The organism is Luteibacter aegosomatissinici (genome assembly GCF_023078495.1).
GTDB lineage: Bacteria > Pseudomonadota > Gammaproteobacteria > Xanthomonadales > Rhodanobacteraceae > Luteibacter > Luteibacter aegosomatissinici.
The window spans coordinates 2009948-2065200 of record NZ_CP095742.1 but is presented as its reverse complement, the minus strand read 5'-3'; the positions used below and the strand labels follow the sequence as shown (position 1 = coordinate 2065200).

The 55253-nt window shown below is 64.6% G+C and carries 58 protein-coding genes and 3 tRNA genes (2 of these 61 running past the window's edge); 19 read left to right on the top strand and 42 right to left on the bottom strand.

What is annotated here, in order from left to right; all coding sequences use genetic code 11:
• The 3 genes from L2Y97_RS09275 to L2Y97_RS09265 all read left to right on the top strand — a co-directional run.
• On the top strand, positions 1 to 301 hold the 3' portion of the coding sequence (locus tag L2Y97_RS09275) for a ligase-associated DNA damage response DEXH box helicase (RefSeq protein ID WP_425492835.1). 2138 nt of this gene lie to the left of the window's left edge; the window shows 301 of its 2439 coding nt (coding positions 2139–2439); the start codon falls outside the window, past its left edge; its stop codon occupies positions 299 to 301.
• Positions 298 to 942 carry a ligase-associated DNA damage response endonuclease PdeM gene (gene pdeM / locus L2Y97_RS09270; RefSeq protein ID WP_247435818.1) on the top strand — a complete coding sequence of 215 codons (645 nt, stop codon included), beginning with the start codon at positions 298 to 300 and terminating at the stop codon, positions 940 to 942. Before L2Y97_RS09275 ends, pdeM begins: the two co-directional genes overlap by 4 nt.
• A 120-nt stretch (positions 943 to 1062) precedes the next feature.
• The gene (locus L2Y97_RS09265; protein WP_247435815.1) at positions 1063 to 1926 is read left to right on the top strand and encodes an energy transducer TonB; all 864 of its coding nucleotides are present in this window, start codon (positions 1063 to 1065) and stop codon (positions 1924 to 1926) included.
• Here L2Y97_RS09265 and L2Y97_RS09260 read toward each other — a convergent pair.
• The 14 genes from L2Y97_RS09260 to L2Y97_RS09195 form a co-directional block, all read right to left on the bottom strand.
• Positions 1923 to 2420, bottom strand: coding sequence for a molybdopterin-dependent oxidoreductase (locus tag L2Y97_RS09260; protein ID WP_247435812.1), 498 nt, complete (start codon positions 2418 to 2420; stop codon positions 1923 to 1925). The genes L2Y97_RS09265 and L2Y97_RS09260 overlap by 4 nt on opposite strands.
• Before the next feature lie 38 nt (positions 2421 to 2458).
• On the bottom strand, positions 2459 to 3178 hold the full coding sequence (locus L2Y97_RS09255; protein ID WP_247435809.1) for a copper homeostasis protein CutC: 720 nt from the start codon (positions 3176 to 3178) through the stop codon (positions 2459 to 2461).
• Positions 3179 to 3180: 2 nt separating this feature from the next.
• A complete protein-coding gene (locus L2Y97_RS09250; protein WP_247435807.1) occupies positions 3181 to 4206 on the bottom strand; it encodes a glycosylasparaginase in 1026 nt (341 codons plus the stop codon).
• Entirely contained in the window at positions 4109 to 4438 is a 330-nt protein-coding gene (locus L2Y97_RS09245) for a hypothetical protein (RefSeq protein WP_247435804.1), read from the bottom strand. The genes L2Y97_RS09250 and L2Y97_RS09245 overlap by 98 nt, the downstream gene beginning before the upstream one ends.
• Complete coding sequence (locus L2Y97_RS09240) at positions 4435 to 4938, bottom strand: prepilin-type N-terminal cleavage/methylation domain-containing protein (RefSeq protein ID WP_484497456.1); 504 nt, start codon at positions 4936 to 4938, stop codon at positions 4435 to 4437. Before L2Y97_RS09240 ends, L2Y97_RS09245 begins: the two co-directional genes overlap by 4 nt.
• Entirely contained in the window at positions 4935 to 5330 is a 396-nt protein-coding gene (locus tag L2Y97_RS09235) for a PilV family protein (RefSeq protein WP_247435799.1), read from the bottom strand. Before L2Y97_RS09235 ends, L2Y97_RS09240 begins: the two co-directional genes overlap by 4 nt.
• Positions 5331 to 5526: 196 nt before the next feature.
• On the bottom strand, positions 5527 to 5733 hold the full coding sequence (locus tag L2Y97_RS09230; protein ID WP_036117760.1) for a cold-shock protein: 207 nt from the start codon (positions 5731 to 5733) through the stop codon (positions 5527 to 5529).
• A gap of 142 nt (positions 5734 to 5875) precedes the next feature.
• Positions 5876 to 6619 (bottom strand): S-methyl-5'-thioinosine phosphorylase, encoded by a 744-nt coding sequence (locus tag L2Y97_RS09225; RefSeq protein WP_247435797.1) that lies wholly within the window; start codon positions 6617 to 6619, stop codon positions 5876 to 5878.
• A 4-nt stretch (positions 6620 to 6623) separates the two neighbouring features.
• The gene (locus tag L2Y97_RS09220) at positions 6624 to 7172 is read right to left on the bottom strand and encodes a hypoxanthine-guanine phosphoribosyltransferase (RefSeq protein WP_247435794.1); all 549 of its coding nucleotides are present in this window, start codon (positions 7170 to 7172) and stop codon (positions 6624 to 6626) included.
• Positions 7173 to 7179: 7 nt separating this feature from the next.
• A complete protein-coding gene (gene nagZ, locus L2Y97_RS09215) occupies positions 7180 to 8181 on the bottom strand; it encodes a beta-N-acetylhexosaminidase (protein ID WP_247435791.1) in 1002 nt (333 codons plus the stop codon).
• The gene (locus L2Y97_RS09210; protein ID WP_247435788.1) at positions 8181 to 8699 is read right to left on the bottom strand and encodes a CYTH domain-containing protein; all 519 of its coding nucleotides are present in this window, start codon (positions 8697 to 8699) and stop codon (positions 8181 to 8183) included. Before L2Y97_RS09210 ends, nagZ begins: the two co-directional genes overlap by 1 nt.
• Before the next feature lie 13 nt (positions 8700 to 8712).
• Positions 8713 to 10014, bottom strand: coding sequence for a 23S rRNA (uracil(1939)-C(5))-methyltransferase RlmD (gene rlmD, locus L2Y97_RS09205; protein ID WP_247435786.1), 1302 nt, complete (start codon positions 10012 to 10014; stop codon positions 8713 to 8715).
• A gap of 96 nt (positions 10015 to 10110) precedes the next feature.
• Positions 10111 to 10716 carry a YdbL family probable chaperone protein gene (locus L2Y97_RS09200; protein WP_247435784.1) on the bottom strand — a complete coding sequence of 202 codons (606 nt, stop codon included), beginning with the start codon at positions 10714 to 10716 and terminating at the stop codon, positions 10111 to 10113.
• 44 nt (positions 10717 to 10760) lie between these two features.
• Positions 10761 to 12788, bottom strand: a complete 2028-nt coding sequence (locus tag L2Y97_RS09195) for a translocation/assembly module TamB domain-containing protein (RefSeq protein WP_247435781.1) — start codon at positions 12786 to 12788, stop codon at positions 10761 to 10763.
• 45 nt (positions 12789 to 12833) lie between these two features.
• Between L2Y97_RS09195 and L2Y97_RS09190 the strand changes: the two genes are divergently transcribed.
• Positions 12834 to 13565: a response regulator gene (locus L2Y97_RS09190; RefSeq protein WP_247435778.1), complete on the top strand. Its 732-nt coding sequence runs from the start codon at positions 12834 to 12836 to the stop codon at positions 13563 to 13565.
• A gap of 38 nt (positions 13566 to 13603) precedes the next feature.
• Here L2Y97_RS09190 and recO read toward each other — a convergent pair whose 3' ends face one another.
• The 11 genes from recO to L2Y97_RS09135 all read right to left on the bottom strand — a co-directional run bounded on the left by recO (position 13604) and on the right by L2Y97_RS09135 (position 25345).
• Complete coding sequence (recO, locus tag L2Y97_RS09185; protein WP_247435775.1) at positions 13604 to 14296, bottom strand: DNA repair protein RecO; 693 nt, start codon at positions 14294 to 14296, stop codon at positions 13604 to 13606.
• A gap of 21 nt (positions 14297 to 14317) precedes the next feature.
• Positions 14318 to 15250, bottom strand: a complete 933-nt coding sequence (gene era / locus L2Y97_RS09180; RefSeq protein ID WP_247435772.1) for a GTPase Era — start codon at positions 15248 to 15250, stop codon at positions 14318 to 14320.
• Positions 15247 to 15900, bottom strand: a complete 654-nt coding sequence (rnc, locus tag L2Y97_RS09175) for a ribonuclease III (protein ID WP_247435770.1) — start codon at positions 15898 to 15900, stop codon at positions 15247 to 15249. Before rnc ends, era begins: the two co-directional genes overlap by 4 nt.
• A 6-nt stretch (positions 15901 to 15906) precedes the next feature.
• Positions 15907 to 16290 (bottom strand): DUF4845 domain-containing protein, encoded by a 384-nt coding sequence (locus tag L2Y97_RS09170; RefSeq protein ID WP_247435768.1) that lies wholly within the window; start codon positions 16288 to 16290, stop codon positions 15907 to 15909.
• Between the two features lie 142 nt (positions 16291 to 16432).
• Positions 16433 to 17344: a signal peptidase I gene (gene lepB, locus L2Y97_RS09165; RefSeq protein WP_247435766.1), complete on the bottom strand. Its 912-nt coding sequence runs from the start codon at positions 17342 to 17344 to the stop codon at positions 16433 to 16435.
• 99 nt (positions 17345 to 17443) lie between these two features.
• Positions 17444 to 19234 carry a translation elongation factor 4 gene (lepA, locus tag L2Y97_RS09160; RefSeq protein ID WP_247435764.1) on the bottom strand — a complete coding sequence of 597 codons (1791 nt, stop codon included), beginning with the start codon at positions 19232 to 19234 and terminating at the stop codon, positions 17444 to 17446.
• 129 nt (positions 19235 to 19363) lie between these two features.
• Complete coding sequence (locus L2Y97_RS09155; RefSeq protein ID WP_247435762.1) at positions 19364 to 20785, bottom strand: Do family serine endopeptidase; 1422 nt, start codon at positions 20783 to 20785, stop codon at positions 19364 to 19366.
• Between the two features lie 121 nt (positions 20786 to 20906).
• Positions 20907 to 21569: a sigma-E factor negative regulatory protein gene (locus L2Y97_RS09150; protein WP_247435760.1), complete on the bottom strand. Its 663-nt coding sequence runs from the start codon at positions 21567 to 21569 to the stop codon at positions 20907 to 20909.
• Positions 21566 to 22162 carry an RNA polymerase sigma factor RpoE gene (gene rpoE / locus L2Y97_RS09145; protein WP_247435758.1) on the bottom strand — a complete coding sequence of 199 codons (597 nt, stop codon included), beginning with the start codon at positions 22160 to 22162 and terminating at the stop codon, positions 21566 to 21568. The genes L2Y97_RS09150 and rpoE overlap by 4 nt, the downstream gene beginning before the upstream one ends.
• A 159-nt stretch (positions 22163 to 22321) precedes the next feature.
• Positions 22322 to 24859 carry a putative bifunctional diguanylate cyclase/phosphodiesterase gene (locus tag L2Y97_RS09140; protein WP_247435756.1) on the bottom strand — a complete coding sequence of 846 codons (2538 nt, stop codon included), beginning with the start codon at positions 24857 to 24859 and terminating at the stop codon, positions 22322 to 22324.
• A gap of 3 nt (positions 24860 to 24862) precedes the next feature.
• Positions 24863 to 25345: a hypothetical protein gene (locus tag L2Y97_RS09135; protein ID WP_247435753.1), complete on the bottom strand. Its 483-nt coding sequence runs from the start codon at positions 25343 to 25345 to the stop codon at positions 24863 to 24865.
• Positions 25346 to 25522: 177 nt separating this feature from the next.
• Here L2Y97_RS09135 and L2Y97_RS09130 point away from each other — a divergent pair, with 177 nt between their 5' ends.
• Positions 25523 to 27580 carry a 3-hydroxyacyl-CoA dehydrogenase NAD-binding domain-containing protein gene (locus L2Y97_RS09130; RefSeq protein WP_247435750.1) on the top strand — a complete coding sequence of 686 codons (2058 nt, stop codon included), beginning with the start codon at positions 25523 to 25525 and terminating at the stop codon, positions 27578 to 27580.
• A gap of 97 nt (positions 27581 to 27677) precedes the next feature.
• Here L2Y97_RS09130 and L2Y97_RS09125 read toward each other — a convergent pair whose 3' ends face one another.
• From L2Y97_RS09125 to L2Y97_RS09110, 4 genes are all read right to left on the bottom strand, one after another.
• Entirely contained in the window at positions 27678 to 28340 is a 663-nt protein-coding gene (locus L2Y97_RS09125; protein ID WP_247435747.1) for a DUF2058 family protein, read from the bottom strand.
• A 24-nt stretch (positions 28341 to 28364) separates the two neighbouring features.
• The gene (locus tag L2Y97_RS09120) at positions 28365 to 28577 is read right to left on the bottom strand and encodes a SlyX family protein (RefSeq protein WP_247435744.1); all 213 of its coding nucleotides are present in this window, start codon (positions 28575 to 28577) and stop codon (positions 28365 to 28367) included.
• Between the two features lie 218 nt (positions 28578 to 28795).
• Positions 28796 to 29575 (bottom strand): FKBP-type peptidyl-prolyl cis-trans isomerase, encoded by a 780-nt coding sequence (locus L2Y97_RS09115; protein WP_247435741.1) that lies wholly within the window; start codon positions 29573 to 29575, stop codon positions 28796 to 28798.
• Between the two features lie 163 nt (positions 29576 to 29738).
• Positions 29739 to 31499, bottom strand: coding sequence for a cation:proton antiporter (locus tag L2Y97_RS09110; protein ID WP_247435738.1), 1761 nt, complete (start codon positions 31497 to 31499; stop codon positions 29739 to 29741).
• Between the two features lie 248 nt (positions 31500 to 31747).
• Here L2Y97_RS09110 and L2Y97_RS09105 point away from each other — a divergent pair.
• From L2Y97_RS09105 to L2Y97_RS09095, 3 genes are all read left to right on the top strand, one after another.
• Positions 31748 to 31823, top strand: a tRNA-Ala gene (locus L2Y97_RS09105).
• An 11-nt stretch (positions 31824 to 31834) separates the two neighbouring features.
• A tRNA-Glu gene (locus L2Y97_RS09100) sits at positions 31835 to 31910 on the top strand.
• Positions 31911 to 31979: 69 nt separating this feature from the next.
• Positions 31980 to 32056 (top strand) — tRNA-Asp (locus L2Y97_RS09095).
• A gap of 98 nt (positions 32057 to 32154) precedes the next feature.
• Here the strand turns inward: L2Y97_RS09095 and L2Y97_RS09090 are convergent.
• A complete protein-coding gene (locus L2Y97_RS09090; RefSeq protein WP_247435735.1) occupies positions 32155 to 32640 on the bottom strand; it encodes a DUF1249 domain-containing protein in 486 nt (161 codons plus the stop codon).
• A gap of 32 nt (positions 32641 to 32672) precedes the next feature.
• Positions 32673 to 33488, bottom strand: coding sequence for a posphoenolpyruvate synthetase regulatory kinase/phosphorylase PpsR (ppsR, locus tag L2Y97_RS09085; RefSeq protein ID WP_247435732.1), 816 nt, complete (start codon positions 33486 to 33488; stop codon positions 32673 to 32675).
• Positions 33489 to 33673: 185 nt separating this feature from the next.
• Between ppsR and ppsA the strand changes: the two genes are divergently transcribed.
• Complete coding sequence (ppsA, locus tag L2Y97_RS09080; protein WP_247435729.1) at positions 33674 to 36046, top strand: phosphoenolpyruvate synthase; 2373 nt, start codon at positions 33674 to 33676, stop codon at positions 36044 to 36046.
• 139 nt (positions 36047 to 36185) lie between these two features.
• Here ppsA and L2Y97_RS09075 read toward each other — a convergent pair whose 3' ends face one another.
• From L2Y97_RS09075 to L2Y97_RS09060, 4 genes are all read right to left on the bottom strand, one after another.
• Positions 36186 to 36953, bottom strand: coding sequence for a DeoR/GlpR family DNA-binding transcription regulator (locus L2Y97_RS09075; protein WP_247435726.1), 768 nt, complete (start codon positions 36951 to 36953; stop codon positions 36186 to 36188).
• Positions 36950 to 37570 (bottom strand): HAD family hydrolase, encoded by a 621-nt coding sequence (locus L2Y97_RS09070; protein ID WP_247435723.1) that lies wholly within the window; start codon positions 37568 to 37570, stop codon positions 36950 to 36952. Before L2Y97_RS09070 ends, L2Y97_RS09075 begins: the two co-directional genes overlap by 4 nt.
• A 13-nt stretch (positions 37571 to 37583) precedes the next feature.
• Positions 37584 to 38705 (bottom strand): MFS transporter, encoded by a 1122-nt coding sequence (locus tag L2Y97_RS09065; RefSeq protein ID WP_247435720.1) that lies wholly within the window; start codon positions 38703 to 38705, stop codon positions 37584 to 37586.
• 78 nt (positions 38706 to 38783) lie between these two features.
• A complete protein-coding gene (locus tag L2Y97_RS09060) occupies positions 38784 to 39092 on the bottom strand; it encodes a hypothetical protein (protein WP_247435717.1) in 309 nt (102 codons plus the stop codon).
• A 196-nt stretch (positions 39093 to 39288) separates the two neighbouring features.
• Between L2Y97_RS09060 and lexA the strand changes: the two genes are divergently transcribed.
• From lexA to L2Y97_RS09035, 5 genes are all read left to right on the top strand, one after another.
• Complete coding sequence (gene lexA / locus L2Y97_RS09055) at positions 39289 to 39915, top strand: transcriptional repressor LexA (protein ID WP_247435715.1); 627 nt, start codon at positions 39289 to 39291, stop codon at positions 39913 to 39915.
• A 3-nt stretch (positions 39916 to 39918) separates the two neighbouring features.
• Complete coding sequence (imuA, locus tag L2Y97_RS09050; protein ID WP_247435712.1) at positions 39919 to 40557, top strand: translesion DNA synthesis-associated protein ImuA; 639 nt, start codon at positions 39919 to 39921, stop codon at positions 40555 to 40557.
• A gap of 74 nt (positions 40558 to 40631) precedes the next feature.
• Positions 40632 to 42041, top strand: coding sequence for a Y-family DNA polymerase (locus L2Y97_RS09045; RefSeq protein ID WP_247435710.1), 1410 nt, complete (start codon positions 40632 to 40634; stop codon positions 42039 to 42041).
• A complete protein-coding gene (locus L2Y97_RS09040; protein ID WP_247435707.1) occupies positions 42025 to 45165 on the top strand; it encodes an error-prone DNA polymerase in 3141 nt (1046 codons plus the stop codon). Before L2Y97_RS09045 ends, L2Y97_RS09040 begins: the two co-directional genes overlap by 17 nt.
• 231 nt (positions 45166 to 45396) lie before the next feature.
• Positions 45397 to 45669, top strand: a complete 273-nt coding sequence (locus tag L2Y97_RS09035) for a hypothetical protein (protein ID WP_247435704.1) — start codon at positions 45397 to 45399, stop codon at positions 45667 to 45669.
• A gap of 124 nt (positions 45670 to 45793) precedes the next feature.
• On the opposite strand, the gene L2Y97_RS09030 is transcribed toward L2Y97_RS09035, so the two are convergent.
• From L2Y97_RS09030 to L2Y97_RS09015, 4 genes are read right to left on the bottom strand one after another with little or no spacing between them, the layout of a single operon-like run.
• Positions 45794 to 46006, bottom strand: a complete 213-nt coding sequence (locus L2Y97_RS09030) for an RNA-binding S4 domain-containing protein (RefSeq protein WP_247435701.1) — start codon at positions 46004 to 46006, stop codon at positions 45794 to 45796.
• 31 nt (positions 46007 to 46037) lie between these two features.
• A complete protein-coding gene (locus L2Y97_RS09025; RefSeq protein ID WP_247435699.1) occupies positions 46038 to 47024 on the bottom strand; it encodes an MBL fold metallo-hydrolase in 987 nt (328 codons plus the stop codon).
• 60 nt (positions 47025 to 47084) lie between these two features.
• Positions 47085 to 47501 (bottom strand): ketosteroid isomerase-related protein, encoded by a 417-nt coding sequence (locus L2Y97_RS09020; protein ID WP_247435697.1) that lies wholly within the window; start codon positions 47499 to 47501, stop codon positions 47085 to 47087.
• An 8-nt stretch (positions 47502 to 47509) separates the two neighbouring features.
• Entirely contained in the window at positions 47510 to 48622 is a 1113-nt protein-coding gene (locus tag L2Y97_RS09015) for an S-(hydroxymethyl)glutathione dehydrogenase/class III alcohol dehydrogenase (RefSeq protein WP_247435694.1), read from the bottom strand.
• Positions 48623 to 48752: 130 nt separating this feature from the next.
• Here L2Y97_RS09015 and L2Y97_RS09010 point away from each other — a divergent pair, with 130 nt between their 5' ends.
• Together L2Y97_RS09010 and L2Y97_RS09005 are read left to right on the top strand one after the other, a co-directional pair.
• Complete coding sequence (locus tag L2Y97_RS09010; RefSeq protein WP_247435691.1) at positions 48753 to 49649, top strand: LysR family transcriptional regulator; 897 nt, start codon at positions 48753 to 48755, stop codon at positions 49647 to 49649.
• Between the two features lie 387 nt (positions 49650 to 50036).
• Entirely contained in the window at positions 50037 to 50195 is a 159-nt protein-coding gene (locus tag L2Y97_RS09005; protein ID WP_247435688.1) for a hypothetical protein, read from the top strand.
• Positions 50196 to 50366: 171 nt separating this feature from the next.
• Here L2Y97_RS09005 and L2Y97_RS09000 read toward each other — a convergent pair whose 3' ends face one another.
• The gene (locus tag L2Y97_RS09000) at positions 50367 to 51689 is read right to left on the bottom strand and encodes an Nramp family divalent metal transporter (protein WP_247435685.1); all 1323 of its coding nucleotides are present in this window, start codon (positions 51687 to 51689) and stop codon (positions 50367 to 50369) included.
• Between the two features lie 125 nt (positions 51690 to 51814).
• Here L2Y97_RS09000 and L2Y97_RS08995 point away from each other — a divergent pair, with 125 nt between their 5' ends.
• Together L2Y97_RS08995 and L2Y97_RS08990 are read left to right on the top strand one after the other, a co-directional pair.
• The gene (locus L2Y97_RS08995; protein ID WP_247435682.1) at positions 51815 to 52000 is read left to right on the top strand and encodes a CsbD family protein; all 186 of its coding nucleotides are present in this window, start codon (positions 51815 to 51817) and stop codon (positions 51998 to 52000) included.
• A gap of 40 nt (positions 52001 to 52040) precedes the next feature.
• Positions 52041 to 52946 carry a YihY/virulence factor BrkB family protein gene (locus L2Y97_RS08990; RefSeq protein ID WP_247435679.1) on the top strand — a complete coding sequence of 302 codons (906 nt, stop codon included), beginning with the start codon at positions 52041 to 52043 and terminating at the stop codon, positions 52944 to 52946.
• On the opposite strand, the gene L2Y97_RS08985 is transcribed toward L2Y97_RS08990, so the two are convergent.
• The gene (locus L2Y97_RS08985; RefSeq protein ID WP_247435676.1) at positions 52915 to 54045 is read right to left on the bottom strand and encodes an acyltransferase family protein; all 1131 of its coding nucleotides are present in this window, start codon (positions 54043 to 54045) and stop codon (positions 52915 to 52917) included. The genes L2Y97_RS08990 and L2Y97_RS08985 overlap by 32 nt on opposite strands.
• A 40-nt stretch (positions 54046 to 54085) precedes the next feature.
• On the bottom strand, positions 54086 to 54211 hold the full coding sequence (locus L2Y97_RS22355) for a hypothetical protein (protein ID WP_256452086.1): 126 nt from the start codon (positions 54209 to 54211) through the stop codon (positions 54086 to 54088).
• A 156-nt stretch (positions 54212 to 54367) separates the two neighbouring features.
• On the opposite strand from L2Y97_RS22355, the gene L2Y97_RS08980 reads away from it, so the two are divergent.
• On the top strand, positions 54368 to 55253 hold the 5' portion of the coding sequence (locus tag L2Y97_RS08980) for an amidohydrolase family protein (protein ID WP_247435673.1). It continues 479 nt past the right edge of the window; only the first 886 of its 1365 coding nucleotides appear in the window; its start codon is at positions 54368 to 54370; its stop codon lies off the right edge, out of view.

The window sequence follows — 55253 nt, the reverse complement described above, 5'->3', positions numbered from 1 at the left end:
CCTGCGCCAACTCCAGGCATCGAGCGGCCTGCTATTCGATGTACTGCGCCGACACGATCCGGAGCATCCCTTGCTATGGCAGGCCGAACGCGAGGTGCTTGACCAGCAACTCGACTTCACCCGCCTGCGCGCGTGCCTGCTTCGCGTAGCCCGCTCGACGCTGCTCTGGCGCGAACCGAAGCGGCTGAGCCCGCTGGCATTCCCGCTGTGGGTGGAAAGGCTGCGCGGCGGGATCGCCACGGATGACTGGAAATCCCGCGTGGAACGCATGCTCGCCACGCTTGAAGCGGGGACGGCATGATCACGCGTGATATCGAACTCGCCGGCGAACAGCTTACGCTGCATCCGGAACGGGCCATCTACTGGGGTGCGCAGCGCACCCTGCTCGTCGCTGACGTGCACTTCGGCAAGGGCGCGGTGTTCCGCCGTGCGGGCATTGCCGTGCCCAGCGGCGATACGGAAGATGACCTGCACCGGCTCGATGCCCTGTTCGCCAGCTTGCAGCCCACGCGGCTGGTGATCCTTGGCGACCTGGTACATGGCGCCGCCACGGCGCGCAGTGCGTGGGTCGATGATGTGCGCGCCTGGCGCGAACGCCACGCCACGATCGATATCACGCTGGTGACTGGCAACCACGATCGCCACTTCGACGTAGGCGCACTCGGCATCACCGCGCAACCCGACCGCCTGCCGATGCCACCCTTTGTGCTTTCCCACCACCCGCATCCGCATGTCGAAGGCTACACGCTGGCAGGCCACGTGCATCCCGGCGTCGTGGTGCGCGATGGATGGCGCAAGCATCGTTTGCCAGCGTTCGTGTTCGATCGCGACGTGGGTATGTTGCCCGCATTCGGCACACTCACAGGCCTGCATGAAGTTGCGAACCTTACAGGTCGCGAGGTCTACGCCGTCACGCCGGCGGGTGTCATCCCTACGCGCTAAGCCATGAATTTGCCACGACGCGGCTGCATAATCGTGCGTGGAGCACCTATGGCATGGCCGCGAACGGCATCGCACACAGGGTGAGCTCCAACGTATTCCACAAGGCAGGGAGTGGCACGGATGAAGCGTAAGCAGTGGTTGATAGGTGTGGCAGGCCTGGCGATGACCGGCGTGGCCATCGCGGCGGGCCCAGGTGCGGCGCGTAAGCGCATGGAGGCCAGCATGCTGGTCACGGGTGATATCAGCGTCGCCGCCGATGGCAGCGTCACCGGTTACACACTTGACCGACAAGAGAAGCTGCCAGGCGAGATCGTCGGCCTCATTGGCGCGGCCGCGCCCAAGTGGCGTTTCGATCCCGTGATACAGGACGGCCACGCCGTGGCGGCGCATGCCCACATGACCCTGCGCCTTGTGGCAAAGCGGGAATCACCGGACGACAACCAGTTCACCGCGCGAATCGTCGGTGCCACGTTCGGTGAAGAGGGCGCGGGCGGCGAGCAGATCAGCTACGCGTCACGCGTTGCACCCGCGTATCCGATGAACGCGGCAAAGGCGGGCGTCGAGGGAACGGTCTACCTTCTGGTCCGCGTGGGCCGCGATGGCAAGGTGGCCGATGCCGATGTCCAACAGGTGAACCTTGGCGTCGTGGGCTCCGATACCGAGATGAACGTCTGGCGTAACGTACTGGCCAAGCCGGCGCTACGCGTGGCGAAGGACTGGACGTTCAACATTCCTACGACGGGCACGCACGCGAACGATCCCTACTTCTACGCAAGCGTCCCTATCGTCTATCACCTCAACCGCGGTGCGGGCCCGCATCCGGATGACCGCTACGGCACGTGGCAAGGCTACGTGCCTGGCCCGAAGCAATCCATTCCATGGGCAAAAGACGCCGAGGGTTACAGCGCGGATGCCCTGCCCGATGATGGCCTCTTCCTCGTCAATAGCGGATTGAAGCTGATCACGCCGCTGGATAACGGTTAAGGCTTGCGGTGCTCGGCGGTCGAGGCTTCTACCAGCTCGATCGCCGTCACGCTGTGTATCCAGCGTGCCGGGCGTGAATCATCCGGCACCACGATACGGTATGGGCCATCCTTCGCATCGAGCGGCTTGCCCTCGTGCTTGTCGACAAGCACGACCTTGCGCCCGCCAAAATCCGGATCAAGCTCGCCCAGGCTGAAGATCACCTGGTAGCCATCGGCTGCGGTGATGCGTACGAAATCCGAAAGCGCCTTGCCGCGAAGGTCCTTGCCGACCGGCGCGCCCTGCGCGCGCAGCACATCGATCAGGTCTACGCCCTGCCACGCGGTGGGTGCATCGCCGTGCGCGCCGGCTTTCACTTCGGTGCGTGCCAGCGACGCCGTATCCAGGTCGACCGGCGCCTTGCCGGGCGCGGTGTAGTGCACCGCATCGGCGGCGGACGCACCGCCGGCCATCAACAGGCCGGCGAGCAGGGCAAATCCTTGCAGTCGGGTCACGGGCGGCATCCTCTGGAGAGACCCCGTGACTATAACGGTCAGGCGATCGCTGCGACGAGTGCCTGTACGGTGTTGGTATCGGAGCGCGTCTCGCCCGCACCCATGCCAAGAGCATCGGCCGGTGAACGCCGCATCGCTGACGGTAGCCGGCGCTTGGCCGACGCGTGGAACTCATGCGCACCGGTCGCTTCGCGCAGCGCGGCGATGTTACCGGGCTCGATGCCGGCGCCGGGCATCACTACGATGCGACCGCCGGCCTGCGTCACCAGACGCGCCAGCCGCCCTGCACCCGCCACGGCACTGGCCATGCCGCCGGAGGTGAGCACACGCTCGAAGCCCAGCGAGATCAGCGTCTCCAGCGCATCGCCCTGGTCAACCACCAGGTCGAACGCGCGATGGAAGGTGACGCCCATGCCGTCCGCCGCCCCAAGGAAGCGCTGGCAGGCATCCACATCCACCTCGCCTTCCGGCGTGAGTGCGCCGACCACCACGCCATCACAGCCAAGCTCCCGGCAATGCATGATGTCGTCGAGCATGGCTTCGATTTCGTGGTCTTCGTAGACGAAATCGCCAGCGCGTGGACGGATCAACACGTACAGCGGAATGTCGAGGCCCTCGCGCGCGAGCACCAGCGTGCCGTGCGACGGGGTAACACCGCCCTCGTCCAGGCTGGCGCACAGTTCCACGCGACCCGCACCGCCCGCCTGCGCGGCGAACGCGGAGGCGGCGGAGTTCGCGGCCACTTCCAGCAGCGCCATACTCAGTACGTGCTCTTGCCGGGGATCAACGTATCCTGCTTCTGCGCATCGCACACGGCGTACGAGAACCCCTTCTGGATAGCCCACGCGCCGACGTTGCCCTTCTTGTCCATCGCAAGGAAGCCGACCTGCAGGTCCTTGGCTTCAGGCTTGCGGCGCAGGATGCGTTCCACGGCTTCGCGGCAGGCGTCTTCGGGCGAACGGCCCTGGCGCATCAGCTCCACCACCAGGAAGCTGCCGACATTACGGATCACTTCTTCGCCCACGCCTGTCGAGGTGGCCCCGCCGACCTCGTTATCCACGTACAGGCCGGCACCGATAATGGGGCTATCACCCACGCGACCGTGCAGCTTCCACGCCATGCCGCTCGTGGTGCATGCACCGGAGAGGTTACCCCTGGCATCGATGGCCAGCATGCCGATCGTATCGTGGTTGGAGGCATCGCCCGGCGTACCGCCCGGACCCGCGTTGTAGGTTTTTACTTCGCTGTTGGCCTGCGGCTTGTACTTCGCCGTCTTCAGCCAGGCCTGCCAGGCTTCGCGGCTCTCGGGCGTAAGCAGCTCCTCGCGCGGGAAACCCTGCTCCAGCGCGAACTGCAGCGCGCCATCGCCCACGAGCAACACGTGGGGCGTCCGCTCCATCACCCGGCGGGCCACGGAAATGGGGTGTGCGATGTGTTCGATGGCGGCAACGGCACCACAGTTGCCGTGTTCATCCATGATGCTGGCGTCGAGCGTGACCTTGCCATCGCGATCGGGGTAGCCGGCACGGCCCACGCTATGGTTCTTCATGTCCGCTTCGGGCACGCGCACGCCCTGCTCCACCGCATCGAGCGCACGGCCGCCGGTCGAGAGCACCTTCCACGCCGCCTGGTTGGCCGGTACGCCAAAATCCCACGTGGAACAGACGCGCGGCACCATACCGGCGCCCTTAGTCACCGGCGGCAGTGCCGTGCTCGACACGCCGCGCGCCGCGAAAGCCACGCCTGACGCAAGCGTCGCGCCCTGGAGGAAACGTCTGCGATCCATGGAACCCCTCGGAAAATGGCGCGGTACCCGCGCGATCCCCGATGGTCGCATGGCCCATGTGGACCTGACCACCACGACCGTCGTCATGGTTGGCGCGCGCCAGCTCGCGGCACCAGGTCTCATTCGCCTCGCGCTGGCGCCCATGGGCAAAGCGCGACGCCTGCGCGCCAAGCAGCGCCAGCAGGGCAAGCGCCGCGAGCACCACGATCAGGATGGCGCCACGCTGCCTCACCGTGCGAGCCACGCGCTGCGCGAACGCAGGCCACCCTCGGCCAGCCACAACCGGATTTCGATCCGGTGCGCCCCCCGCGTGCTTTCCGGCCGGGCCTCGGCTCGGCGAATCCCGGCACCATCATGGGTGTCGACAACTACCTGCAGCGAAGAAACCCCTGCGAGCGCGAGCTCGCACCGGTCGCGAAAGCAAGTGCGCAACCCGCGATCGTGGATGGCCCATGCATGCCCGTTCGCCACGACCGCCATGCCATGGCTGCTACCGACATACGCCGGGCAGCCGTAGGCAGGCAGGCACGCCGTCCAGTCCGGATCGCTGCGTATGTCCGCAAGGATGCCGGCAAGCGCGTCGCCAGGCCCGTCACTGTGGCGAACCATGGCCAGGTGGCGGCGCAGCTGTGACGCCAGGGCGGACGACCCCGTGGCGACCACCGCCGACACCATGGCGGCGATGGCGAGCGCAACGACGAGTTCGATAAGCGTCATGCCCCGGACCGTCATGGCACATCGCCCCAAACCAGACGGCCGCCCACCCACTGGATGCGGATCGCGCAATGACCAGCGCGGCAACGGACAGCCCCTTCCGCGCCAGGACCGAGCGCACGCCGGATATCGGTGCTGAAGCGATAGAGGTCGTCACCCGCGATAGCCAGCGCCGTGCACCCGCCGTTACACCAAACCGCTGCCGGATTCGCATACTGATAATGCCCCGCAAGGACGCCTTCCGGGTTCGCGCGCATGCGGGTTTCCAGCTCCGTCGCCGCGGCGAGCGCGCCGAGCCAGGCATCCGCCCGATGGGTACGTACCGCTGATTGCGCAAGCCAGGTGGCCGACACGGAAGAGCCCAACGCGAACACGGCCAGGGCGGTGAGGGATTCGATAAGGGTTGCCATGGGGCTAGCGTGCCGACCGCGCCGAAGGGCAGGCAGAGGTGCCGGGCCTGTCATGGCGTCGCGGGTGGCCCCGGTACCGACGCGCTGTTGCCCGGGCTCGCGCGCAAGCGCGCTCCTACAGCGGGGCGGGCGATGATGGCGCCCATAAAAAAACCCCGCGACGAGCGCGGGGTTTTCGGTGGCTTGGCGCTATCAATCAGGCAGCGATTTCGACACCCGACGCCTGGGCACCCTTCGGGCCCGTCGTCACTTCGAACTTCACGCGCTGGCCTTCCTGAAGGCTACGGAAGCCCTTCGAGTTGATCGCAGAAAAGTGGACGAACACGTCCTCCCCACCGTCCTCGGGCGCGATGAAACCGAAACCCTTGGCGTCGTTGAACCACTTGACCGTACCGAAACGCATTGCGGAAACCTCTGGACATGGACTGGAAGCACCCGGATGGCGAGGCGTTCCCCAGATCCCCTTGGCCTGCCCCCGCGGCGCGAGCGAAGTATCATCATGTTTTAGACCAACGCGCAAGTGGGACTCTTTCGCATACGCCCCGTCAGGCGGCCAGCATGCGGCCCAGGATGGGGGCGACATTGGCCGTGGCGGCGGCGAGGTGGGCAAAGATTTCCTCGATGCTGATCTCGGCCTCGTCGCCTGCACCTGCCGCGAAATTCGCGACCAGGGCCAGGCAGGCGAACTCCAGGTCCAGCTCGCGGGCCAGCGCGGCCTCGGGCATGCCGGTCATGCCGACCAGGTCGCAACCATCGCGCTTCATACGGGCGATCTCGGCACGGGTCTCCAGGCGCGGCCCCTGGGTCACCCCGTGGACGCCCCCGTCGATGATGGCCAGGCCTTCGGCGCGGGCCGCGGCCAGGATCGCCTGGCGCAGGCTTTCCGTATACGGCTCGCTGAAATCGATATGCCGTACCTCGGCCCCTTCCACATCGTTGAAGCTGGTGTAGCGGCCGTGGGTGTAGTCGATGACCTGGTCGGGCACGACCAGCACACGCGGGCCCATGTCATCGCGGATGCCACCGACCGCATTCACCGCGACGACCTTGCGCGCACCCAGCGAATGCAGCGCCCACAGGTTGGCGCGGTAGTTCACCCGGTGCGGCGGCACGGTGTGGCTCTCGCCATGCCGCGCCAGGAAGGCCAGGCGCTTGCCCTTGAAGTCACCCACGACGATATCGCCCGAGGCCGGGCCAAAGGGGGTTTCCACGGTATGCCGCTGGGGGTTCTGCAGGCCTTCGAAGGCGTACAGGCCACTGCCGCCGATCACGGCAAGATCGATGCTCACGGGGTTAATCCTTCAGTGCGTAGATGGCCGGCAGGTTACGAGCCTGCTCGTAGTAATCCATGCCGTAGCCGAAGACGTAACGGTCGGGCAGGTTCACGCCGTTGAAATCGGCATCGATACCCTCGGCACGGCGAGCGTGCAGCTTGGTGCAGAGCACCGCCAGCAGCACCCGCTTCGCGCCCATGGCCACGCAGGCATCGCGCACGGCCTTCAGCGTGTGGCCTTCATCCAGGATGTCATCGACCAGCACCACGGTGCGGCCTTCCAGCGGCACCTCGGGGCGGCGCAGCCAATGCAGGTCGCTGCCGCTGGTGTTGCCGCGGTAACGGGTGGCGTGCACGTAGTCGAACTCGAGGTCGGTCCTGATCGCCAGGGCCAGCTGGCCGGCGAAGATGAGCGCGCCGTGCATGACCGTGAGGAACACCGGACGCTCGCCGGCAAGCGCGGTATCGATCTCGCGCCCCATGCGGGCGATCTCGGTATCCAGTTGCTCGCGGCTGAACAGCAGGTCGGAATTTTCGAGCGCTTGCTCGAGCGATGCGGCGGCGGTCATGGGTAGCTCAGGACTCCAGGGCAGTCACGCGCGCAATGAAGCGCTCGCGTTGGGGATTATCGACAAGGCCTTCCCAGGTCGATCCGATGGCACCGCGCAACGGTGCGATGCGTTCGATCGGCGGCAGCCGGCGGCCCTTGACCGCGGCAATCGCTTCGGGAACCACGTCGGGGAAACAGGCCAGCACCAGATCACAGCCGGCATCGAGATTGGCCTGCGCGCGGGCGGCGATGCCACCCACGCTGCCGGCCGCGGCCATGCTGATGTCATCACCGAACACACAGCCACGGAAACCGAGCTCGCCACGCAGGATCTCTTCGATCCACACATGCGAATAGCCGGCAGGCTGGTCATCGACGGACGTGTACTTCACGTGCGCCGCCATGACCGCCTCGGCGCGCGCCTCGATACCGGCCACGAAGGGCAGCAGGTCGGTCCGCAGGATCTCATTCTTGCTGCGCGTATCGACGGCGATGGACTCGTGGGTATCTTCCGCAACGGAGCCATGGCCCGGGAAATGCTTCAGCACCGCGGCCATGCCGCCCAGGTGCATGCCGCGCACATAGGCCTGGACCAGCTCGGCGCTGATGACCGGATCGGCATGGAACGCGCGATCACCGATGGCCTTGCTGCCACGATCGATATCGGCCACGGGTGCGAAGCTGAAATCCACGCCGATCGCGCGCATTTCGCTGGCCATGATCCACGCATGTTCTTCGGCGCGGTCCACGGCCTCACCCGGGTCGGCGTCGTACAGCTTGCCGATGGCACGCAGCGGCGGCAGGCGGGTGAACCCCTCACGGAAGCGCTGCACGCGGCCGCCCTCCTGGTCCACGCACACCAGCAGGTCGTCGCCACCCACCTCGCGCACGGCATCGATCAATGCCGTGACCTGTTCGCGGGATTCGAAGTTGCGGCTGAAGAGAATGACGCCCGCCACGCCGTGCGCCGTGAGGTGCGCATGCTCGTGCGGCTTCAGTTCCTTGCCTTCCAGACCGATCAGCAGCATCAGGCGTTCTCCTTCCCTTCCCGCTCGGCCGGCGTCCAGTCGCGATACGGCCGGTCGATCAGGTTGACGTTGTAATAGCGGACGAGGTCGCTCACTTCGAGGCCCAGCCACTCGGGTGTCGGATAGGCGGCATCGGCCGCGTCGAGCTCGATTTCGGCCACCACCAGGCCGGCGTTGGCGCCAGTGAACTCATCGATTTCGAAGTGTGCGCCATGCAGCATGACGTGATGACGAACTTTCTCCACCACCCCGTCAGCAAGGGTCTCGAGCATATGCCGGGCATCGGCGAGCGGCACCGGGTACTCGTACTCCTGGCGCTCAATGCCCAGGGTGGCGGATTTGATATTGAGCCAGGCCTGCTCGCCCGAGATGCGCACGCGCACCGATGAGCGCGCATGGCCACCTTCGATGGCCCCCATGCCGACAAGGTAACCCTGGGCGATGGGCTCGCTGCGCTCGATCAGTGCACGCCAGCCTTCGCCAGCGAGGAGGAACTTGCGTTCGATTTCAACGCCCATGCCCTGCCCTTGCTCAGCCGCGCTCGAACAGCGCGATGGATTCAACGTGAGCGGTGTGCGGGAACATATCCATCACACCGGCCGACACGAGCCGGAAGCCGTGCTTCTCGACGAGGATACCCGCATCCCGGGCCAGCGACCCGGGGTGGCAGGAGACGTACACGATGCGGTTGGTGCCCTTGCGCGGCAGGTACTCGAGCACCTTGTCGGCGCCGGCACGCGGCGGGTCGAGCAGGATCTTGTCCCAGGCCTGCTTTGCCCAGGGCTCCTCGCGCTGGTCTTCGAAGAGGTTGGCCACGCGGAACGACGCATTGGCGATGCCGTTACGGGCGGCGTTTTCAGCGGCGCGCTGCACCAGCCCGTGTTCACCTTCCACACCCACCACCTCGGCCGCATGTCGGGCAATCGGCAACGTGAAGTTGCCCAGGCCGCAGAACAGGTCGAGCACCTTGTCGGTGGACTTCAGGTCAAGCAATTCGAGCGTACGCGCAAGCATCCGCTGGTTCATGCCCGCGTTGACCTGTACGAAATCGAGCGGCAGGAACTCCAGCTCGACGTTATCCGCAGGGATGGCGAACGACAGGCGCGGCGCCTCCGGCCACAACGCATGCACGCTGCTGTGGTTGCCTGGCTGCAGGTAGATCGCGAAGCCGTGCTCCTGCGCGAAGGCGGTGAGCCTGGCGCGGTCGCCCTCGCTGAGCGGCGAAAGATGGCGGAACACGAGGGCGACCGTGTCGTCACCGGCGGCGAACTCGATCTGCGGGATGTCGCGCGCTGAATCCAGGCCCTGGATCAACGTGGCGAGCAAACCCACCTTCGGGCCGATCGCAGGGTGGATGACCTCGCACACATCGATATCGGCCACGAAGCGCGGATTGGATTCCTCGCGGAAACCGACCAGGACGCGATCCTTCTTGTTGACGAAGCGCACGGAGAACCGGCCCTTGCGGCGGTAGCTCCACGGCGAATCGGTGAGCGGCGGCAGCCAGCTTTCCGGGGTGACCTTGCCGATGCGCTCGAAGTTTTCGGCCAGCACGCGCTGCTTGGCGGCGATCTGCGCTTCCGGTGCCATGTGCTGCAATGAGCAGCCGCTGCACTGGCCGAAATGGCGGCACTTCGGTTCGACGCGATCGGGCGACGCCTCGATGATCGAAACAACCTCGGCATCGTCGTAGTTGCGGTGACGCTTGCGGTACTTCAACAGCACGCGCTCGCCCGGCAGCGCGCCGGAAACAAACGTGGCCTTGTTGTCGATGCGGGCGACGCCTCGGCCGTCGTGGCTGAGGTCGGTGATGGTGGCTTCGAATTCGGTCATGCGCTCAAAAAACTAAAAGCCCGGACGGGGCGGTCCGGGCCGGGCTGGGAGGCGCCGCGCGGGCATACAGCGCGGCGTGCGATCCTGGCGAAGGGCTTACTTGCGTTTCCAGGCGCCGGAGGCGTCCTGATAATACCAGCCCGCGGGGGCGCGCTCGACCCAGCCCGCGGCGAAGGTCTTGCGGATCTGCGGCTCCCATTCGGGGTGGCCATTGGCTTTGGCGATTTCCTTGTAGAGCTGGTCGCGGTCGCTGTTCTCGTCACGCACCACGCTGGCCGCCTGCGAGCGTTGATCCAGCGGTAGTGAGCCGGCATCGCGCACAGCCACCAGGCCATTGGCGGTGAAGCCGACCGCACCGGAATCGAACAGGGTCTTGAGCTGGCCGCCAAAGCGGCCCTTCATGCGTGCCCGGATCGCGTCGGTCTCTGGCGAGCGCACCTGGATATCGGGGCTTTCGGCCGCCATGGCCCTGGGGATCACCAAATCCAGAAGCGAGGCCGAAGGCTGCTTGCCGGCGGCGGGCTTGGGTGGCGCTTTGTCGCCCGCCGCTGGCGCGACGCCGCTATCGTCAAGCACGTTGCCGATGAACTGGTCGGCGGCCTTCTGGGCGGCCGCCTCGGGGAAGTAGACGTTGATGGTGACGCAGCCGACCAAGGCGATGGCGGCGGCGAAGATCAGGCCAATCAGTGGTTTGCGGGACATTCGTCTATTCCTTTATCGGTTGCGGCGTCACCGCGTACATGTACCTATTGAATGGTGGGGCCATCGCCCTTGGTGGCGGCCTGGAGGCGGCGGAGCAGCGTGGGCCAGTCGACCTCGCGCTGGTGGCCGACCACGGTGAGATGCGGCAGGCCGCTGCCCTCGACGATAGTGTAGCCATCCTTCGTGGCGCCCAAGCCACCCATGCTGCAGACATCACCCTTGAGCGTGCAGTTGAGCCCGATGCGCCGGTAGCCGAACGTCTTGAACAACTTGAGCACGGTGCCCTGCAGGCCGCCGGCGATACCGCCGCCGCCGACGGAAGTGAGGTTGTTGACGGCCTTCTGGCTGATACGGCCGCCCTGGTCGGCAAGCAACGTCGCCTTGAACGCCGAGGGCTGCCAGGCCACCAGGCGCACATCATCGATGCTGCCGTGCAAGCGGCCCGTGATGCTGCCGAAATCGAACACCGAGGTCATTTTCGCCAGATCGAGGTTGCGCAGCGCGATATTCCCGGCGAGCACGGGAGCATCACTGAACGGACGCGACAGCGTCATGCCGGTGATATCGACGAAGCCATCGAAAACGTTCAGCGCGAGCCCGCCACCCAGCTCCACCCGGTCATCCACATAACGCAGTGACGGCACGGCACCGCCCAGCGTCCCGCCGAACTCCGGCCACCCTACGGCCCGGCAGAACGCCCCCATGTCGATCTGGGTCAGCGCGAGCGATGTCTGCAGGCGCTCGCCAGTGGCAGCCGCGGGCTTCCAGCCAAGCGACAGGACGCGCAGGTTGCCGTCGAGCACCGGGATGGCCATGGGCTTCTCGAGTGCGAGGGTGCCGCCCTTGCTACGCCACGTGCCCTCCGCGGCACCGTTGGGGATACGGTAGACCTGCAGGCTCTGCCAGCCCATGCGCGTCGTGGGGCGATCTTCATCCACGCTCCAGTCGACGGAACCGTGCAGGCCATTCACGCCCAGGCGGCCATCCGCCATCGCCAGGTCCAGGTCACCGGTCTGGACCGCGAACGCCGTGGGGCCGCCGGGGCCCATGGCCAGGTGGCCGGCCACATCACCGCTCGCTCGCAGGCCATCCAGGCCCCACGTGCGCACCAGGCCCTTGCCGTAGCGGTCGTAGGCGGCCGGGAAGCGCGCGTTGAAGCGATCGAGGCGTAACGTGCTGAGTTCGCCCTTCGTATCAAAACCCAGCTCACCCTCCAGCTGGAGTGCATCGGGATCGGTCAGGCGCAGCCGGCGGATGCCGAGCGTGCCTTTCTGGGAACGCGCGGAGAGGGAAACCTGCACGGCGTGCGCGGGCAGGTTGGCATAGAGCGGCCCAAGCAGCCATTCACCACCCCGCAGGGCGGCATCGAGGTCGATCGTGGCGCCTTCCTGGCTGGTATCGAGGCCCAGTCGGCCGCTACCGCTGATTTTCTGCCCGGCCAGCTTGCCGCCCGGGCTGTCGAAGCCCACGCCGTCGAGCGCGAACTGGCCCGCTGCCTGCGTGCCGGTATCGAGCAGGTCCAGCGCCAGGTCCGCGTTGACCTTGCCCGCGGTCGGACGGCCCGACCAGACAGTAGACAGGAGCCCCTGCAGCCAGCCTGCCGGCAGGTTCTTCAGCGTGATCTGCGCGTGGGTGACCTGGTCGATCGGCAAGGCGACCTCGGCCACCGCCTTGTCCTGGGTCACCGAGACGGCCAGCGTATTGGCGGCTTCGTCCGCCACGATACGCACGGCAGCGTCGGTGAGCGCGCCACCGGGCGCGCCACGCAGGCGCACCCGGCCCTCGAACACCCAGCGACCCAGTTCATCGCGATCCAGCTGGCCTTCCAGCGCCAGGCCAAGCTTGCGCCAGCCCATGGCGGGCACGTCGGCTTTCTTTGCCGTCAGTTGCAGCTGGATGCCCTTCCCGTCGCCCTGCGGGTTCAGGTCCGCCTGCATATCGGTCAGGCTGAGCCCCGGAACGGAAACGCTATCCGCGCCCACCGAAAGGCCCGCATGCGCGGGCGCCCCCCAGGAGAGCGCAATCCAGGCGACAAGGAAAAATGCGAGTGGGCGGGTTGATACGCGGCGCATGCTGCTCCATTCTGCCAAAACCAGATGAACGACATGGAACGTTGCGTGGACCCGAACCGCCCTCCCCCACTTGACCGCCGTACCCTGCGCGCCGTACTGGTCGCGGATGACGACCCCTCCACGCGCCAGTTCCTCTCTGGGGCCCTGGTGTCACTGGGCTATGACGTGACGCTTGCGGTGGATGGCAAGGACGCGCTGCGCCATGCATGCGCCACGAAGTTCGATGCGCTCGTGCTGGATTGCCGAATGCCGCACGGCGGGGCCATGGATATCCTTCGCGACCTCCGGGAAGGCATCGATGCGGCCTCGGCCGGCGCCCCTGCCTTCGCCACCAGCGCGGAGATACCAGGGACACTGCGTGACGATCTCGCCGATGCCGGCTTTGCGGGTGTCATTGAGAAGCCATGCAAGATCAGTGCACTCAAGCATGCACTGGAAGCCGTGCTTGGCGTGGATCCGCGCGTGGACGTGCTGGATGACAAGGAGGGGCTCACGGCAACGGGCGACGCGGCCATCATGCGCACCTTGCGCGAATTGCTGCACAGGGAGCTTCTCGATCTGCGCAGCGAGTTGCATACCCTGGCACACGATCCGGCCGGCCTGGTCGACCGGTTGCACCGCCTGCGCTCGGCATGCGGCTTCTGCGGTGCAACCCGCCTGGGGGCGCAGGCCAAGGCCCTGCAGGGGCATGTCGTGGATGCAAGGTATATGGCGCCCGCCGTGATCGAGCGGTTTCGCCGGGAGCTTGAGGCGACCATTACCGCACTTGCGCTGTAGGGATCGCGCGCAAGCGCGCTCCTACACAAGCGAGGTCGCTACCGCAGCACCCGCCAGGCTTTCAGCTCGCCGCCACCCAGGTGGAAGGTGATCACCTGCCGCATCATACGCCGCAGCGCTGCCAGGCCGGCCTGGTCTGGCGATGTGTCGCTGGCGAGGGCGAGTAAATCGGAACCGCGCAGGCCATGGGGGTCCCCGGGGCGGCCGGGCATGGCGCCCGATTCGGGGTCATAGAAGTACGTGGCAGCGGGATCGAGAGGCTCGCCATCGACCGCACCCACGTCCATCTGCAGCGCGTACCCCAATGCGTCCAACATGTCGCGTTCGAACCGCCGCAACGTCCAGCCCAACGGCTCACCCGCCGCCATGCGCTGCAGTGTTACTTCGTAGTGATCGAACAGATCCGGGGTCGGGTCCTGCCGCCCGGTCAGGCGAACCACCAGTTCATTGAGATACAAACCAGCGAGCCCGGCATCGCCAGCCAGGCGCATCGGCGTACCCACCGGTTCGGCCGATCGCAGGGTGGCCAGTTCGCCTTTCAGCAGCAGATCCAGCGCAATACGCTGGAACGGCTCCAACTGGGCACGTTGGGCGCGGGCACGCTCGTTGCGCACGCCGCGTGCGACCACGCCGATACGGCCGAGGTCGCGCGTGAGGCATTCCACGAGCAACGAGGTCTCGCGATACGGCCGCGCATGCAGGACAAAAGCGGGCTGCTGTTCGACGCGCATGACGATCGCGCCTGTACGGGCTTATTCGTAACCGAAACGCTTGAGCAGGTTTTCGTCGTCGGCCCAGCCTTCGCGCACCTTCACCCAAAGCTTGAGGAACACCTTGCGCTCGAACATGGTCTCCATGGCCTTGCGGGCCGAGGTACCAATCGCCTTGAGCTGCGCGCCACCCGCACCGATCACGATGGCCTTCTGCCCATCGCGCTCCACCCAGATCACCGCGTGCACTTCGGCCACGCCATCCGGGCGATCCTGGAAGGCCTCGATCTCGACCGTGGTCGCGTACGGCAACTCCTGGTCGAGGCGAAGCATGAGCTGCTCGCGAACCATCTCGGCCGCCAGGAAACGCTCGCTGCGATCGGTGATCTCATCCTCGCCGTAAATCGCCGGCTGCTCGGGAAGGCGCTTCAGGATGCCCTTTTCCAACCCGGCAAGACCCTTGGACTTCAGCGCGCTGACGTAATACACGTCATCGAACGGATGCTTCTGCATCAGGTCGGCGACGAACGGCAGCATGGCCGCCTTGTCCTTCTGCAGGTCCACCTTGTTGATGGCCAGCAGTTTCGGCATGTCCTTCTGCTCGGAGAGCGCCTGGTACATCGCCGCGTCCTCATCCGTCCAGCGGCCGGCCTCGATCACCTGCACGGCAAGGTCCACCTCGGTGACGGCTGCACGGGCGGCGCGATTCAGGCTGCGATTCATGGCCCGCTTGCCGCCACGGTGCAGGCCGGGCGTATCCACGTACAGGATCTGGCCGCCTGGCTTGGTCGAAATGCCGAGAATGCGGTGGCGGGTGGTTTGCGGGCGGTGGCTGACGATCGAAAGCCGCACGCCGATGAGGGCATTGAGCAAGGTCGACTTGCCCACGTTGGGGCGGCCGGCAAGCGCGACGTAGCCGCAGCGGAAATCGTCGTCGACCAGGGTATCGTTATCTTCGAATTCGTTATCGTTCATGGTTTCTTGTCCAGCAGCCGGCGCAGGACCGCCTCGGCGGCATCCTGCTCGGCGGCACGCCGGCTTCCCCCGCTCCCTTCGGTGCGGATGGCCTCCGGCTCTTCAATAGTGCAGCTGACGTCAAAGATCTTGGCATGGTCTTCGCCGTAACTGTCGGTCAGTTCGTAGGTGGGCAACGGCAAGCCCTTTCCCTGCAGCCATTCCTGCAGGCGGGTCTTGGCATCCTTGCTGGAGCGCTTCAGTTCTCCCACGCGCGGCGTGAAAAGCCTGCGCACGACCTGGCGGCAGGCGTCATAGCCGTCATCCAGGTAAACGGCGGCCAGCATCGCCTCGAAGGCATCGGCCAGGATCGAGTCCCGGCGGAACCCGCCGCTTTTCAGTTCCCCGGGGCCCAGCTTCAGCCGGTCGCCAAGCTCCAGCTCGCGTGCCACCACGGCCAGGGCCTGGCCATTCACGAGCTGGGAGCGAAGACGGGAAAGTTCGCCCTCGCTGGCGTGCGGGTGGGCTTCATAAAGCAACTCAGCCACCAGCACGCCCAGCAGGGCATCGCCGAGGAATTCCATGCGCTCGTTGTTCGGCTTCCCGGCGCTGCGGTGGGTCAGTGCCAGGGTCGCGAGACCGGGATCACGAAAACGGTGCGGGAATTCCACGAAACCTCAATATCCGGCGCCAGCGGCGCCGCGGAGTGCAACCTGCTTATCGAAATGAAGCAGGAAATCGATGTTGTACAAGAACGGAATACGCTTGTCGTAAGCGACCCGCAGCGTCGGGGTATTGTTCATACGAGTCACCGTGATGTCCTTCGGCTTGATCGTTGAATCATCCACGTACTGGAAGCTCATCTTGAACGCGAGCTGGCGACGCGCCTGCTCGATATCGTCGTTGCCGCGCTCGGTAGCCATCTGGTTCATGGCTTTCACCACGCCCATGTATTCGATGTACGAGGGCACGAGCTTCATGGCCATGAAGCCGAGAAAGCCCAGCACGACAAGGACAATGATAAAGCCAATGAGCGTAATGCCCGACTGCCTGGAATTCATGATATGTGACCCCGCCGCCCGTGGCGGCTCCCCTGAGTAATGCGGTGGATACCGGCGGAGCGCACGTGCGCCCCGCTGCGGAGATTACCTTGTCCACGCCGGGGCGCAACGCCCCGGGCCGTGACCGGCGCCACCGTTCCGGTCAATGGATGACCTTGCCCATTCGGGAGAAATCGAACATGCCGCTAATGCCGTTATCGAACCCGCGCCAGGCCAGCCACACGAAGAACGCCTTGCCGACGAGGTTTTCCTCGGGCATGCAGCCCCACCAGCGGCTATCGGTACTGTTCATGCGGTTATCGCCCATGACGATGTAGCAGCCCTTGGGCACTTCCGAGGGCACAACCGCGTTCGGGATGTCCTGCGGCATGTTGTAAGCCGGGGTCAGGGCGATGGTGTGGTTCACGCTGCCCAGGTGCTCGGTGTACAGCTTCGAGCCGTAGGTCATCAGCAGGCGATCTTCCGGCTGCTTCACATCGCCCTTGTAAGGACCCAGCTCATCCATGGCAACCCGCTCACCGTTGATGAACAGCTCGCTGCCACGCGTTTCAATGCGGTCGCCCGGCACGCCGATCACGCGCTTGATCCAGTTCTCGCTCGGCACGGGGGCGGCGGGGTTCTGGCAGGTAACGTCGCCACTACGCACGATGTGGCCCGTGCCATCCGGGCAGCGGTAGCCTGGGAAGCGAAAAACGACCACGTCGCCCCGGCGCGGCTCACCGTTCGCCACCAGCTTATTGTTGAACGCCGGCATGCGCAGGCCGTAGGAGAACTTGTTGACCAGGATGAAGTCGCCCACATCGAGCGTCGGCATCATGGACCCGGATGGAATACGGAACGGTTCGGCGACGAACGAGCGCAGGATCAGCACCACCAGGATGACCGGGAACAGGGAACGTGCCCAGTCCACGGGCCATGGCTCGGGAATGTCGCTGCCTTCCGCTTCGGCGCGCGCGCGGCGGCTCTTGGCAAGGAACAGGCGATCGAAGAGCCAGATGACCCCGAAAAGGACCGTCACGCCCAGCAGGAACGCCGAAAAATCAAATGCCGCCATGCCATCTCCGTTAGTCGTGTGAAGGACCCGGTGGGTCCATTCCGGCGCATCCGGCGCCGGGTTTCCATGGGTAAAACGTCATGCCACCCGAGGGCGGGCTTACTTGTCGACTTTAAGCACGGCCAGGAAGGCTTCCTGCGGGATCTCCACCGAGCCCACCTGCTTCATGCGCTTCTTGCCTTCCTTCTGCTTCTCGAGGAGCTTCTTCTTGCGCGACACGTCACCGCCATAGCATTTGGCAAGCACGTTCTTGCGCAGCGCCTTCACCGTGGAGCGGGCGATGACCGCAGCGCCGATCGCGGCCTGGATCGCCACATCGAACTGCTGGCGCGGGATCAGGTCCTTCATGCGCTCGACCAGTTCACGGCCGCGGCGATCCGCGTGCGAACGATGCACGATGAGGCTGAGCGCATCCACGCGATCGCCGTTGATCAGGATATCGACGCGGACGAAGGGGCCGGCATCGAAGCGATCAAGGTGGTAATCCATCGACGCATAGCCGCGCGACACCGACTTCAGGCGATCGAAGAAATCGAGCACCACTTCGGCCAGCGGCAGTTCGTAGGTCACCTGCACCTGGGTGGCCAGGTACTGGATGGAACGCTGCACGCCACGCTTTTCTTCGCACAGCTTGATCACGTTGCCGACGTACTCGGCCGGCGTGAGGATGTTGGCGACGATGATCGGCTCGCGGATCTCGGCGATCTGCTGCGGCGGAGGCAGCTTGGCCGGGTTATCCATGTTGATGACGCTGCCGTCGGTCTTGGCCACCTCGTACACCACCGTGGGTGCGGTGGTGATCAGATCGAGGTCGTACTCGCGCTCGAGGCGCTCCTGCACGATTTCCATGTGCAGCATGCCAAGGAAGCCGCAGCGGAAACCGAAGCCCATGGCTTCGGAGCTTTCCGGTTCGAAGAACATGGCGGCATCGTTAAGGCGCAGCTTGTCGAGCGCCTCGCGCAGCGCCGGGTAATCGTCGGCCGAGACCGGGAACAGGCCGGCGAACACGCGCGGCTGCATGGTCTGGAAACCGGGTAACGGCTCTTCGGCCGGCTTGCCGGCGTGGGTGAGCGTATCGCCCACCGGGGCGCCATGGACGTCCTTGATGGATGCATTGATCCAGCCCACCTCGCCGGCGGAGAGCTTCTCGAGCTTCTTCCGCTTGGGCGTGAACACGCCGACATCATCGACCAGGTGGGTGCGGCCGGTGGACATGACCAGGATCTTGTCGCCCGGCTTGATCTCGCCCTGCATGACGCGCACCAGCGACACCACGCCAAGGTAGTTGTCGAACCACGAGTCGATGATCAGTGCCTGCAGCTTGTCGGTATCACGCGGCTTGGGCGCCGGGATGCGATGGATGATCGCCTCGAGCACCTCGATGACATTCTGGCCCGTCTTTGCGCTGACCGGGATGGCGTCGGATGCATCAAGGCCGATCACCGCCTCGATTTCGGCCTTGGCCTTGTCGATATCGGCGGTGGGCAGGTCGATCTTGTTGAGGACAGGAATGACCTCAAGCCCCTGCTCGATCGCCGTATAGCAGTTTGCGACCGACTGGGCTTCGACACCCTGGGCGGCATCGACCACCAGGAGCGCACCCTCGCAAGCGGACAGCGAGCGGCTTACCTCGTAGCTGAAATCCACGTGGCCGGGCGTATCGATGAAGTTGAGCTGGTAGGTCTTGCCATCGCGCGCCTTGTACGGCAACGACACCGACTGGGCCTTGATGGTGATGCCGCGCTCGCGCTCGATCGGGTTGTTGTCGAGTACCTGCGCTTCCATTTCGCGCTCGGACAGGCCGCCGCAAAGCTGGATGATGCGGTCGGCCAGGGTCGACTTACCGTGGTCGATATGGGCAATGATGGAGAAGTTGCGGATGAGTTCCATGGAGCGCCGTGGTCACGTTCACCATCGCTCGCGGCGCGAACGACGCGCACCGGCCGCCTTGGCCGGTGCGAATCCCGCATTATCGCATGGAAGGCCCGCCCCCGCCGAGGGCGGCCGGCCTTCCTGGGGTCATTTGTCGCTCGGGACAGTGATACCGACGAAGCGCGTGGTGTCGTCGCGGCGCACCAGCAACATGGCCGTATCGCCCTCCTTCACGCCCTTGACCGCATCCCGGAAGGCTGCGGCGCTACCGATCCGCTTCTGGTTCACCATCAGCACCACGTCCCCGGCCTGCAGGCCGGCACTGGCCGCCGTCCGCCCGGTGACCCGGCTGATCACCACACCCTCGCCAGCCTTCAGGCCCAGCTCGGATCGGGTCTGCGCATCGATATCCTCGACGGCCAGGCCAAGGGCCGACGCGGAGCCGGCCGCGGCCCCGCCGCTCGCGGCAGCCGCCAGCGCGTTCTTGTCGCGGGGCAGTTCACCGACCTTGACGTCCACGGTCTGCTTCTTGCCGTCGCGAAGTATCTCCACCTTGGCCATGGAACCCGGCTTGGTCATACCCACCAGCGGCGGCAGGTCCACGGACTGGGTAACGGGGGTGCCATTGAATCCCAGAATGACGTCGCCCTGCTTGAGGCCGGCCTTGTCCGCACCGCTGCCGGGCGTGACCTGGGCGACGAGCGCGCCGTTGGCATCAGGCAGGTTGAGGTTTTTCACGAACTGATCGACCGGCTGCACGGTGACACCCAGCATGCCGCGCGACACATACCCCTTGTCCTTGATCTGCTGGACCACGTTCATCGCCACATCAATGGGAATCGAGAACGAAAGCCCCTGGTACCCGCCCGATGTGGAATAGATCTGCGAGTTCACGCCAATCACCTGGCCCTGCAGGTTGAACAGCGGGCCGCCCGAATTGCCACGATTGATCGGCACGTCCGTCTGGATGAACGACGTGTACGGCTGGTCGCCGCTGCCGAGGTTGCGCCCCACCGCACTGATGATGCCGTGGGTGACGGTGGCATCCAGGCCAAAAGGCGAGCCAATCGCAAGCGCCCACTGGCCGCGCTTGACGCTGCGCGAGTCGCCGATGGTGACGGTGGGCAACGTGCTGGCATCTACCTTAAGCAAGGCAATGTCGTACTGCGGATCCTTGCCCACCACCTTCGCGGTGAAGGTGCGACGATCCTGCAAGCGAATTTTCACTTCATCGGCACCATCGACGACGTGGTCGTTGGTCAGGACGTAGCCATCGGCCGAGATGATGAAACCGGAACCTAGCGAGGTCTGCTCACGTGGCTGCATGGGCATGCCGGGCATACCGAAGAAACGGCGCAACAGCTCATCCTGGTCATCGGGGGCATCCTGTGCTCCCCTGCCCTGACTCTTGCTGGCCGCCTTACCGGAGGTCTTTGCCTCGACGTGGACCACCGCGGGCGCATTTTTTTCGACGATGCCGGTGAAGTCGGGTAACGATTGTGCTTGCGCGCCAACGCTCGCCACGACGAGCGCGCCACCGATCAGCGCGCGTGCATGCCAGGATGCCATGGGTATTTCTCCTTTTTTCAGGCATAGCTGCCCGTGCGGCGGCGAGGCCGCACGGGGTTATCACGAAACAGGGTGGGGAAAAGGCGCGCCGGGAGACGGCGGCGCGCCGGGCACGCACCGCTTAACGGGCCGCCGGTGCAGCCTGCGGCTGCACATAACGGGAACCATCGGGACGGGTCAGCAGCAGGTACTGGCCGCGACTGGCGTCCTGCACCGCGGCGGCACGGGCGCGCTGGATCTGGTAGGGCGTGGAACGCGGCAAGTACGCGGTGGCCGCGTCGTCACCGGAGCTATCGAACGCCGCCTTTTGCGTGAACTGCGAGGCCACGTTGCCACTAAGCCACTGCGGCGCGACCGGCGCACTCACCGGCTCAGGCGTGGCATCCGCCACGGCGGTACCCGCCGGGCTGGTTGCGCGGTGGGCGATATCCGGTGCTGCCGCACGGTTACCTGCGGGCTGCGCCACCATCAGTGCCGCCACGGCGACGCTGGCGGCGATGGCGCCACCTGCGGACCAGTGCAGCCAGCGACGGCGCGGTGCGCCCACAGGTGCTGCCTGCGTCGCAGCTTCCGCCTCGATCGCTGCCATGACGCGGTCCGCGAAACCCACCGAAACCGGGGGGAGTGCCTCGCCACGCACGCCGTCGCGGCCGACGTGATAACGCGACCATGCGTTCGCCAGGGCCGAATCGGTCTCGAGGCGACGCAACAGGAAGCGGATCTCCTCCCGTGACAGCTCTCCATCCATGCCGGCGGAGAGAATTTCCCGATTAGCTTCGCTCATGGGGTGTGGTCCTCGCGGTCTGACAACAACGGCCGCAATTTTTCATCGATGGCCTCGCGGGCCCTGAAGATACGTGACCGGACGGTCCCGATCGGACAATCCATCGTGGCGGCAATTTCCTCATAGCTCTTGCCTTCCACCTCACGCAGGGTAATCGCGACCCGAAGTTCCTCGGGCAACGCTTGGACAGTAGAAAACACCGTTTGTTCCACCTGCTCCCGCATGAGTTCACGTTCGGGGGTGGCGCTTTCATGCATCCGGGTGGCCCCGGGCACGTAAACGGCGTCTTCGGCGTCGATATCGCCCGTCGGCGGGCGCCGGCCCATGGCCACCAGGTGGTTCTTGGCGGTGTTCACGGCGATCTTGTAGAGCCAGGTGTAGAAGGCGCTTTCGCCGCGGAAGGACCCCAGGGCGCGCCAGGCGCGTACGAAGGCCTCCTGGGCGATATCTTCACATTCCGTCCAGTCATGGACATAGCGGGAAATCAGCGCCACCAGCTTGTGCTGGTATTTGCGGACAAGCAGGTCGAAGGCGCGGCGATCACCTTGCTGCACACGCTCGACAAGTGCTTGATCCAGTTCGTTTTCGCCCATCCGGGCCGTCTCCTCAACAACATTCGGTCCAGTCCGGGCGCAGGTGAGACCCGCGGTGCGGGCGCAAGTTCAATGCGCCACGCCCCTGCTACTGCAAAATATGCGGATAACCCCGTGAAGCTCAACCCGGGACGAATGGCGGCCGCCATGCCGGCCGCCTCAGGCGACCGTAAGCGCCTGGCCTTCAGCGACGAGCCGCTCGCGCTCGCCCAGCAATTTATCGAACGTGACGGTAGGCAGCGGCCTGGAGAACAGGTAGCCCTGGAGTTCGTCGCAGCCGTTGGCGCGCAGGAACTGCAGGTGCTGCTCGATTTCCACGCCCTCGGCCACCACGCCACGCTTGAGGCGATGGGCCATGTCGATCGTAGCGCGCACGATGGCTTCATCATCGGGATCCACGCCGATGTTCCGCACGAAGCTCTGGTCGATCTTGATCCGGTCAGCCGGGAGGCGGCGCAGGTAATCGAGCGATGCCGCTCCCGTCCCGAAATCGTCGATGGCGATGCGGCACCCCATGGCATGCAGGGCATCCAGGGTTTCGACCAGGTGCGGGACGGTCTTGACGCTGATGCTCTCGGTCACTTCCAGCTCGAGCAACGACGCATCGAGGCCGGTATCCTCCAGCGCCCGACGAACCACCCCCGCCAGGTTGGGCTGCATCAACTGCACCGCCGAAAGGTTCACACCGAGGCGCAGGCCGAGGCCATAGCGGTCTTCCCAGATCTTTGCCTGGGCGCACGCGGTGCGCAGCACCCACTCGCCAATGGGCACGATGAGCCCACTAGCCTCCGCAAGGGGGATGAAGAACCCCGGGCTGATCATGCCCAGCTCCGGGTGCTCCCAGCGCACCAGGGCCTCCATGCCGACGATATCTTCGCTGCCGGCATCGACCTGGGGCTGGTAGAACACGCGCAATTCGCTGTTGCGTTCGGCATGCCGCAGTCGCGCCTTCAGCTCACCCTGCTGTTGCTGCGCGGTGTCCACGTTGGCCGCGTACACCTGGTAGTTATTCCGGCCCAGGCTCTTGGCGCCGTACATGGCCTCATCCGCGTGACGGAGCAGGAGCTCGCCTTCCACGGCATCATCCGGGAAGAAGGCGATGCCCACCGACACAGTGGCCTGCAACTCCGAACCATCATCGAGGTGAAGGGGAACCTCCATTGCCTGGACGATTTTCTCGGCGATGCGCAGTACGTCTTCGCGCTTGATGATGTGGCGCAGGACCAGGGTGAACTCATCGCCCGCGTAACGGGCCACGGTATCCGAGCCACGCACGCTGGAACGCAGCCGGCGCGCCACGGCCGTCAGCACCTGGTCACCTACAGAGTGGCCCAGGGTTTCATTGATACCTTTGAAGCGATCCAGGTCGACCAGAAGCACGGCGAACAACTCGCCGGTGCGCTCGGCCTCCCGAATGGTGGTATCCAGGCGGTCGTGGAACAACAGCCGGTTCGGCAAACCGGTCAATGTATCGACCAGGCCACGCTCACGCCCCTGGTCGCGCGCCCGGCGCAATTCCAGTGCGGCACTGAAACGCGCCGACGCCGCGCGCAGCGCGAGTTCGAAGATGCGGCCATCGCCCGCCGGCCGGCGGCGACCGGCGAGCATCGCGCCAATGGCGCTACGACGCTCGTCCAGCAAGGGAAGGAAAACGAATGACGTCAGCCCGAGCGCCTCGATGAGAGGATCGGCGGGCACTTCGGTGCGGCCGTCGCCAAGGCGCACCAGCGCCTCGCCGGACAGGCACACCTTGAGCAACGGCAGATCGGCCGCTTCGGCCCACTCCACCTGCCCCGGCCCGTTCCAGATCCGGGCGACGACAGCCGGTCCACCCTCGTTCTCGGGGAGTGCGGCCCATACCCCCACGACGTCCAGGTCGAGGGCATCCGCCAGCATCGCAGCGGCCTCGCCCAGGCCCTCGTCATCGCTGGGGCACGCATCGAGCACGGATAGCAACGACAACGCACGAGCGGCGGTGTCGCCGGCACGCAGATCACGAAACGCCACGGCAATCCGATGGCTGCCCGCACCGTCGACAAGGTGACGCACATCGAGCTCGCCAGGGATTTCCATGCCGTCGGCACGGCGCAGCACGCACGCCATGCCATCGCCATCGGGCACGGGCCAGGCCGCGCCATCGACCATGCTGAACACATCACGCAGCAAGCGGCCCTGGATGGGCGCATCTTCCGCGCACAAGCGCGACATGGCCGCCCCGGCATCAACGATGCACCCGTCCACCGCCGACGCCACCACCCAGGCCGCACCCGCATCGAACGCGAAACGGTAATCCGCTTGCGCCTCCACCGGCCGCGGCGTCGTATCGACGGCAACGGCCATGCGGACGCGCTGGGCGAGCTCGGCCGCGATGGCACTTTCGCGCAGCCACGGCGCGCCATCATCGGGCGCCACGGTCAGGGGGCCGTCCGGCACGAGATACACCACGGGGATATCGCGGTACGCCGCAAAGCTGCGCAGGATCCGCATGCCCAGCCGGACATCATCGCTCCCGTCGCCGCCGACCACCGCCACCTGCAACGGCGGCGCATCGGCAAGCAGCGCTTCCAGCTGGAGCGCATCGCGCGCGCTCAACAGGACGAAGCCGCCATCGGCATCCAGCGCATCGAAAACCGAGCGGCGCATGTCGCGGCGCGGCGTGAAAATGAGGACGCCACTGGCGTCGGGGATCGACATCATGGTTCAGACCACCCAACGACCATCACGCAGGCGGGGTGCGACCGAGCGGGCCGCGCGATCGGCATCGACCCGCACGATATCGTCATCGAACGTGGCAAGGAGGCTGGCGCTGGCCCCCAGAAGGACCACGCGGCGCACGTGCCCGGTCTGGGCCTTCGAAAGTTGCCGTAAAAGTGCACCATCCGTCGCACTCGGCACGCCTGGCGGCATGTCCAGCAGGTACACACCGAAGTGCAGGCTTTGCAGGATGTAGCGAAGTGCGTCGCCCAGTCGCGTGCAGCCTGGCACCCGCATCTGCGCATCGCGCAGGCTGGTGAGGCCCTCGCCGCCACGCCACAGGTACACGGCCTGCCCCGTGCGCCGCGCGACAAGGCGGAACTGATCGATAAGGGTGGCCTGCTCGTCCGCCTTCAGCGCGACCAACGGGCCGGCGGCTGAGAGAATTCGGTCGAAGACATCCGTTCCTGCGAGTGCATCCACTGACATCGGCCATCTGGCGACTTGACTGGCGCGCAGTATCGGGCCAACCGGGTGCCGGGCGCCAGATGCGGGCATCGCCAGCCATGCCGGCGCACCGCCCCGTCGGACCATACGGCGGGGTATCTCGCATTCGGCACGGCGGAAAGGTATGGTGATGCGCTCATTCGCCACCGCACGACCGCCATGTTCGAAGGACTCCGATTCAAGCACTGGAAGACCAGCGAAGGCGACGATGGCATCGTCGTCCTCACCCTGGACCGCGAGGGCGCCAGCGCGAATGCGTTGGCGCGCGAGGTCCTGGATGAACTGGGCACCCTGGTGGAACGCCTGGCCATCGAAGGCCCCAAGGGGGTGGTGATCCACTCCGCCAAACCGTCAGGGTTCGCCGTCGGGGCGGATATACGGGAATTCGTGGAGTACGCACACACCGGTACCGTCCTCGAGAACATCGAGAACGGGCAGCGCGTGTTCGAATCGCTGGCCCGCCTGCCGTTCCCGACCGTGGCCGCCATCCACGGCGCCTGCATGGGCGGCGGCACCGAACTCGCCCTGGCCTGCCGCTACCGCATTGCAGCGGATGACGATGCCACCCGGATCGGCCTCCCCGAGGTCATGCTGGGCATCCACCCCGGCTGGGGTGGCAGCGCCCGCCTTCCACGGCTCATCGGCGCACCGGATGCCTTACCCGCCATGCTCACGGGCAAGGCGTTCAATGCACGGCGCGCCAGGGCCGTGGGCCTGGTCGATCGCCTGGCCCGCCCCGACGAACTGCTCGCCGAAGCACGCCACCTGGCCAAGCGCCCGTCGCCGCGCCCGTTCGCGCAGCGGGCAAAAGCCTGGGCCACCAACACGTTGCCTGCCCGCCTCATCCTGGCACCCATGGTGCGCAAGCAGACCGCCGCCAAGGTGTGCAAGGAGCACTACCCCGCACCCTTCGCGCTTATCGATGTCTGGGCCAACGGTGGCGGCAACATCCAGCAACGGCTGAAGCTGGAAGCGAAGTCGGTGGCAAAGCTCGCCAACACGCCGACGGCGCACAACCTGATCCGCATTTTCTTCCTGCAGGAACGCCTCAAGGGCCTGGGCGGTGGCGTCGATCACGGCATCAAGCATGTCCACGTCGTGGGCGCCGGCACCATGGGTGGCGATATCGCCGCATGGTCGGCCCTGAAAGGTTTCGACGTCACGCTGCAGGATCGCGAATTGCGTTTCGTGGAACCGGCGATCCAGCGCGCCCGCACCCTGTTCGAAAAGAAGCTCAAGGCACCGGCCAAGGTCGAGGCAGCCAAGGGTCGCCTGCGCGCGGATGTCGAAGGCAAAGGGGTGGCCGAGGCTGATCTGGCCATCGAAGCCATCTACGAAAACCCCGAGGCCAAGCACGCGCTGTACGCGGCCATCGAGCCACAGTTCCAGTCGGACGAGATCCTGGCGAGCAACACCTCGTCCATTCCGCTGGATGAACTGCGCCAGGGGCTCGCTGCGCCACAGCGCTTCCTGGGCCTGCACTTCTTCAACCCGGTAGCGCAAATGCCGCTGGTGGAGGTGGTTCGCCACAACCAGCTCGATCCCGCCATCGAAAAGCGCGCCCTCGCCTTCTGCAAGGCCATCGGCAAGCTACCCGTGCCGGTCAAGGGCACGCCAGGCTTCCTGGTCAACCGCATCCTCATGCCCTACCTGATGGAAGCCATGCGCCTCTACAACGAAGGCGTACCTGGCCCGGTGCTGGATCGCGAGGCAAAGAAATTCGGCATGCCGATGGGCCCGATCGAACTGGCCGATACGGTTGGCCTGGACGTGTGCGTGTCCGTGGGCAAGGAGCTGGCCCCCTTCCTGGGGCTGGAAGTGCCACAGGGTCTCGAGGAAAAGCTCGCCGCGAACAAGCGCGGCAAGAAGGACGGCGAAGGCCTGTACGTGTGGAAGGACGGCAAGCCGGACAAGCCCGACGTGGATCCGGATTACGTGCCGCCGGGCGACCTGCAGGACCGCATGATCCTGCCGATGGTGAACGAGGCGGTCGCATGCCTTGCCGAAGGCGTCGTCGACGATGCCGACCTGCTTGATGCAGGCGTCATCTTCGGCACCGGTTTCGCACCGTTCCGCGGCGGCCCCATCCAGTATGCGCGCAGTGAAGGCGTGGCGGCCGTACGCGAGCGCCTGGCCAAACTGGAACAGAAGCACGGCGCGCGGTTTGCAAAGAAGGAAGGCTGGGACAATCCCGAACTCGCCACGCCGCCGGCGTGACGTGAGCTTGAATCGCGCGCAAGCGCGCTCCTACAACAGCCTGATAGGCATGTAGGGGCGTGCTTGGGCGCAATCGATCAGGCGATAGCGCCCGGTATCACCAGATCAGATCATCAGGCACGCCATCGTCGGATTCACTGGGTGCATCCGGATCGACCATCAAGGCGATGAATTCCGGCGCCAACGCGCCCAATGCCTCGATCACGGCCTTATCTACCACGAGGTAACGGCCACCCTGCTGCACGACACCCAATGCACCCGCATTGATGGCAGCCAACTGCTCGGCATTGACGTGTACGCGGCGAATCTTTTCGCCATAGGGAAAATGCCGGACAAGGTCGGCCTCGGCGAGGTTCAGCGCCTTGCCCTTCAATAGCTCTTCTACCTTGCGCTTCTTTTCCTTGCGCAGCCGGGCCTGCTCAGCCGCCTCGGCCTCCGCCTTGCGGCGCTCGGTGGATTCGGTTTGCGCACGCATGGCATAGGCCTTCGCCAGATCCATGTCGCCGTCGTTGCGCGGCGGCCGCGCGGCATGGCCCTGGCCACCGTTCGGCCGGCCGCCCTGTGGGCGTCCACCCGCCTGGTTCGGCTTGCCACCACCCTGGGAACGGTTGCCCCCACCCTGGCCCGGCTTGCCACCGCCTTGCGGTCGCTGGCCACCCTTGCCGCCCTGGCGAGGTGGCGGCGCGGATTTACGCGCCTCTTCGCGGATCTCCTTGACGAGGCCGCTCTTCAACAACTGGTCACGCAGGGACTCTGCCATGGTCGGTAAGGCTCTCTAGCTATATCAGTAGTGCGGCGGCGGGGGTTCACTGGCCGGGTCACCGCCCAGCCCCGCACGCATGGTCGAAAGGTCAGAACGCATCTCGCGCACCGCGCGCTCGAGCAGATCCAGCCGTCGCGCAATCTCCGCATCGGCGGACGAAAGGCTGTTCACGGTGTCGTCGATGAAAGCGAGGCGCACCTCGAGCTCCATCAGGCGCTCATCGGTGTCACTCATGGGATGTCCTTGGTACGGGCGGCGAGGTTGCCGTAACCGCCGATTGTAGTCCGAGGACCGGAGCGAGCAAACCGCAACGCACCACGCCTGTGGTGCCAGAAAGAAAAAGGGACGCCGGAGCGTCCCTTTTTCGGTTGCCTTGGTTGCGGCGTGGCCGGTATTTCGGCCAGGCCGCTTCGTTGGCTTTTCGCGTGCGAGCACGCTCCTACATTTGCTTATTACTTGCCGCCCGGAGCGGCGCCGGCGGCCGGGCCCTGGCCAGCCGGGGTCGGGCCGGTCTTCAGCAGCTCGACGTCGAAGATGATCGTCGCATTCGGCGGGAAGCCGTTTTCCGGCTTGGCGCCGTATGCGATGTTCGACGGGATGAACAGCTTGTACTTGCCGCCGGTCTGCATCAGCTGCAGGCCTTCGCGGAAGCCCGGGATAACCGCGGCGAGCGGGATCTGGGCCGGGCCGGCCGGCTGGTGATCGGCCGAGGAATCGAACTTCTCGCCGTTCACGAACGTACCGGTGTAGTTGATCGTGACCGTGTCGTTCGGGCCCGGGCGCTGGCCGGTGCCGGCCTGGACGACCTGGTACTGCAGGCCCGAAGCCGTGACCTTCACGCCAGCGGCGCTCTTGTTCTTGGCCAGGAAAGCGTCGCCTTCGGTCTTGTTCTGGGAAGCAACCTTGTTGTACTCGGCTTCGGCCTTGACCTTCAGCTGGGCCACGAAGGCTTCACGCGTGGTCTTGGCTTCGGCTTCGGTCATGGTCGGCTTCTGGCCAGACAGGGCAGCCTGGAGGGCCTTGGCGACCGTGGCCGGGTCGACTTCGCGCGCGACGAGCGGCGGAAGCGAGCTGGCAAGGTCCCAACCCACGACATAGCTGGCCTTCTGCTTATCGACGCCACCGGCAGGGGCGGCGGCCGGCTTGGCAGCCTGGGCAGATGCGCCCGCGGCCGCACCCAGCGAAACCGCCAGGGCGACGGCCATCATCGTGGGACGCAAAAAGTGCTTCATTCGTTACTCCCTCTCTTTGGAGAAAATCGGCGAGGCCGCCGTGGCACCTCCGTGCGGAGGCAGAATCGCCATTGTGCTGTGGTTAGCGCCCGGCTTGCAATGACGGGGGCAGAGACAAGGTTTCATACCAAAAGTTCATGGACCTTTCGTGAATTCGTCCATTTCACTCCCCGTGCCCCTGCCCCGGCTTGTCCAGCGTGTCGCGCAGCGCTGCCTGCAACCGGGCGTGCACTTGTACCAGAACCCGCCACAGAAGCCACGTCAGGCCGATACCGATCAGTATCAGCACCGCTGCGACCTCGCGCGGCGGCAGGATGGTCGAGGCCAGCGCCGCCACCAAAAGGCCCAGAATCAACATGACCACCACCGGAATGATCCTCCCGAGGACGGCCCGGATCCGGTAGGTCCGCGCGCCGAACCGGTCCGGGATGCTCAGTTCGGCAAGCAACATGCCGAGCGCGCCAGCCTTCCGGTAAGCGGCCACCACCATGGGCAGCGAGACAAGCGCGGCCACCGACCACGCCAGGCTGCGCCGGACCACCGGGTTATCGCTGAACAGGTCCAGGTGCATGAAACCGCGACGGTACGCAAACGCCGTGATGATGAAGACGGCGATGACCAGCGCCATGTTGATGATCACGTGCCACACCAGGCGGCGGATCATCTTCATGACGATCGCGCCCTGCCCTTGCAGCCCCAGACTCCCCATCCAGTCCGTATAAGCGCCGAACACGCCCGTCACTCGCGCTGGCAGCACCCGCGCAAGCCCGGTTGCCAGCGGATCGGAAAGGCGGATCAGGTACGGCGTAAGGAACGTGGTGATCGCCGACACGGCGACGGCCACGGGATAAAGGAAATTGCTGGTGACCTTGAGACTGAGGCCCAGCGTGGCGATGACGAACGAGAATTCACCGATCTGTGCCAGGCCCATGCCAACGCGCAACGAGGTACGGCCGTCATTTCCCGCCACGAAACTGCCAAAGCTGCACGTCACGACCTTGCCCACCACCACGGCGATAGTCACGATCGTGATGGGCCATGCGTACTCGGCGAGCAGCGCCGGGTCGATGAGCATGCCGATCGCCACGAAAAAGATGGCACTGAACATGTCGCGCACCGGCATGATGATGCGCTCGATGCGCGCCACGCTTTCCGATTCAGCCACGATGGCGCCGATCATGAAGGCGCCTAGCGCCACGCTGTAACCCAACTCGGTCACCAGCAGGCAGAAGCCGAAGCAGATGCCCAGCACCGCAATCAGCAGCACATCGTTGCGGCTGACCCGCGCGATGTAATCGACCACGCGCGGCACCAGCAACAAGCCGACGACCAGCGATACGGCCATGAACAGGCCCAGGCGCCCCACCGCGGCCAACGCCTGCTCGGCCTCGAGACCGCCGGTACTGGCGATACCCGTCAACAGTGCCATCAGGACGATGGCCAGCAGATCCTCCACGATCAGGATGCCGAACATCAGCTGCGCAAACCGCTCGCGCTTGAGGTTCAGGTCCTCCAGTGCCTTCATGATGATGGTGGTGGAGGAGATCGACAGCATGGCGCCCAGGAACAGCGAATCCATGGTGCTCCAGCCAAAGAACCGCCCGATCTCGTAGCCGATCCACACCATCAGCACGATTTCCGCGAACGCCGCCACGAGCGCCGCCCCGCCCACCGCGCGCAACTTCTTCAGGCTGAATTCCAGGCCCAGCGCAAAGAGCAGCAGGATCATGCCCAGCTCTGAGAGGGTGCGGATCGTTTCTTCGTCGTGGATGAAGATGAAGGGGAACGTATGCGGCCCGATCAACAGGCCGGCGATGATGTAGCCAAGCACGACCGGCTGGCGAAGGCGCTGGAACAGCACCGTAGTGAGGCCAGCCACAAGCATGACGGTGGCCAGGTCCTGGATGAAAACGATGCCGTGCATGCCTGTCCCTGTGTGTATGAGGGGACAGGTTACCCCGCAGGAAGTCGCGAGAACATCGCGACGTGAATGCGACGAATGACGATCTGGTTACGAAGTGACCAAAGCGGAAAAAACCGTGTTTCAGGGCACTTCACGCAAGTGGCTGCCAGCCATGAAGATTCTGAATTCGTCGAAAATAAATTCAAAAAAAGTGTCACGAACGCTTGACGGAATCGGGGTTCGGCCCTAATCTTTGCGGCTTCCAGCAGGGGGCCATAGCTCAGCTGGGAGAGCGCCTGCATGGCATGCAGGAGGTCGCCGGTTCGATCCCGGCTGGCTCCACCAACTTCTAGTACGTCCCCATCGTCTAGAGGCCTAGGACATCACCCTTTCACGGTGGCGACCGGGGTTCGAATCCCCGTGGGGACGCCACTTTCCGGTCCGCCGGTAAGTGTAATGGATGTAGAAGTTGGTAGTTGTTGGAAGTTGGAAAACTAGTGTGGAGCGGTAGTTCAGTCGGTTAGAATGCTGGCCTGTCACGCCGGAGGTCGCGGGTTCGAGTCCCGTCCGCTCCGCCACTTTCCAAAGAAGAATCCGCCATCTGGCGGATTTTTTTTGCCTGGAATCCGGGATTTCGGCATCGCCGCCCTGCTGGCTATCGCGCGCAAGCGCGCTCCTACAGGGGCCGGCGTATCCCGTCACCCTCCACGCGTACCAGGGTGCCCATCGAATGCCCCTGCTCGGCCAGGTACTCCAGCCAGCGGCTGAGGAATCCGTTCATGCGCAGGCGATGCTGGAGCACGGTATCCGCTGGCGGAAAGGGGCCCAGCACCTGCCACAGCTTTCGGCCCGGATGGCAATGCAGCGCCTCGGCCACGTGCGCGTCGGTGTACATGCGCAGTTGGGCCGACGGCGAGGGCTGGCCGGTCGCCTCATCGACAAAGTCGTAAGTGAGCTCGAGCTCCAGGGTGTACGGGTGCTTTTCCTGGATCTCCAGCCTGACATTGAGGCCATCATCCACATCGGAGACATAGCGGCCCGCCGCCAGCCGCTGCGGGGCGAACAGCCGCGCAAGCCGGTGGTAATTCTCCGCATAAAGACCCATCAGGAATTCGAAGCGTCCCGGGATCAGCGCGGTTGGGCGTTCGAGGATGGCTGTCATGAGTGGCGTCGGTCTCCGTAAACGTTCTCTTGTTAATACATATGCCGCTCGATCCCCAGGTATTCAAAGATCTTGCTCGAGATTTCCTCGATCGACGTATGCGTGGTGTTGAGGACCGGGATATTTTCCCGGCGCATCAGGCGATCCGCCTGCTCCAGCTCCCATCGGCACTGCTTCAGCGTGGCGTAGCGACTGCCGGGACGGCGTTGCTCACGGATCTGTGCGAGGCGGACGGGATCAATGGTCAGGCCGAATAGCCTGCTCCGGTACGGGCGGAGGCGCATCGGCAATTCGAGCTTGTCGAGGTCATCGTCCGTGAGGGGGTAATTGGCGGCACGCACGCCGTAATGCAAGGCCATGTACAGGCAGGTTGGCGTCTTGCCCGATCGCGACACACCCACCAGGACCACGTCGGAGAGGTTGTAATCCACATCCAGGCCATCGTCATGGGCCAGGGCGTAGTTCGTGGCCTCGATGCGCGCCTCGTAGCGATCCGAATCCACGAGGCCATGCGAGCGATTCACGGCACCGGACTGCTTGACCCCCAGTTCCTGCTCGAGCGGGTCGATAAAGGGGGCGAACACGTCCAGCATCAGCGCCCCGCTGCCCGCGACGATATCGCACAAGGCCTTCGAGGTCATGGTGTTCACGACGATCGGCCTCTGCCCGTCCTGGGCGTACTTGGTCTTGATGCGCAGAGCCGCCGCCTCGGCCTTGGCCGGGTTGTCGATAAACGGCAGCCGGTGCGTGTCGAACTCCACCCCGTCGAACTGGGTAAGCATGCTGTTGCCGATGGTCTCGGCCGTAATGCCGGTGGAATCGGAAATGAAGAAGACGGTGCGCCGCATCGGCCGGTTTCCCCTGAGTGGTTCCATGACTCCCACCTTAAGACCAATACGCCGTCATAACCATCCACCCCGCAAAATCGCGGGCGGATTTGTGCATCGCCGCTTGTGCGGCGACCATACCACCGCGACAATGCGCCGATTTTTACCAGCGCGGCCCGCCGCCCAACCGATGTGAGGATCTTCCTTTGAGCGACCTGGTACTTTGGCTCGACGCGCTACGCATGACCGACCTTGGCAAGGTGGGCGGCAAAAACGCCTCCCTTGGCGAAATGATCGGCAACCTGGCGAAACTGGGCGTCTCGGTCCCGGGTGGCTTTGCCACCACGGCCGACGCCTTCCAGACCTACCTTGAAAAGAGCGGCCTCGCGAAGCGCATCCAGGAACGCCTGGCCACGCTGGACGTGGATGACGTGGACGAGTTGACCCGTGGCGGCAAGGAGATCCGCGGCTGGATCGTGGATACCGCTCTGCCCGCCGATCTCGAGCAGGCCATTCGCGATGCCTACATCAAGCTCTGCAAGGATGCCGGTGCCGCCGATATCGCGGTGGCCGTGCGCTCTTCCGCAACCGCCGAGGACCTGCCGGATGCCTCGTTCGCCGGCCAGCAGGAAACCTTCCTCAACGTTGTCGGTATCGACGATGTGCTGCACAAGGTGAAGGAAGTCTTCGCCTCGCTCTACAACGACCGCGCCATCGCCTACCGCGTCCACCAGGGCTTCAAGCACGAAGACGTTTTCCTCTCGGCGGGCGTGCAGCTTATGGTCCGCTCGGACGTCGGTGCCTCGGGCGTTCTTTTCACCCTGGATACCGAGTCCGGCTTCCGCGACGTGGTGTTCGTCACCGGTTCGTACGGCCTGGGCGAGATGGTCGTCCAGGGCGCGGTGAATCCGGACGAGTTCTACGTGTTCAAGCCGACCCTGAAGGAAGGCAAGCCGTCCGTGCTTCGCCGCAGCCTGGGCGCCAAGCAGCAGCGCATGGTGTACTCGGATCAGCCGGGCGAGCGCGTACGCATTGAAGAGACCCCTGCCGCCGACCGCCACCGCTTCTGCATCACCGATGCCGACGTGGAAGAGCTGTCCCGCCAGGCCCTGGTCATCGAGAAGCACTACGGCCGCCCCATGGACGTCGAGTGGGCGAAGGATGGCAATACCGGCAAGCTGTACATCGTGCAAGCCCGCCCGGAAACCGTGAAGTCGCGCTCGCACGCCACCACGCTCGAACGCTTCCAGCTCAACGAAAAGGGCAAGGTGCTCACCGAAGGCCGCGCCATCGGCCAGAAGATCGGTTCGGGCAAAGCCCGCGTGATCCGCTCGCTTGCCGACATGAACAAGGTGCAGCCGGGCGACGTGCTGGTCGCCGACATGACCGATCCCGACTGGGAGCCGGTGATGAAGCGCGCGGCCGCCATTGTCACCAACCGTGGCGGCCGTACCTGCCACGCCGCGATCATCGCGCGTGAGCTGGGCGTGCCTGCCGTCGTGGGTTGCGGCAACGCGCTGGACACCATTCCCGATGGCGCGGAAGTGACCGTGTCCTGCGCCGAAGGTGATACCGGCACGATTTACGAGGGGTTGCTGAAGTTCGACAAGATCACCGCCGACCTCGGCGCCATGCCCGAGGCTCCGCTCAAGATCATGATGAACGTGGCCAACCCGGAGCGCGCCTTCGATTTCGGCATGTTGCCGAACGCAGGCATCGGCCTGGCCCGCCTGGAGATGATCATCGCCAGCCATATTGGCGTGCATCCGAAGGCCCTGCTCGAGTACGCGAAGCAGGATGCCGAGACCAAGGCCCGCATCGATACACGCATCGCGGGCTACAAGGATCCGGTGTCGTTCTACACCGATCGACTGGGTGAAGGCATCGCCACTATCGCCGCCTCCGTGTACCCCAAGCCGGTGATCGTGCGCCTGTCCGACTTCAAGTCGAACGAGTACGCCGGCCTGCTGGGCGGTTCGCGGTATGAGCCGCACGAAGAGAACCCGATGATCGGTTACCGTGGCGCCAGCCGTTACGTCTCGGCGGATTTCGCCGAATCGTTCGCGCTGGAGTGCAAAGCCGTGAAGTACGTGCGCGAGACCATGGGCCTCGACAACGTATGGGTCATGATCCCGTTCGTCCGCACGCTGGATGAGGGCCGCAAGGTCATCGACGTACTGCGCAAGAACGGCCTCGTGCAGGGCGAGAACGACCTGAAGGTCATCATGATGTGCGAGGTGCCGTCCAACGCGCTGCTGGCGGATGAGTTCCTCGACATCTTCGATGGCTTCTCGATCGGCTCGAATGACCTGACCCAGCTTACGCTGGGCCTGGATCGTGATTCGAGCATCGTGGCCAACCTGTTCGATGAGCGCGACCCGGCGGTGAAGAAGCTGCTGGCACTCGCCATCAAGACCGCTCGCGAAAAGGGCAAGTACGTTGGCATCTGCGGCCAGGGGCCGTCCGATCACCCGGACCTGGCCGAGTGGCTGATGGATCAAGGCATCGAATCGGTTTCGCTCAACCCCGATACGGTGGTCGACACCTGGTTGCGCCTGGCAAAGAAGAAAGCCGGCTAAGGCAAAAGGGGCCGCCAATGGCGGCCCCTTTTGATACAGCCGGCTCTTGCAGGAGCGCGATTGCGCGCGATCAGAAGTTACCGCAAGCCCTATCGCGCGCTAGCGCGCTCCAACACGCCCAGGAATGCGTCCGCCGTTCTTACCAATGCACCGAAACACCCGCCGCCCGGTAATGGTCCGTGACCTCCCACTCCGTATCCGAGGCCACGACCAGGTGCGTAATCGCCGTGATCGGCACGGTGTGATGCGTCGCCGAGGCGACCAGTTTGTCGGGCGTGGCAATGGCCACCGTTTCACCACTGGCCTCGATGATCGCCTGCTTGAACATCGTCTCCTCCTCGTCGATCGTCCACAACCCGGTCTTTGGGTCGATGGCGCAGACGCCAGGGAAACAGAAATCCGCGCGAATATCCTGCGCCTGGCGCAGCGTGCGCGAACCGATAGCCCCGCCGATATGAGGATCGACCGTGCCGCCCAGGAGCACCACGTCGAAGCCGGGCCGGCCCAATACGGCCAAGGCCACATCGGGGGCATTCGTCACCACCGTAAGCTCGCGGTGATCGGGCAGCGCCTTGGCTAGCGCCGTGTTGGTGGACCCGGCATCGATAAACAGGATCTGCCCCTCCCCCACCAGCGCCGCGGCCGCGCGGCCAAGCGTGCGCTTGAGTTCCGCGCGCTCGCTGTGCCGTTCGCCCAGCGGCGCGATGTGCGGGGCAAGCAGTGCACCACCGTAAACCCGACGGCACAGGCCTTGTGCCGCCAGATCGCGCAGGTCACGGCGAATCGAGTCTTCCGATACATGGAATGCCTGGGCCAGCTCGACGGCCACGACCTTCCCTTCCCGCTGCAGGCGCTCGAGGATCAGTTGCTGGCGTTCACGCGGCAGCGTGGTATCCGGGGCACTCATTTCGGCAGGAAACCCAGCGCAATGAGTTCAGCGCGAAGCTGCGCCGGCGAATAAAAGTGGATCCCATGGATGCCGAGCGCCTCGGCCGCATCGACATTCACCTTGTTGTCGTCGATGAAGACCGCACGCCTGGGATCGATGTCGTAGCGCTCCAACAGCGTTTCGTAGAGCCTCGGATCAGGCTTGATCGTGCCCTCGTCGCCCGAGACCACGATGCCGTCAAACCAGTTGAAGAACTCGTAGCGGGCACGCGCGATCGGGAAGGTCTCGCCCGACCAGTTGGTGAGCCCATAAAGCAGGTGGCCGGCCTGCTTGAGGTCGCGCAGGATGGCGATGCTGTCGTCGATCGGGCCCTTCAGTGTCTCTTCCCACCGCTCATGGAACGCCGTGATCAGATCGACATGTTCGGGGTGCTTTGTCGTCAGCTCCTCCAGCGCGTCCTTCCATGGGCGCCCCGCATCCTGGCGCAGGTTCCATTCGGTGGTGGTGACCTCGGCAAGAAAGCGCTCCATGCCCGCTTCATCATCACCAAACAGCTTGCGGTAAAGATACCGCGGGTTCCAGTCGACGAGCACACCACCGAAATCGAAGATCACGACATCACGCTTGGAATACATGGAAAGCTCCGGATCAACGACGCGCGATGGACGCGCAGAGGGAAACGATGACGAGCAGGCCACCCACACCGGCAAGGGCGATGGACAGTGTGCTCAGGTGGGCCACGAAGCCAATGGCAGCCGGGCCAGCCAGCATGCCTGCATAGCCGAGCGCAGTAACGATGGCGATGCCGACGCCAGGCGATGCGCCACCATGCCGCCCGGCGGCACTGAACAGCACGGGCACGATGTTGGATGCGCCGATACCGACCAGCACGAAACCAAACAACGCCACCGGACCCGAGGGGATGAGCGTGGCGGCGAGGAAACCGGCAGCGGCGATGAGACTCCCGCCACGCACGATGGCGACGGGGCCGATATGCGCGGTAATGCGATCCCCCAGCAGACGGCATACCGCCATGGCGATGGAAAATGCAGCGTAGCCAAGGCCCGCTGACGACGCATCGAAGCCGCGCGAAAAGCGCAGGAAAACAGCGCTCCAGTCGAGCATGGAACCCTCGGCCAGGAATACCACCATGCACAGGAACCCGAGGAGAAACACCGCGCCACCCGGCATGCGGAACGGCGCGCGGGCATCCGCGTGATCCTCTTCGTGACGTACGAGGAGGTGCTTCCACTGGGTAAGCACGATGACCAGCAGCCCGAGCGAGACCGCGACGGCGCTGCCGGTAAGCGGCGCACCCGCCTTCAGCAAAGCCGCCATGCCGGCCGACCCCACAAGGCCACCCACACTGAAGAGCCCATGGAAGCCCGACATCATCGGCTTGCCGCGCATCTTTTCCACATCCACGGCATGGGCGTTCATGGAAACGTCGATGACGCCCAGCGATGCGCCGAAGAACAGGAGCGCGGCGCCAAGAGCCCACGCACTGGAAACCAGGGTAAGCAAGGGCAGCGCGAGGCAGACCAGCAGACCACTGACACCGATGACATCGCGATTGCCGAAGCGGTGGGTCAGGAACCCCGCAAGCGGCATGGCGGCCGCCGCGCCACAGCCCATGCATAACAGTACGAGGCCAAGGGTACCGTCATCGAGGCCGAGGCTCGCCTTGGCGTAAGGCACCATGGGCGCCCAACTGGCCATGCCAATGCCCGAGAGAAGAAAGATGAGCCGGGTGGCCCGGGTGGGATTCATGCGCATTCCATGGGGAGAGGGAATGCGCAGCAATGTACGCAATCGTGCATAAACGTGCAACAGGAGCAGAATCGTGCATCAAATCCAATGAAACCCTTTGGCCATCATGCCCGCGAGGCCAAGACCGAACGTGACCATGGAACCGAACAAAAGACGAAAGTCGGTTCGCAATTCGGAGCGAAGATCGCGGATATCCGTTCGAAGCTCGGTACGGGTATCGCGCAACTCCAAACGGAGGTTGCGGATATCTTCGCGGATGTATTCCATGCCAGTTTCGAGCCTCGTGACGCGTGCATTGAGGCTGGCATGGTCACCAGCGACAACTCGTGATGCAAACTCATCGGCATGGCCTGCCATGGGCAAAGCGTCGTGCGTGGTGAAGGTCATGGGACATGGATTCCCTAAGTGGACGGTTTCCATAGAATTACCGTTCTGGCACTTCAGATCGATTAGCCCTGGCCCACGCCTTCGTGTAGGAAAATCCTTTTGAACTCCGCAGCTTTGTAAGGCTTCTTCACCTGAGAAACGCCGCAAGCGCACGAGCCACTTGCACCCCGCCGCCGGCTTCTGTACAAATGTACACATGACGACGCCGAACCTCACCGAGCGACAGCAGAAGACCCTGGATTTCCTGCGGGAGTACCTGCAGGCCGAGGGCCTTCCCCCCACGCTGCGCGAGATCGCGGATGCGCTGGGCTTCCCCAGCCACAGCTCCGCACAGGCTTGCGTGGAGTCGCTGGTGCGCAAGGGTGTGCTGGAGCGCTCGCCGCAGCACCGCGGCCTGCGCCTTCCCTCCGGCAACGCCGCTGCCATCCGTGCCGCCATGCTCAACGAGCTGCCGCTTATCGGCCGCGTCGCCGCCGGCTCGCCGATCCTGGCGGAGGAAAACATCGAATCGCAGCTGGAGATCGATCCAGCCATGTTCCATCCCCGGGCCGATTACCTGCTGCGCGTGGTAGGCATGAGCATGCGCGATGTCGGCATCCTCGATGGCGACCTGCTCGCCGTCCACCGCACCGCCACGGCCAACGATGGCCAGATCGTGGTGGCACGCCTGGATGACGAGGTCACGGTGAAGCGCCTGAAGCATGAGCGCGACCGCCTGCTGCTGCTTCCCGAAAATCCGGACTTCAAGCCTATCGAAGTCGACCCCCGCCGCCACGCCTTCGCTATCGAAGGCCGTTATGTCGGCATCATCCGCAGGACCTGAGCCATGAATGCTGCCCTTGCCTCTGCTTCGCACAACCTGGCCCAGGTCCTGGATCATCCCGGTATCTGGCGCCGCTCCGCCGATCGCCAGCCGCGCGTGCGCGCGCTGTCCACGGGCTGGACTTCGCTGGATACCCGCCTGCCGGGTGGCGGTTGGCCGCAGGGCGCCGTCAGCGAAATCCTGTTCGAGCACGATGGCCTGGGCGAACTCGATCTGGTGATGCCCGCGCTCGCCGCGCTCACGCAGGAGCACCGCCGCGTCATCTTCGTGGCGCCGCCTTACCAACCGTATGCTCCCGCGCTGGCCGCGGCCGGCGTCGATCTACGCTTCCTGCATGAAATCCATGCGGGCTCCACCGAGGCTGCGTGGAGCATGGAGCAGTGCCTGCGCTCCGGCTGCTGCGGCGCCGTGGTCGGCTGGCTGCCGGATATCGATTACCGCAGCCTGCGCCGCCTGCAACTGGCCGCCGAAAGCGGCGATGCCTGCGCCATGATCTTCCGTTCCGCCGAGCACGCCGCGCAAAACAGCCCGGCGGCGCTCCGCATCAAGGTCAGCAACAGCGATGAGGCCACCTATGTGGATGTCCTCAAGTCGCGTGGCCTGCTGACCACCACCGCTCCGCTGTTGCGTATGCGGGCCTGAGGTTTGTCCGGCATGGCGTCGTCCCTCATCCGCCGCCATGCCGGGCACCTCTTTTTTGCCCCGTTTCCGCAACCATGCTTTGGGCCTGCCTCCGTTTTCCCGGCCTGGCGTTCTCCGCCGCCTTCGCCGTGGCACCGGAGGCAGGCCCCTCCGCCCTGCTCGATACCCACGCCCGCCAGCGGCTGATCGCCACTGCCAATGACGAAGCTCGCGCGCACGGCATACGCCGCGGGCAAAGCGTGGCTGCCGCTCGCGCGTTATGCCCTGCACTGGAAGTGCGTCCGCGCGATCGCGATGCCGAGAAGCGCCTGCTAAGCGAGCTGGCTGCGTGGTGCTACCAGTTCAGCGGCCATGTCAGCCTGGTGCCCCCGAACGCCATTCTCATGGAGGTTGGGGCCAGCCTGCGCCTGTTCGATGGCTGGCCCCTACTGGTTGAACGAGTCACCACAGGCCTGCGTGAGCAGGGCCACCCGCACACACTGGCCGCTACGCCGTTCGCATCCGCGTCATGGGTTTTCGCCGCCACCGCGGATGGCATGGTGATCCCTGCACGCGAGGGAGTCATCCGCATGCTGGGTGCCCTGCCCCTCACGCAAAGCGGCTTGCCAGGCACCGCCGTCACCGCGCTGCATGCCATGGGCTTTCGCCGTCTGGATGATGTATTCCGCCTCCCCCGGCCCGAACTCACCCGGCGTATTGGCCGTGCCGGCGTGAACTGGCTCGACCGGATTCGTGGCCACGCCTCGGATGCATTGCCCGCATGGCAACCGCCTGCGAGTTTCGTGCAGAAGATTGAATTTGATGCTGAACTGGATGGCAGCCAGCCACTGCTTTTTCCACTACGCCGACTTACTCGCGCCCTGGCCAACATGCTGGCGGCACGCGACGGCGGCGTGCAGCGTTTCACACTGACGCTTGAGCATGCGCGCGGGGAAAGTACACGTATCGGCGTGGCCATGGCGGCGCCGCAACGCGATGCCGATCGACTGTTCGAACTGGCCCGCACGCGGCTGGAGCGCGCGACACTCCCTGCCCCGGCGCGTTCGATTGAACTGCATGCCGATGAGCTACCAGTCTTCCGGCCGCCCGTACGCGACCTGTTTGAGCCCATTCGCGGTGATGGGCTCGATTGGCCCACGCTGGACGAACGCCTGCGCGCGCGCCTGGGCGATGCGGCCCTGCGCCAGCTTACCGTCGTGAACGATCACCGCCCGGAGCGTGCATCGCGTTATGGCGCGCCCACTGTCACAGTGTCGCTACCACGGGGGCGACGCCCGCTATGGTTGTTGCCGCGCCCGCTGCCTATGCGCCCCGAGCCGGCCGCCGTGCTGGCCGGGCCAGAACGCATCGAAAGCGGCTGGTGGGATGGCGGTGACACGCGCCGCGACTACTACATCGTAAAAACCGTGCACGGCCAGCACGCCTGGGCTTACCTCCCACCAGGCACACTGGATGGGTGGATGCTGCATGGCTGGTTTGCCTGACCATTCGGCGAACGACGGCGATATCGCTCCCCCCGTCTACGCCGAACTGCACGCACTAAGCGATTTCAGCTTCCAGCGCGGGGCATCGAGCGCGCGCGAATTGTTCGAACGCGCGAAGGACCTTGGTTATACCGCTCTCGCCATCACCGATGAATGTTCGCTATCGGGGATCGTGCGTGCGCTGGAAGCCTCCCTGGAGGTGGAGCTTCCCCTTATCACCGGCAGCGAGTTCCGGCTCGCTGATGGCACCGTGCTGGTGTTGCTGGTGGAAAGCCAGGCTGGCTACACCGAACTGTGCCGGCTGGTGACCCTGGCCCGGCGTCGTGCGCCCAAGGGCAGTTACCAACTGCACCGTAGCGACCTGGAAACACTAGGCGATGGCTTGTGCCTGCTGTGGGCCCCAGGCCCATGGGCGGCCACGGCCACCACGATTCACGAAGAACGCGCCGCGTGGGTGGCAACGCATTTCAGCGGGCGTGCATGGCTTGCCGTGGAACTGCACCGTGGCCAGCACGATGAAGCCGAACTGGCGATGCTGCGCGAACTGGGGGCCCGCCACGCATTGCCCTGTGTCGCCACGGGCGACGTACACATGCACCTGCGCCGCCGCCGCGCCCTGCAGGATGTGATGACCGCCATCCGGGTGAACCGCCCCCTGGCCGATGCAGGCGCTGCACTGTTCCCCAATGGCGAGCGCCATCTTCGCAGGCGCGAAACACTGGCCCGCATTTATCCCCGTGACCTGCTCGAAGAAACCCAGGTGGTGGCGGTACGCTGCATCGGCTTCGATATTCGCGGCATCAATTACGTTTACCCACGTGAGCTGGTCCCCGCAGGCATGGATGCCACGGCTTACCTGCGCCAACTCACCTGGGAAGGCGCCGCCACGCGCTGGCATGGCCGCATCGACGATACGCTGCGCGAACGCATTGAAATGGAACTAAGCCTCGTCGCCACAATGAAATACGAGGCTTTCTTCCTTACCGTGCACGACATCGTGCGTTTCGCCCGCTCACGCCAGATCCTTTGCCAGGGCCGCGGGTCGGCGGCCAATTCGGTGGTGTGCTTCTGCCTGGGCATTACCGAAGTGAACCCGGACCAGATCAGTACCTTGTTCGAACGCTTCATTTCCGTCGAACGCGATGAGCCACCTGATATCGACGTGGATTTCGAACACGAGCGGCGGGAGGAAGTGCTGCAGTACGTGTTCAACAAATACGGCCGTGAACGCGCCGCGCTGGCCGCTACGGTCATCAGTTACCGGCGCAAGAGCGCAGCGCGTGACATTGGCCGGGCGCTAGGCCTTTCGGAAGATCAGCTGGACCAGCTAAGCCGGGCCTATTCACATGCCCATGGGGAAGTGCCGATCACGCTGCGCCTTGCCGAGCGCGGCTTCGATATCACCAGCCGCACCATTCGCCAGCTTGTCGTGCTGGTGGAAGAACTCAACGGCATGCCACGGCATCTTTCCCAGCATGTAGGTGGTTTCGTTATCTCCGATACGCCATTGCACCACCTGGTGCCGGTGGAGAACGCGGCCATGGATGATCGCACCATCATCCAGTGGGACAAGGATGACCTGGAAACCATGAAGCTGCTGAAGGTGGATTGCCTGGCACTGGGCATGCTCACCTGCATGCGCAAGGCCATGGACCTGCTGCGCGAACACAAGGCCACCGATTACCCCCGCCTGGCCGATATCCCCATGGAGGATCCACAGACCTACGCCATGATCCAGGAGGCCGATACGATCGGCGTATTCCAGATCGAATCACGCGCGCAGATGTCGATGCTTCCGCGCCTGAAGCCTGCCCGCTACTACGACCTGGTGATCCAGGTCGCCATTGTCCGCCCCGGCCCCATCCAGGGCGGCATGGTGCATCCCTACCTGCAGCGGCGGAAGCTTCCGCCCGAAGATATTGTCTACGAGCATGATGTGCGCCCCGTGCTGGAACGCACGCTCGGCGTGCCGATCTTCCAGGAACAGGTGATGCATGTGCTTCAGGTGGTCGCGGACTTCTCACCGGGCGAATCCGATGAACTGCGCCGCTCCATGGCCGCATGGAAGCGCCGCGGCGGCCTGCAGAAATTCGAGCCGAAGATCCGTCGGAACATGTCCCAAAATGGCTACTCGCCGGAGTTCACCCAGCAGATCATCGACCAGATCCAGGGGTTCGGCAGCTATGGCTTTCCCGAATCGCATGCCGCGGGTTTCGCGCTGATCGCCTACGCCTCTTCGTACCTGAAGTGCCACCACCCCGAAGTGTTTACCTGTGCATTGCTCAACAGCCAGCCCATGGGCTTTTATGCCCCGGCCCAGCTGGTGGCCGATGCCCGCCGCCATGGCATCGAAGTACGGCCACCGGATGTCACCGCAAGCGACTGGGATTGCACGCTCGAAGCGCGCCCCAAACAGCCGGGCACATTCGCGCTTCGGCTGGGCTTGCGAATGATCGGCGGCCTTTCGACCGACCTTGGCGAACGTATCGTCGCTGCCCGCATGCAGGCACCGCTGCGCGACCTCGCCGACCTTGCCAGCCGCGCACACCTCAACCGCTTCGAACGCGAACGCCTGGCGGATGCCGGTGCCTTGCGCACCCTCAGCGGCCATCGGCACCGTGCGCGATGGGAAAGCGCCGGCATCGAGCGCACGCTGCCCCTGCTTGATGCCGTGGCAGAGGAGCGCACCACACTGCGACCACCCTCGTTGGCCGAAAACGTTTTCGCTGATTACGCCACGCACGGCCTCTCGCTTAGCGGCCATCCGCTATCGCTGGTTCGCAAGAACTTGCTATCGCGTCGCGTCCGCCGCGCACGCGATCTTCTCGCTATCCGAAATGGTGCATGGCTTCGCCATGCGGGCCTCGTCACCGTGCGCCAGCGCCCGCAAACCGCCAGTGGCATTACCTTCGTGACGCTGGAAGACGAAACCGGACAAGTGAATGTGATCGTGAGGCCAAAGGTGGCGGAAGCCTGCCGCCAGGCGCTGCTGGATGCGGTGCTGCTTGCCGTGGATGGGCAATGGCAATCCATCGATGGCGTACACCATCTCGTGGCTTACCGGTTACTGGATTTCAGCGATCTCCTGCCCTCGTTCGGCTCGGTTTCCCGCGATTTCCAATAGCGCATTCATAGTGCACTGCAAAACGTTTCCCGCCATCGCTTAACGGTTTGTAATGTCCACCTGAATGGATGCCTAGGAACCGCAGAGCGAGACCCACTTTGTTCATCCAAAAAGCGATAGCGTCTGCACCGACCGCACACATTCCGGTCTGTAAGCGAGCCACGCCGCCGCGCCCGGCGCAGCCGCTTTTGAATCCAAGGCGCTCACTAAAAGTTCCAGGAGAGATTCGTCATGCGCAACACGAAACTGATCCTCGCCATGCTCGCCGGCTGCACCATCATGAGCGGCGCCGCCTTCGCGCAGGATGCCGCTTCGAAGACCGACCCGACGCCCGCCTCCACCGCTGGCTCGGCCATGCACTCCAGTTCTGATGCCATGAAGAAAGACGGCGCAGCCAGCAGTGCTGCGGGTAGCGAGAATGGCTCGATGAAGTCGACCCACAAGAAGCACAAGAAGAGCACCACCGCGGAACCGGCCAAGTCGTCGACCGCCGGCGGCATGTAATCACCAGCGCATGAACGAAAAAAGCCGGTGTCGTGAGACACCGGCTTTTTCTTTTGGTTGGTTTCATCGCGTTGTTGGCTTATCGCGTGCTAGCACGCTCCTATAGAGAGCGACACCACCCCACTCAGACGACCTTGATAATTTCGTCGTCGATTTCCACGACCTGGCCCGCGCGGATCTTGCACGTCTTGCGCAGCTCCACCACGCCATCGACCGTGACCAGGCCATCGGCCACCAGGTGTTTGCCTTCGCCACCGCTGGCGGTAATGCCGGCCAGTTTCAGCAGTTGGTTGAGTTCGACGAATTCGCCTTCAAGCTGGAAGGTTTGCGAGGGCATGGCGGGGCACTTCGGGGTCAAGGGGTGCACATTAGAGCGCAATCCGGCCGCCAATGTTCAGCAGCATGAAATCGTCGCCTGTCAGGCCCTCCGCCCCCAGCGCCTCGGCGAGCAAGCGCGGCGGCTCGTCAAGCTGATCGTCGGCCAGCTCGAACACGCCCCAATGGATGGCGATCGACCGCCGGACGCCAATATCACGGTGCAGCTGCACCGCCTGTGCCGGATCCACGTGCTGGCCATGCATGAACCATCGCGGCGCGTACGCGCCAATGGGAATCGCCGCCAGGTCGATGGGTCCCGCGCGGCGGCCAATCTCGGCCAGTTTGTCGGAATAGCCCGTATCGCCGGCAAACCAGAACCGGTAGCCATCCTGGGCCATCACCCAGCCGCCCCACAGCGATCGGTTGCGATCCCAGAGCGTGCGGGCACTCCAATGACGGGCAGGCACGAAGGTGAACACGGTGCCTTCGATATCCGTGGACGCCCACCAGTCGAGTTCTCGCACGTTGCCAATGCGTTCGCGATCGAACCAGCGCTTCAATCCCAACGGCACAAGGAACACTGCCTTGGGAAAGCGGCGGGCAATGGCGTGCACGCTGTCGCGATCCAGGTGGTCATAATGATTGTGCGAGATCACCACGACATCGATCTGTGGCAGCGTCGCGACCTCCACCGGTGCGGGCGTACGCCGCATCGGGCCCGCGAACGAGAGGGGCGAGGCGCGCTTGCCGAGGACGGGATCGGTGATCACCGTGAGCCCCTGCCGCCGCACAAGGACCGTGGCGTGGCCCAGCCACCACGCGGCATCGCCGGAACCTGCGAAATCGGCCCGCTGCCACCAGCGGCGGGTGAATGCCTCGTAGCCCTCGTCGGGCGGCCGTGGAAGCTGTTGCTCCTTGCGCTCGCGGCGCCAGCGCTTCAGGCCACCGGGCTCGCGCGTTTCCGGCTCGAGGTTACGGAAGCCGTCACGCGTGTGATGACCTTTGGCAGCGTCGAAGTAAGGGTTCGTCCAGGCCATGCCTTGCCTTGGTGGTGGGGTCAGGGCATGACCTGCGGCCCCACCACCCCGGCTTCAAGGTCAATCGACGTCGACGCGGCGCACCTGGGCCAGCCAGTCTTCCAGGTTGTAGTAGTTGCTGACGCGGGTGATCCTGCCGCCTGCCACATCGAAGAACGCACCACCCGGCAAGACATAGCTCTGGCCCTGGGCGAGCGGCAGGCCGTCATCCGTGGCCTTGTATTCGCCATGCACCACGTATTCCGCGGCGGCGCGGTCACCCTTCTCGTTGGCCATCACGACGATATTCTTCAGCTGCTCGGCGTAGCTGACGTTCATGCGCTCGAGAAAGGCGGCGAAACGGGCGCGGCCGGTTTCACGGCCACCCTGGTTCACATCATGGGCCACGTGCTCATCCAGCAGATCGAGCATGCCATTCCAATCGCCGCGATTGAAGGCATCGTAGTAACGGCGGATAAGGTCGATCGTCTCGTTCATCAGGGCACTCAGTAAAGAATGACGGAGCGGATGGCCTTGCCTTCGTGCATCAGGTCGAATGCGCGATTGATGTCATCCAGCCCCATCGTATACGTGATCATGGGATCGATCTTGATCTCACCACCCATGTAGCGTTCGACATAGCCGGGCAGTTCCGTGCGGCCCTTCACGCCGCCGAACGCGGAACCGCGCCAGACGCGGCCGGTGACCAGCTGGAACGGGCGAGTACGGATCTCCTGGCCGGCGCCGGCCACGCCAATGATGATCGACTCGCCCCAGCCCTTGTGGCAACACTCCAGGGCCGAACGCATCACATCGACATTACCGATGCACTCGAAGGAATAATCCACGCCACCATCGGTCAGGTCGACGATGACCTGCTGGATCGGCGTATCCGGGTAATCACGCGGATTCACGAAATCGGTGGCGCCCAATATCTTCGCCATCTCGAACTTGGACGGATTGGTGTCGATGCAGATGATCCGGCTGGCCTTCGCCATCACCGCGCCCTGCACGACCGAAAGGCCAATGCCACCCATGCCGAACACGGCCACGGTGGCGCCCGGCTCGACTTTCGCCGTATTGAGTACCGCGCCAATGCCAGTGGTGACGCCACAGCCGAGCAGGCAGACCTTGTCGAGTGGTGCGTCCTTATTGATTTTCGCCAGCGAAATCTCCGGGAGCACCGTGTATTCGCTGAAGGTGCTGGTGCCCATGTAGTGGAGAAGCGACTTGCCGCCCATGGAGAAGCGCGAGGTACCGTCGGGCATGACGCCCTTGCCCTGGGTCAGGCGGATCTTCTGGCAAAGATTCGTCTTGCCCGAGCGGCAGAACGAACACTCACCGCACTCGGGCGTGTAGAGCGGGATGACGTGGTCACCCGGCTTGAGGGTGGTCACCCCCTCGCCGACCTCCTCGACGATGCCACCGCCTTCGTGCCCCAGGATGACCGGGAAGGCACCTTCCGGGTCGGCCCCTGACAGCGTGAACGCATCGGTATGGCAAACGCCGGTCGCCACGATGCGTACAAGCACCTCGCCCGCCTTGGGGCCCTGGACGTCGATCTCCTCGATGGAGAGGGGCTTTCCTGCTTCCCAGGCAACAGCGGCGCGCGACTTCATGGTCAGTCAATCCTCTTACAATGGCATGTGAAACCGGCATGGGCCGGGTGGATCATGGATTCTAGCCAGCCTTGCCGTCGTCGATTAGTCGTTCGAACCGACAAGCATCTTTTACCGGGAGCAACAATCGATGCGCGCATGGGATGGGATGGACGCCTTTGTCGAGGTGGTCCGCTTGGGCAGCTTTTCTGCTGCCGCGCGCCACCTGGGTTTATCCACGGCGTTTGTCAGCCGTGCCGTGAGTGCCCTGGAGCAGCGCCTTGGCACGCAGCTGCTCCACCGGACCACCCGCAAACTGCGCCTGACCGACGCCGGCCGCCTGTATTACGAGCACGCCCGGCACTTGCTGGAAGGCTTCGACGCCGCGGAACAGGCCATCGTGGATTACCAGGAAGGCCTGCGCGGCAGCCTGCGCATCAGCCTGGCCACCACGTATGGCGAGCGATACGTGGCCCCGTTGGTCAACGAATTCCTGGCCATGCACCCCCAGCTTGGCGTCGACATGGATTTCTCGAACCGGAATGTCGACCTGATCGAAGAAGGGTACGACCTCACCGTCCGCACCGGCCTGCTCGCGGACTCCAACCTGGTGGCCCGGAGGCTGGGCGAACGACGCCTGTTCGTTGTGGCCTCACCCGCTTATCTGGAAGGCCACCCCGCGCCCCGCACGCCGGAAGACCTGGTCGATCACCAGCTACTGCTCGGCTCGGCCAGTCACTGGATCTTCCTGGAGGATGGCCAACCCCGCCAGCGCCCGGTACGAGGGCGTTACAGGGCCAACTCGGGCCAGGCCCTGCTGGATGCCTGCCTGCGCGGCCTGGGGCTGGCCCAACTGCCCGACTTCTATGTCGAAGGCCCGCTGGCCGAGGGGCGGCTGGTCTCCCTGCTGGACGACTGGCGCGACGAGCAGGGCGCGGTCTGGCTGGTTTACCCGCGGAGCCGCCACCTGTCGCCCAAGGTGCGGCAGCTTGCGGACTTCTTATGTGAACGGTTGCAAACGCCACCGTGGCAGCTCCCGCCCGGATGAGTTAAACTCTAGTTAACGGATACGTTCGTTCCCGCGAACGAAAGGCCGGGGCAAGGGTTCTCATAGGCACCATCCATCGTGCCGATCGGAAAATTGATTGAACTATTTCCTTACGCCCGCTGTCGAAGAAATTAATGATTGGAACCCTTGAATCCGCTGAGGGGACCCTTACTAAGGTGCAAGAGAAAACTCGTTGGTTCAGTAATTCGGTGCAAAAACCGCATGACGAAAGCCTAACGAACCGATTGTTCACCAAACGAAACGGACCAGCGCTTTTTGGCCATCTACCGGGGTTTCCCGGGCCAGCGTAAGGTCCGCTCCATGCCAGAGACCGGCGGCGTGGGCTGACTTGAAACAACCGGTCATACAAGAGACTGGGAGACGACCATGAACGAACTTCGCAACGATTACGGCATTACCACCTTCGAATACTCCGCTGGCTTTAACTCCAGCGACGCAGCCAACGGCCTCGACCTGTTCGGTGGCGAAATGGATGGCTACGATTGGCTCGGCGAAGTCGCCAGCCGCCTCAGCAACGCCGCGTAAGCCGCGCTCGCCGTAGGGGCGCATCTGGGCGCGACCGCCTTTGGCGGCAGATCCCAGTCCGCGCTTCCCAAGGCCGCGGCCCTGCCCGCTCCTACGAGAACCGCGCCGCTGACCGAAGGCCCGCCATTGGCGGGCCTTCTTCGTTTCCGCTCTACCGGGGCGCCCGCCGCATCAGGCCATACCGAAGAACTGGGCGACCAGCCACACATTGGCCGCCGATATGACGACAAAGAGCGCCCACGCGGACACCGACACGAGGCGTGTATTGGCAAACGCCCCCATCAGCTCCCGGTTATCCGTAAACCGGATCAAGGGATACATGGCGAACGGCAACTGGATGCTCAATACCACCTGGCTCGCCACCAGCAGTGCGCCAATGGCCCGGTCCCCCATCACCACGACACCGATGAAGGCCGGAACGATGGCAAGGCCCCGGGTGATCAGCCGCCGCTGCCAGCACGGCAGTTTCATCTGCAGGAAACCATCCATGATCACCTGCCCGGCGATCGTGCCGGTAAACGTGGAGCTTTGCCCCGATGCGAACAGGCCGATGGCAAACGCCATCGATGCGATCGTCGTACCCGCGATCGGCGCGAGCAGCTGGTACGCGTCACCAATATCCGCGACATCACGGCGCCCCGTCGCATGGAACGCCCCCGCGGCCACGATGAGGATAGCGGCGTTGATCAGCAGCGCCAGGCTCAGGGACCCGATCGTATCGACGCGAGTGAGCCGTATGGCAGCCCATTTCCCCGCCTCACCGGAAACCGCCCGGGTCTGCACAATGGACGAATGCAGGTACAGGTTGTGCGGCATGATCGTGGCACCGAGGATGCCGATCGCCAGGTAGAGCGGTTCGCGGCTATCCAGCGCGTGCAGCGATGGCACGAAGCCAGCGGCGATGGCATGCCAGTCGGGGCCGACCAGGAACAGCTGCACGACGAAACAGATGCCGACGGTGCCGACGAGGCCCAGGATGATCGACTCGACCCGGCGAAACCCCTGTCCCTGCAAGCCGAGCACAATGAACGTATCGAGCGCGGTCAACGCCACGCCTACCGGTAGCGACACGCCAAACAGCAGCTTGAAGGCGAGCGCACTGCCGAGCACCTCCGCGAGGTCGCAGGAAATAATGGAAAGCTCGGCCAGCACCCACTGCGCGCGGCCAAGCGCCTTGGGGTAACGCTGGCTGGAAAGCTGCGCGAGGTCCTTCCGGGTAGCGATACCGAGCCGCGCAGCCAGGCATTGCAGGAGCATGGCGGCCAGGCTCGAAAGCAGCACCACGAACAGAAGGCGATAGCCGAATCGCGAGCCGGCTTCGATGTCGGTAGCCCAATTGCCTGGATCCATGTAACCGACGGATACGAGCAGGCCTGGCCCGGCGAACCGAAGCGCCTTCTTCCACCAGGGGAGCTCGGACGGTACGACGATGGACCCGGCGACTTCGGACGGGCAGAACGGCGCGGTGGCCGTCTTGGGCAGCGGAAAGAACATGTCCCATCGTACCGTCTCACGCACGGGCGGTGAATGCTGGCGCACACGCGCTTCACGTGCCTGTAATGGCGCGAACGGGTAAATCGTCCACGCTGCGAACCCCGCAGAGCAACCGAGGAACCATCATGGACAAGAACCGTACCGAGGGCATGAAACACGAGGTAAAGGGCGCCATGAAGGAAGCAGCCGGCAAGATCACCGGTAACCACGCGAAGGAAGCGGCAGGCAACATTGAGAAGAATGCAGGCAAGGTGCAGAAGGAGGTAGGCAAGGCCGCCGACCACGCACGCGACCGCGATCGCCACCACTAACCGGACCTAGCGGGGGCCCTGGGGCCCCCGCCCCTTCCCTATGCACCTGCGCCACTGGTACGAACTGACCGGCAAATCCATTCGCACCGCTGCCGAGGGTTTCAGCGATGACGAGCTGATGACCCGCGCGGCGGCGCTTTCTTTTTACTCGGCGCTATCGTTCGCACCGCTGCTGGTGCTGCTGCTCTGGGTGCTGTCCGCGCTTAATGCGCAGTGGCAGGCGCAACTGGTGGACGGCCTGACCAACGTCATCGGGCAGCAAGGCGCCACCGCCGTAAAGCTGGTGATCGATAACGCCCAGCAACGGCCGCACCTTGGCAACATCGTCGGCATCATCGGTCTGTGCGTCACCGTGTTCAGTGCGTCAGCCGTGTTTGCTCAACTTCAATCCACGATCAACCGCGTCTGGAAGATTCGCGCGAAACCCGGCGAAGCCGTGGCCGGATGGTTGAGCACCCGGGCACGGGCATTTGGCCTGCTGATCGGCATTGCGTTCCTGCTGATCATTTCATTCGTGGTCAGCAGCCTGATCCAGGCCGTCATCCCCGGTAATACCGTGGCATGGCAGGTGGTCGAGGCCGTCATTTCGTTTGGCGTCTTCGTCATCGCGTTTGGAGCCATGTACCGGATCCTCCCCGATGCGCAGATCGCGTGGCGCGACGCCGCACGCGGCGGCATCCTCACCGCCCTGCTTTTCGTGGGTGGCAAGTTCGTCATCAGCCTGTATATCGATCGCGCCAGTGTCGGCGGTGCCTACGGCCCGGCGGGGGCCATCGTCGTGCTGCTCACGTGGGTGTACTACGCCTCGATCATCGTGCTGCTGGGTGCGGAACTCACCCACGGCCTTGCCGTGGCGCGAGGCGCGAAAATCCGGCCCGCCGAGCACGCCGAGAGCTTCGACCCGGCCGCCCAGGTCACGCCGTCGCCGCCGCAGAAACAGGCCTGAGCAGCCGCCGACGCAGCCACCGGTTTGCCGGCTCCGACAGGTACGTGGCCACGCCATATCCCAGGGCCCACGCGATCAGCACCGCCGGTGCGTACCAGAGCCAGCCCCATGCCTTGTCGGTACCGGTCAGGCGTGCAACGCCCACCAGCGAAAACACAACGAACATATGGGTCAGGTACACCTCGTAGCTGGCCCGGCCCATGGCACGCAGCCATCCCGTGCCGCGCATGGCCTGGCCGCCTTCCGGCGACGCCAGCACGAGCAACATACCCGCACCGATCAGCATAAGCAGGTAGCCCTCGTGGATGGCGTGCCACAACCATCCACCGGAAAACATGATCAGCGCCAGGCTAGCGACCCCGGCAACGGCCATGAGCCGCCGCGCCAGCACACCCGGCACGCCCGAACGGAAGCGGACTAGCGCCGCCAGGACGCCCGCCGCGATCGCCCCCATCCCCGGCAGATACGCTTTTTCGCTCCATATCTCGTTGTCGGCGATGGCCGCGCGGGTAAAGGGTACCGACAGCACAAGGAGGACGAGCGCCGGCACGAGCCAGCGCGTGCGCCCCAGGGTGAGGCATACCCATGGGAACGCGAGGTAGAACACCTCTTCCACGGAGAGAGACCACAGGACATCCCAGCCACCCGGAAGCCAGCCGTTGTTTCCCTCATACACATTGAGGGTGAAGGTCAGCGCGGACAGCGTGGCGCCGAGCGGCGTCTGCCCCGGCTTGTCGAACACGTAGTTGGGAACCCCCAGCGCGTGGCAGCACAGCAGCACGGCGACAAGGGCGAGCAGGCAGGGAACGATGCGCGCCACGCGGCGAGCATAAAAGCTGCGCCATGCCACCGCTGCCAGCGCCCCATCCCGCTCAAGGACATGCCGGGTGATCAGGAACCCGGAGACCACGAAGAACAGAAACACCGCTTCGTAACCGTTGTATATGAGGCCCTTGAGCAGGAAGACCGGCAACACCTGCGCCGCATCGGTTTTGTGCAGGGGTATCCGCAGGCCGAGGTGATGAACCACCACCAGCAGGATGCTGAAACCACGCAGCAGATCGATACCCGGGCTGCGCGGAAGGACTTGCTGGGACACGCGGCGGCTTCCGGAAGGGGAAACCGCCAGCTTAGCGTGCTCAGGTGCAGCCGCGTACCAGGAAGATGAGGATCAGGACCGGGATCGGCACGCCCAGGATCCACAGCAGCACGTAGCCGATGCCACCTTTCTGCTTTTCCGCGACTGGAGCCTTCTGCTCGTCCATCGTGCTCACCTTCGAACGTGTAGGTGTGACCAGCGTCCGGCGGGCGGTGTGCAGCAGGCGTGACAATGGCGCCACTAACGCATTCGCAACGACACGCCCTTCGCAGGTAGTGCATTATCCGTGACGGGCTCCCAGACGTTTATTGAAGGATCTCCGATGACCGTGCCCCGCCCCCTGCTCCTTGCCACCGCCCTGCTCGTCGCGGCGACCGGCGCCCACGCCGCCACCGTTATCCGCGGGGCGCGCGTTATCGATGGGACGGGCGCCCCGGCGAAAGAGGATGTGACCCTGGTCGTGGATGGCGACCACTTCTCGATGGTGGGGCCCGGGTTACGGGTGAAGATGCCCGACGGAACGAAGGTCGTGGACTACACCGGCAAAACGATCATCCCTGGCCTCATCTCCGATCACTCGCACATCGGCCTGGTGGATGGAACGAAGGCCGGCCAACCCGCCCTTTACTCGCGAGAGAACGCACTGCGCCAGCTCCGCCAGTGGCGCGCCTATGGCGTCACCACGGTAACCACCCTGGGCATAAACAACCCCGAGGTGTTCTACCCCTTGCGCGCCGACCTGCATGCCGGCAAGGCCGACGGGGCCGACCTGTTCGGCGCCGACCACGGTATTGGCGTGCCCAACGGGGCGCCGCCGGCGAAGATGATGCAGGCCGGCTCCAGCCAGCTGGACCGTCCGGCCACACCCGATGAGGCCCGGGCGGCAGTCGATGCGGCCGCCGCGCGCGGCACCGACCTGGTGAAGATCTGGGTCGATGACTTCAACGGCACGCTGCCGGTCAAGATGACGCCGGAAATCTGGCGTGCCGTGATCGCCGAAGCACATGCGAAGCACCTTCGCGTCGCCGCCCACGTGTACTACCTGGACGATGCGCGCAAGCTTGTCGACGACGGCGTGGATATCCTCGCCCACGGCGTTCGCGACAAGCCCGTGGACCAGGGCTTCATCGACGCCATGAAGCAGCACGGCACCTGGTACATCGCCACGCTGGACCTCAACGAAGCGGCGTACATCTATGCCCGGCATC

What these genes read in the sequence shown, in the direction of transcription:
- pdeM (WP_247435818.1), top strand. Translation starts at nt 298, where the DNA reads ATGATCACGCGTGATATCGAACTCGCCGGCGAACAGCTTACGCTGCAT.
- L2Y97_RS09265 (WP_247435815.1), top strand. Translation starts at nt 1,063, where the DNA reads ATGAAGCGTAAGCAGTGGTTGATAGGTGTGGCAGGCCTGGCGATGACC.
- L2Y97_RS09255 (WP_247435809.1), bottom strand. Translation starts at nt 3,178, where the DNA reads ATGGCGCTGCTGGAAGTGGCCGCGAACTCCGCCGCCTCCGCGTTCGCC.
- L2Y97_RS09250 (WP_247435807.1), bottom strand. Translation starts at nt 4,206, where the DNA reads ATGGATCGCAGACGTTTCCTCCAGGGCGCGACGCTTGCGTCAGGCGTG.
- L2Y97_RS09240 (WP_484497456.1), bottom strand. Translation starts at nt 4,938, where the DNA reads ATGACGGTCCGGGGCATGACGCTTATCGAACTCGTCGTTGCGCTCGCC.
- L2Y97_RS09235 (WP_247435799.1), bottom strand. Translation starts at nt 5,330, where the DNA reads ATGGCAACCCTTATCGAATCCCTCACCGCCCTGGCCGTGTTCGCGTTG.
- L2Y97_RS09230 (WP_036117760.1), bottom strand. Translation starts at nt 5,733, where the DNA reads ATGCGTTTCGGTACGGTCAAGTGGTTCAACGACGCCAAGGGTTTCGGT.
- L2Y97_RS09220 (WP_247435794.1), bottom strand. Translation starts at nt 7,172, where the DNA reads ATGACCGCCGCCGCATCGCTCGAGCAAGCGCTCGAAAATTCCGACCTG.
- nagZ (WP_247435791.1), bottom strand. Translation starts at nt 8,181, where the DNA reads ATGCTGCTGATCGGTCTGGAAGGCAAGGAACTGAAGCCGCACGAGCAT.
- L2Y97_RS09210 (WP_247435788.1), bottom strand. Translation starts at nt 8,699, where the DNA reads ATGGGCGTTGAAATCGAACGCAAGTTCCTCCTCGCTGGCGAAGGCTGG.
- rlmD (WP_247435786.1), bottom strand. Translation starts at nt 10,014, where the DNA reads ATGACCGAATTCGAAGCCACCATCACCGACCTCAGCCACGACGGCCGA.
- L2Y97_RS09200 (WP_247435784.1), bottom strand. Translation starts at nt 10,716, where the DNA reads ATGTCCCGCAAACCACTGATTGGCCTGATCTTCGCCGCCGCCATCGCC.
- L2Y97_RS09195 (WP_247435781.1), bottom strand. Translation starts at nt 12,788, where the DNA reads ATGCGCCGCGTATCAACCCGCCCACTCGCATTTTTCCTTGTCGCCTGG.
- recO (WP_247435775.1), bottom strand. Translation starts at nt 14,296, where the DNA reads ATGCGCGTCGAACAGCAGCCCGCTTTTGTCCTGCATGCGCGGCCGTAT.
- era (WP_247435772.1), bottom strand. Translation starts at nt 15,250, where the DNA reads ATGAACGATAACGAATTCGAAGATAACGATACCCTGGTCGACGACGAT.
- L2Y97_RS09170 (WP_247435768.1), bottom strand. Translation starts at nt 16,290, where the DNA reads ATGAATTCCAGGCAGTCGGGCATTACGCTCATTGGCTTTATCATTGTC.
- lepB (WP_247435766.1), bottom strand. Translation starts at nt 17,344, where the DNA reads ATGGCGGCATTTGATTTTTCGGCGTTCCTGCTGGGCGTGACGGTCCTT.
- lepA (WP_247435764.1), bottom strand. Translation starts at nt 19,234, where the DNA reads ATGGAACTCATCCGCAACTTCTCCATCATTGCCCATATCGACCACGGT.
- L2Y97_RS09155 (WP_247435762.1), bottom strand. Translation starts at nt 20,785, where the DNA reads ATGGCATCCTGGCATGCACGCGCGCTGATCGGTGGCGCGCTCGTCGTG.
- L2Y97_RS09150 (WP_247435760.1), bottom strand. Translation starts at nt 21,569, where the DNA reads ATGAGCGAAGCTAATCGGGAAATTCTCTCCGCCGGCATGGATGGAGAG.
- rpoE (WP_247435758.1), bottom strand. Translation starts at nt 22,162, where the DNA reads ATGGGCGAAAACGAACTGGATCAAGCACTTGTCGAGCGTGTGCAGCAA.
- L2Y97_RS09140 (WP_247435756.1), bottom strand. Translation starts at nt 24,859, where the DNA reads ATGATGTCGATCCCCGACGCCAGTGGCGTCCTCATTTTCACGCCGCGC.
- L2Y97_RS09135 (WP_247435753.1), bottom strand. Translation starts at nt 25,345, where the DNA reads ATGTCAGTGGATGCACTCGCAGGAACGGATGTCTTCGACCGAATTCTC.
- L2Y97_RS09130 (WP_247435750.1), top strand. Translation starts at nt 25,523, where the DNA reads ATGTTCGAAGGACTCCGATTCAAGCACTGGAAGACCAGCGAAGGCGAC.
- L2Y97_RS09125 (WP_247435747.1), bottom strand. Translation starts at nt 28,340, where the DNA reads ATGGCAGAGTCCCTGCGTGACCAGTTGTTGAAGAGCGGCCTCGTCAAG.
- L2Y97_RS09120 (WP_247435744.1), bottom strand. Translation starts at nt 28,577, where the DNA reads ATGAGTGACACCGATGAGCGCCTGATGGAGCTCGAGGTGCGCCTCGCT.
- L2Y97_RS09115 (WP_247435741.1), bottom strand. Translation starts at nt 29,575, where the DNA reads ATGAAGCACTTTTTGCGTCCCACGATGATGGCCGTCGCCCTGGCGGTT.
- L2Y97_RS09110 (WP_247435738.1), bottom strand. Translation starts at nt 31,499, where the DNA reads ATGCACGGCATCGTTTTCATCCAGGACCTGGCCACCGTCATGCTTGTG.
- L2Y97_RS09090 (WP_247435735.1), bottom strand. Translation starts at nt 32,640, where the DNA reads ATGACAGCCATCCTCGAACGCCCAACCGCGCTGATCCCGGGACGCTTC.
- ppsR (WP_247435732.1), bottom strand. Translation starts at nt 33,488, where the DNA reads ATGCGGCGCACCGTCTTCTTCATTTCCGATTCCACCGGCATTACGGCC.
- L2Y97_RS09075 (WP_247435726.1), bottom strand. Translation starts at nt 36,953, where the DNA reads ATGAGTGCCCCGGATACCACGCTGCCGCGTGAACGCCAGCAACTGATC.
- L2Y97_RS09070 (WP_247435723.1), bottom strand. Translation starts at nt 37,570, where the DNA reads ATGTATTCCAAGCGTGATGTCGTGATCTTCGATTTCGGTGGTGTGCTC.
- L2Y97_RS09065 (WP_247435720.1), bottom strand. Translation starts at nt 38,705, where the DNA reads ATGAATCCCACCCGGGCCACCCGGCTCATCTTTCTTCTCTCGGGCATT.
- L2Y97_RS09060 (WP_247435717.1), bottom strand. Translation starts at nt 39,092, where the DNA reads ATGACCTTCACCACGCACGACGCTTTGCCCATGGCAGGCCATGCCGAT.
- lexA (WP_247435715.1), top strand. Translation starts at nt 39,289, where the DNA reads ATGACGACGCCGAACCTCACCGAGCGACAGCAGAAGACCCTGGATTTC.
- imuA (WP_247435712.1), top strand. Translation starts at nt 39,919, where the DNA reads ATGAATGCTGCCCTTGCCTCTGCTTCGCACAACCTGGCCCAGGTCCTG.
- L2Y97_RS09045 (WP_247435710.1), top strand. Translation starts at nt 40,632, where the DNA reads ATGCTTTGGGCCTGCCTCCGTTTTCCCGGCCTGGCGTTCTCCGCCGCC.
- L2Y97_RS09040 (WP_247435707.1), top strand. Translation starts at nt 42,025, where the DNA reads ATGGCTGGTTTGCCTGACCATTCGGCGAACGACGGCGATATCGCTCCC.
- L2Y97_RS09035 (WP_247435704.1), top strand. Translation starts at nt 45,397, where the DNA reads ATGCGCAACACGAAACTGATCCTCGCCATGCTCGCCGGCTGCACCATC.
- L2Y97_RS09030 (WP_247435701.1), bottom strand. Translation starts at nt 46,006, where the DNA reads ATGCCCTCGCAAACCTTCCAGCTTGAAGGCGAATTCGTCGAACTCAAC.
- L2Y97_RS09025 (WP_247435699.1), bottom strand. Translation starts at nt 47,024, where the DNA reads ATGGCCTGGACGAACCCTTACTTCGACGCTGCCAAAGGTCATCACACG.
- L2Y97_RS09020 (WP_247435697.1), bottom strand. Translation starts at nt 47,501, where the DNA reads ATGAACGAGACGATCGACCTTATCCGCCGTTACTACGATGCCTTCAAT.
- L2Y97_RS09015 (WP_247435694.1), bottom strand. Translation starts at nt 48,622, where the DNA reads ATGAAGTCGCGCGCCGCTGTTGCCTGGGAAGCAGGAAAGCCCCTCTCC.
- L2Y97_RS09010 (WP_247435691.1), top strand. Translation starts at nt 48,753, where the DNA reads ATGCGCGCATGGGATGGGATGGACGCCTTTGTCGAGGTGGTCCGCTTG.
- L2Y97_RS09005 (WP_247435688.1), top strand. Translation starts at nt 50,037, where the DNA reads ATGAACGAACTTCGCAACGATTACGGCATTACCACCTTCGAATACTCC.
- L2Y97_RS09000 (WP_247435685.1), bottom strand. Translation starts at nt 51,689, where the DNA reads ATGTTCTTTCCGCTGCCCAAGACGGCCACCGCGCCGTTCTGCCCGTCC.
- L2Y97_RS08995 (WP_247435682.1), top strand. Translation starts at nt 51,815, where the DNA reads ATGGACAAGAACCGTACCGAGGGCATGAAACACGAGGTAAAGGGCGCC.
- L2Y97_RS08990 (WP_247435679.1), top strand. Translation starts at nt 52,041, where the DNA reads ATGCACCTGCGCCACTGGTACGAACTGACCGGCAAATCCATTCGCACC.
- L2Y97_RS22355 (WP_256452086.1), bottom strand. Translation starts at nt 54,211, where the DNA reads ATGGACGAGCAGAAGGCTCCAGTCGCGGAAAAGCAGAAAGGTGGCATC.